This is a genomic window from Glycomyces tarimensis (assembly GCF_054776215.1).
Genome location: NZ_BAAHCB010000021.1, coordinates 1 through 55,988, shown reverse-complemented (window position 1 = coordinate 55,988; position 55,988 = coordinate 1). Strand labels below are relative to the sequence as shown.

Annotated in this window: 54 protein-coding genes and 1 pseudogene (1 of these 55 running past the window's edge); 23 read left to right on the top strand and 32 right to left on the bottom strand. The window is 70.1% G+C overall.

What is annotated here, in order from left to right:
• On the bottom strand, positions 1-398 hold the 5' portion of the coding sequence (locus tag ACYVK3_RS17215) for a MarR family winged helix-turn-helix transcriptional regulator (protein WP_460498570.1). Its footprint begins 55 nt before the window's first position; 398 of the gene's 453 nt are visible here — the first part of the coding sequence; it begins with the start codon at positions 396-398; the stop codon falls past the left edge of the window.
• A gap of 213 nt (positions 399-611) precedes the next feature.
• On the opposite strand from ACYVK3_RS17215, the gene ACYVK3_RS17210 reads away from it, so the two are divergent.
• Both ACYVK3_RS17210 and ACYVK3_RS17205 read left to right on the top strand, forming a co-directional pair.
• On the top strand, positions 612-1,673 hold the full coding sequence (locus ACYVK3_RS17210) for an LLM class oxidoreductase (protein ID WP_460498569.1): 1,062 nt from the start codon (positions 612-614) through the stop codon (positions 1,671-1,673).
• Entirely contained in the window at positions 1,670-2,248 is a 579-nt protein-coding gene (locus ACYVK3_RS17205) for an NADPH-dependent FMN reductase family protein (RefSeq protein WP_460498568.1), read from the top strand. The genes ACYVK3_RS17210 and ACYVK3_RS17205 overlap by 4 nt, the downstream gene beginning before the upstream one ends.
• A gap of 30 nt (positions 2,249-2,278) precedes the next feature.
• Here the strand turns inward: ACYVK3_RS17205 and ACYVK3_RS17200 are convergent, their stop codons facing one another.
• A complete protein-coding gene (locus ACYVK3_RS17200; protein ID WP_460498567.1) occupies positions 2,279-3,040 on the bottom strand; it encodes an SDR family oxidoreductase in 762 nt (253 codons plus the stop codon).
• Positions 3,041-3,109: 69 nt separating this feature from the next.
• Between ACYVK3_RS17200 and ACYVK3_RS17195 the strand changes: the two genes are divergently transcribed.
• Positions 3,110-3,976 carry a LysR family transcriptional regulator gene (locus ACYVK3_RS17195; RefSeq protein WP_460498566.1) on the top strand — a complete coding sequence of 289 codons (867 nt, stop codon included), beginning with the start codon at positions 3,110-3,112 and terminating at the stop codon, positions 3,974-3,976.
• A gap of 128 nt (positions 3,977-4,104) precedes the next feature.
• On the opposite strand, the gene ACYVK3_RS17190 is transcribed toward ACYVK3_RS17195, so the two are convergent.
• From ACYVK3_RS17190 to ACYVK3_RS17170, 5 genes are all read right to left on the bottom strand, one after another.
• Positions 4,105-6,486, bottom strand: coding sequence for an excinuclease ABC subunit UvrA (locus tag ACYVK3_RS17190; RefSeq protein ID WP_460498565.1), 2,382 nt, complete (start codon positions 6,484-6,486; stop codon positions 4,105-4,107).
• Between the two features lie 30 nt (positions 6,487-6,516).
• Complete coding sequence (locus ACYVK3_RS17185; protein WP_460498564.1) at positions 6,517-6,930, bottom strand: VOC family protein; 414 nt, start codon at positions 6,928-6,930, stop codon at positions 6,517-6,519.
• 10 nt (positions 6,931-6,940) lie between these two features.
• On the bottom strand, positions 6,941-7,360 hold the full coding sequence (locus ACYVK3_RS17180) for a helix-turn-helix transcriptional regulator (RefSeq protein WP_460498563.1): 420 nt from the start codon (positions 7,358-7,360) through the stop codon (positions 6,941-6,943).
• A 202-nt stretch (positions 7,361-7,562) separates the two neighbouring features.
• Complete coding sequence (locus tag ACYVK3_RS17175) at positions 7,563-8,207, bottom strand: transcriptional regulator (protein WP_460498562.1); 645 nt, start codon at positions 8,205-8,207, stop codon at positions 7,563-7,565.
• The gene (locus tag ACYVK3_RS17170; RefSeq protein ID WP_460498561.1) at positions 8,204-9,307 is read right to left on the bottom strand and encodes a sensor histidine kinase; all 1,104 of its coding nucleotides are present in this window, start codon (positions 9,305-9,307) and stop codon (positions 8,204-8,206) included. The genes ACYVK3_RS17175 and ACYVK3_RS17170 overlap by 4 nt, the downstream gene beginning before the upstream one ends.
• 113 nt (positions 9,308-9,420) lie before the next feature.
• Between ACYVK3_RS17170 and ACYVK3_RS17165 the strand changes: the two genes are divergently transcribed.
• Positions 9,421-10,158: an ABC transporter ATP-binding protein gene (locus tag ACYVK3_RS17165; RefSeq protein WP_460498560.1), complete on the top strand. Its 738-nt coding sequence runs from the start codon at positions 9,421-9,423 to the stop codon at positions 10,156-10,158.
• Entirely contained in the window at positions 10,155-10,922 is a 768-nt protein-coding gene (locus tag ACYVK3_RS17160) for an ABC transporter permease (RefSeq protein ID WP_460498559.1), read from the top strand. The genes ACYVK3_RS17165 and ACYVK3_RS17160 overlap by 4 nt, the downstream gene beginning before the upstream one ends.
• Before the next feature lie 98 nt (positions 10,923-11,020).
• Here the strand turns inward: ACYVK3_RS17160 and ACYVK3_RS17155 are convergent, their stop codons facing one another.
• Both ACYVK3_RS17155 and ACYVK3_RS17150 read right to left on the bottom strand, forming a co-directional pair.
• The gene (locus tag ACYVK3_RS17155) at positions 11,021-12,028 is read right to left on the bottom strand and encodes a glycoside hydrolase family 11 protein (RefSeq protein WP_460498558.1); all 1,008 of its coding nucleotides are present in this window, start codon (positions 12,026-12,028) and stop codon (positions 11,021-11,023) included.
• Positions 12,029-12,471: 443 nt separating this feature from the next.
• Positions 12,472-12,840 (bottom strand): MerR family transcriptional regulator, encoded by a 369-nt coding sequence (locus tag ACYVK3_RS17150; protein ID WP_460498557.1) that lies wholly within the window; start codon positions 12,838-12,840, stop codon positions 12,472-12,474.
• Between the two features lie 56 nt (positions 12,841-12,896).
• Here ACYVK3_RS17150 and ACYVK3_RS17145 point away from each other — a divergent pair, with 56 nt between their 5' ends.
• Positions 12,897-14,006, top strand: coding sequence for an alkene reductase (locus ACYVK3_RS17145; RefSeq protein ID WP_460498556.1), 1,110 nt, complete (start codon positions 12,897-12,899; stop codon positions 14,004-14,006).
• Positions 14,007-14,069: 63 nt separating this feature from the next.
• Here the strand turns inward: ACYVK3_RS17145 and ACYVK3_RS17140 are convergent, their stop codons facing one another.
• From ACYVK3_RS17140 to ACYVK3_RS17130, 3 genes are all read right to left on the bottom strand, one after another.
• The gene (locus ACYVK3_RS17140; RefSeq protein ID WP_460498555.1) at positions 14,070-15,365 is read right to left on the bottom strand and encodes a pectate lyase family protein; all 1,296 of its coding nucleotides are present in this window, start codon (positions 15,363-15,365) and stop codon (positions 14,070-14,072) included.
• A gap of 151 nt (positions 15,366-15,516) precedes the next feature.
• Positions 15,517-15,981: a peroxiredoxin gene (locus ACYVK3_RS17135; RefSeq protein WP_460498554.1), complete on the bottom strand. Its 465-nt coding sequence runs from the start codon at positions 15,979-15,981 to the stop codon at positions 15,517-15,519.
• Between the two features lie 64 nt (positions 15,982-16,045).
• Positions 16,046-16,510, bottom strand: a complete 465-nt coding sequence (locus ACYVK3_RS17130) for a DUF3052 family protein (protein ID WP_460498553.1) — start codon at positions 16,508-16,510, stop codon at positions 16,046-16,048.
• 347 nt (positions 16,511-16,857) lie between these two features.
• Here ACYVK3_RS17130 and aceE point away from each other — a divergent pair, with 347 nt between their 5' ends.
• Positions 16,858-19,590 carry a pyruvate dehydrogenase (acetyl-transferring), homodimeric type gene (gene aceE, locus ACYVK3_RS17125; protein ID WP_460498552.1) on the top strand — a complete coding sequence of 911 codons (2,733 nt, stop codon included), beginning with the start codon at positions 16,858-16,860 and terminating at the stop codon, positions 19,588-19,590.
• Positions 19,591-19,674: 84 nt separating this feature from the next.
• Here aceE and trxA read toward each other — a convergent pair whose 3' ends face one another.
• Positions 19,675-20,070 carry a thioredoxin family protein gene (gene trxA / locus ACYVK3_RS17120; RefSeq protein ID WP_460498551.1) on the bottom strand — a complete coding sequence of 132 codons (396 nt, stop codon included), beginning with the start codon at positions 20,068-20,070 and terminating at the stop codon, positions 19,675-19,677.
• A gap of 122 nt (positions 20,071-20,192) precedes the next feature.
• On the opposite strand from trxA, the gene ACYVK3_RS17115 reads away from it, so the two are divergent.
• From ACYVK3_RS17115 to ACYVK3_RS17080, 8 genes and pseudogenes are all read left to right on the top strand, one after another.
• The gene (locus ACYVK3_RS17115) at positions 20,193-21,377 is read left to right on the top strand and encodes a PucR family transcriptional regulator (RefSeq protein WP_460498550.1); all 1,185 of its coding nucleotides are present in this window, start codon (positions 20,193-20,195) and stop codon (positions 21,375-21,377) included.
• Positions 21,378-21,455: 78 nt separating this feature from the next.
• Positions 21,456-22,355, top strand: a pseudogene (locus ACYVK3_RS17110) (ACP S-malonyltransferase); the annotation flags it as partial.
• Positions 22,356-22,369: 14 nt separating this feature from the next.
• Positions 22,370-23,323, top strand: coding sequence for a beta-ketoacyl-ACP synthase III (locus ACYVK3_RS17105; RefSeq protein WP_460498549.1), 954 nt, complete (start codon positions 22,370-22,372; stop codon positions 23,321-23,323).
• Positions 23,324-23,343: 20 nt separating this feature from the next.
• A complete protein-coding gene (locus ACYVK3_RS17100) occupies positions 23,344-23,580 on the top strand; it encodes an acyl carrier protein (protein WP_030159099.1) in 237 nt (78 codons plus the stop codon).
• Between the two features lies 1 nt (position 23,581).
• Entirely contained in the window at positions 23,582-24,799 is a 1,218-nt protein-coding gene (gene fabF, locus ACYVK3_RS17095) for a beta-ketoacyl-[acyl-carrier-protein] synthase family protein (RefSeq protein ID WP_460498548.1), read from the top strand.
• A gap of 258 nt (positions 24,800-25,057) precedes the next feature.
• A complete protein-coding gene (locus tag ACYVK3_RS17090; RefSeq protein ID WP_460498547.1) occupies positions 25,058-26,266 on the top strand; it encodes a DUF418 domain-containing protein in 1,209 nt (402 codons plus the stop codon).
• Between the two features lie 18 nt (positions 26,267-26,284).
• Positions 26,285-26,815, top strand: coding sequence for an MFS transporter (locus ACYVK3_RS17085; RefSeq protein WP_460498546.1), 531 nt, complete (start codon positions 26,285-26,287; stop codon positions 26,813-26,815).
• Between the two features lie 60 nt (positions 26,816-26,875).
• Positions 26,876-29,521 (top strand): Dyp-type peroxidase, encoded by a 2,646-nt coding sequence (locus ACYVK3_RS17080; protein ID WP_460498545.1) that lies wholly within the window; start codon positions 26,876-26,878, stop codon positions 29,519-29,521.
• Between the two features lie 45 nt (positions 29,522-29,566).
• On the opposite strand, the gene asnB is transcribed toward ACYVK3_RS17080, so the two are convergent.
• Positions 29,567-31,420 carry an asparagine synthetase B family protein gene (gene asnB / locus ACYVK3_RS17075; RefSeq protein ID WP_460498544.1) on the bottom strand — a complete coding sequence of 618 codons (1,854 nt, stop codon included), beginning with the start codon at positions 31,418-31,420 and terminating at the stop codon, positions 29,567-29,569.
• 277 nt (positions 31,421-31,697) lie between these two features.
• Here asnB and ACYVK3_RS17070 point away from each other — a divergent pair, with 277 nt between their 5' ends.
• Complete coding sequence (locus ACYVK3_RS17070) at positions 31,698-32,354, top strand: transcriptional regulator (protein WP_460498724.1); 657 nt, start codon at positions 31,698-31,700, stop codon at positions 32,352-32,354.
• Positions 32,351-33,517: a sensor histidine kinase gene (locus ACYVK3_RS17065; RefSeq protein ID WP_460498543.1), complete on the top strand. Its 1,167-nt coding sequence runs from the start codon at positions 32,351-32,353 to the stop codon at positions 33,515-33,517. The genes ACYVK3_RS17070 and ACYVK3_RS17065 overlap by 4 nt, the downstream gene beginning before the upstream one ends.
• Here the strand turns inward: ACYVK3_RS17065 and ACYVK3_RS17060 are convergent.
• Positions 33,498-34,331 (bottom strand): phosphoribosylaminoimidazolesuccinocarboxamide synthase, encoded by an 834-nt coding sequence (locus ACYVK3_RS17060; RefSeq protein WP_460498542.1) that lies wholly within the window; start codon positions 34,329-34,331, stop codon positions 33,498-33,500. The two genes, ACYVK3_RS17065 and ACYVK3_RS17060, sit on opposite strands and share 20 nt — an antisense overlap.
• A gap of 133 nt (positions 34,332-34,464) precedes the next feature.
• Between ACYVK3_RS17060 and lipA the strand changes: the two genes are divergently transcribed.
• A complete protein-coding gene (lipA, locus tag ACYVK3_RS17055) occupies positions 34,465-35,391 on the top strand; it encodes a lipoyl synthase (RefSeq protein WP_460498723.1) in 927 nt (308 codons plus the stop codon).
• 45 nt (positions 35,392-35,436) lie between these two features.
• On the top strand, positions 35,437-36,132 hold the full coding sequence (locus tag ACYVK3_RS17050; RefSeq protein WP_460498541.1) for a DUF4191 family protein: 696 nt from the start codon (positions 35,437-35,439) through the stop codon (positions 36,130-36,132).
• Positions 36,133-36,263: 131 nt separating this feature from the next.
• On the opposite strand, the gene ACYVK3_RS17045 is transcribed toward ACYVK3_RS17050, so the two are convergent.
• The 17 genes from ACYVK3_RS17045 to hisI form a co-directional block, all read right to left on the bottom strand.
• On the bottom strand, positions 36,264-36,674 hold the full coding sequence (locus tag ACYVK3_RS17045) for a DUF3040 domain-containing protein (protein ID WP_460498540.1): 411 nt from the start codon (positions 36,672-36,674) through the stop codon (positions 36,264-36,266).
• A 194-nt stretch (positions 36,675-36,868) separates the two neighbouring features.
• On the bottom strand, positions 36,869-38,020 hold the full coding sequence (gene dinB, locus ACYVK3_RS17040) for a DNA polymerase IV (protein WP_460498722.1): 1,152 nt from the start codon (positions 38,018-38,020) through the stop codon (positions 36,869-36,871).
• Between the two features lie 98 nt (positions 38,021-38,118).
• A complete protein-coding gene (locus tag ACYVK3_RS17035) occupies positions 38,119-39,297 on the bottom strand; it encodes an alkaline phosphatase family protein (RefSeq protein WP_460498539.1) in 1,179 nt (392 codons plus the stop codon).
• Between the two features lie 170 nt (positions 39,298-39,467).
• Positions 39,468-40,130 (bottom strand): transcriptional regulator, encoded by a 663-nt coding sequence (locus ACYVK3_RS17030; protein WP_460498538.1) that lies wholly within the window; start codon positions 40,128-40,130, stop codon positions 39,468-39,470.
• Positions 40,131-40,164: 34 nt separating this feature from the next.
• The gene (locus ACYVK3_RS17025; RefSeq protein ID WP_460498537.1) at positions 40,165-41,310 is read right to left on the bottom strand and encodes a sensor histidine kinase; all 1,146 of its coding nucleotides are present in this window, start codon (positions 41,308-41,310) and stop codon (positions 40,165-40,167) included.
• Positions 41,311-41,376: 66 nt separating this feature from the next.
• Complete coding sequence (locus ACYVK3_RS17020; protein ID WP_460498536.1) at positions 41,377-42,147, bottom strand: class I SAM-dependent methyltransferase; 771 nt, start codon at positions 42,145-42,147, stop codon at positions 41,377-41,379.
• A gap of 20 nt (positions 42,148-42,167) precedes the next feature.
• Positions 42,168-42,932 carry a WecB/TagA/CpsF family glycosyltransferase gene (locus ACYVK3_RS17015; protein WP_460498535.1) on the bottom strand — a complete coding sequence of 255 codons (765 nt, stop codon included), beginning with the start codon at positions 42,930-42,932 and terminating at the stop codon, positions 42,168-42,170.
• Entirely contained in the window at positions 42,932-43,915 is a 984-nt protein-coding gene (locus ACYVK3_RS17010) for a Rossmann-fold NAD(P)-binding domain-containing protein (RefSeq protein WP_460498534.1), read from the bottom strand. The genes ACYVK3_RS17015 and ACYVK3_RS17010 overlap by 1 nt, the downstream gene beginning before the upstream one ends.
• Before the next feature lie 87 nt (positions 43,916-44,002).
• The gene (locus ACYVK3_RS17005) at positions 44,003-44,881 is read right to left on the bottom strand and encodes a hypothetical protein (RefSeq protein ID WP_460498533.1); all 879 of its coding nucleotides are present in this window, start codon (positions 44,879-44,881) and stop codon (positions 44,003-44,005) included.
• The gene (locus tag ACYVK3_RS17000; RefSeq protein ID WP_460498532.1) at positions 44,878-45,372 is read right to left on the bottom strand and encodes a GNAT family N-acetyltransferase; all 495 of its coding nucleotides are present in this window, start codon (positions 45,370-45,372) and stop codon (positions 44,878-44,880) included. Before ACYVK3_RS17000 ends, ACYVK3_RS17005 begins: the two co-directional genes overlap by 4 nt.
• 18 nt (positions 45,373-45,390) lie before the next feature.
• A complete protein-coding gene (locus tag ACYVK3_RS16995) occupies positions 45,391-46,545 on the bottom strand; it encodes an FAD-dependent oxidoreductase (protein WP_460498531.1) in 1,155 nt (384 codons plus the stop codon).
• Positions 46,546-46,575: 30 nt separating this feature from the next.
• Complete coding sequence (lgt, locus tag ACYVK3_RS16990; protein ID WP_460498530.1) at positions 46,576-47,562, bottom strand: prolipoprotein diacylglyceryl transferase; 987 nt, start codon at positions 47,560-47,562, stop codon at positions 46,576-46,578.
• Positions 47,563-47,585: 23 nt separating this feature from the next.
• Positions 47,586-48,374: a tryptophan synthase subunit alpha gene (trpA, locus tag ACYVK3_RS16985; protein WP_460498529.1), complete on the bottom strand. Its 789-nt coding sequence runs from the start codon at positions 48,372-48,374 to the stop codon at positions 47,586-47,588.
• Complete coding sequence (gene trpB, locus ACYVK3_RS16980) at positions 48,371-49,570, bottom strand: tryptophan synthase subunit beta (RefSeq protein ID WP_460498528.1); 1,200 nt, start codon at positions 49,568-49,570, stop codon at positions 48,371-48,373. The genes trpA and trpB overlap by 4 nt, the downstream gene beginning before the upstream one ends.
• Positions 49,571-49,582: 12 nt before the next feature.
• A complete protein-coding gene (gene trpC, locus ACYVK3_RS16975; protein ID WP_460498527.1) occupies positions 49,583-50,389 on the bottom strand; it encodes an indole-3-glycerol phosphate synthase TrpC in 807 nt (268 codons plus the stop codon).
• Positions 50,390-50,926: a Trp biosynthesis-associated membrane protein gene (locus ACYVK3_RS16970; RefSeq protein WP_460498526.1), complete on the bottom strand. Its 537-nt coding sequence runs from the start codon at positions 50,924-50,926 to the stop codon at positions 50,390-50,392.
• A complete protein-coding gene (gene hisI, locus ACYVK3_RS16965; protein WP_460498525.1) occupies positions 50,923-51,267 on the bottom strand; it encodes a phosphoribosyl-AMP cyclohydrolase in 345 nt (114 codons plus the stop codon). Before hisI ends, ACYVK3_RS16970 begins: the two co-directional genes overlap by 4 nt.
• Before the next feature lie 79 nt (positions 51,268-51,346).
• Here hisI and ACYVK3_RS16960 point away from each other — a divergent pair, with 79 nt between their 5' ends.
• From ACYVK3_RS16960 to ACYVK3_RS16945, 4 genes are all read left to right on the top strand, one after another.
• Positions 51,347-52,048, top strand: coding sequence for a RibD family protein (locus ACYVK3_RS16960; RefSeq protein WP_460498524.1), 702 nt, complete (start codon positions 51,347-51,349; stop codon positions 52,046-52,048).
• Between the two features lie 45 nt (positions 52,049-52,093).
• Positions 52,094-53,842 carry a BCCT family transporter gene (locus ACYVK3_RS16955; protein ID WP_460498523.1) on the top strand — a complete coding sequence of 583 codons (1,749 nt, stop codon included), beginning with the start codon at positions 52,094-52,096 and terminating at the stop codon, positions 53,840-53,842.
• Positions 53,843-53,914: 72 nt separating this feature from the next.
• Entirely contained in the window at positions 53,915-54,877 is a 963-nt protein-coding gene (locus tag ACYVK3_RS16950) for a quinone oxidoreductase family protein (protein WP_460498522.1), read from the top strand.
• Between the two features lie 410 nt (positions 54,878-55,287).
• Positions 55,288-55,988 (top strand): hypothetical protein (locus ACYVK3_RS16945; RefSeq protein ID WP_460498521.1); only part of this gene is annotated, 701 nt, incomplete at its 3' end.

The window sequence follows — 55,988 nt, the reverse complement described above, 5'->3', positions numbered from 1 at the left end:
AGGTGCTCCTCGTCGAGCCGGTCGAAGAAGAGCCTGCGGAGGTCGCCGTACTGCTGGCGCCACGCCTTCCGCATGAGCGCCCGGCCCTCGCCGGTCAGGACGGCTTCGAAGCCGCGGCCGTCTTCGGCGGACCGTCGCCGCTCGATCAGGCCGCGGCGCTCGAGCCGGTCGGCGAGTCGGGTGAACCCGCCGCTGCTCATCAGTCGGCGTTCGGCGAGCTCGGACATCCGCATGCCCTTGCGGCCGGCGCGGGCGAGCAGTGCGAGGACGCTGTACTCGGCCATGCTCACGTCCAAGGGAGCGAGCCCCGCCTCCACCTCACGCCAGATCCGATCGTGAGTGATCAGGAATCCTCCCCACGCCGCCTCCTCCAGATCGCTCAGCTTCTCCGTCGCCATGCATGCATCCTAGCCTCACGGCACCGCGGACCGGCGCGTTTACCTGCCTGCGCACGCATCTTGTTGTGGAGTGGCCCACCGCGCGAAATATTTGCCTGCGCAGACAATGTTCTAGCCGACGTGGGAGGCCGCGCCGGGTCGCCGAGCAGGCGCCCGGAGGCGGCCTTCGCCCCGCGACCACCGGCATCACCGCCGGCAATGAGAGGAAGAGCGATGGCATTCGAGATCGGGATCCTGACGTTCGGTGAGATCACCGAGGACCCTGCCAGCGGCACCCCGCCGTCCCCGAGACAGCGCGTCCGCGAGACGATCGAGCAGGCGGAACTGGCCGATCAGGTCGGCCTCGACGTGTTCGCCGTCGGCGAGCATCACCGCAGCGACTTCGTGGGATCGGCGCCGACCGTCCTCTTGGCGGCCGCGGCCGAGAAGACGACGAACATCAAGCTGACGAGCGGGGTCACCGTGCTCAGTTCCGAGGATCCGGTGCGCGTGTGGGAGCAGTTCGCGACGATCGACCTGCTCTCCGCCGGGCGCGCCGAGATCATCGCCGGACGCGGCTCCTACACCGAGTCGTTCCCGCTGTTCGGATACGACCTCAAGGACTACGCCGAGCTCTTCCGCGAGAAGCTCGACCTCCTGCTCAAGATCCGCGAGCAGAACCCGCTCACCTGGAAAGGGAAGTTCCGCGCCCCCTTGGTGAACGCGGACATCGCGCCCCGCCCCGACGGGGACACGATCCCGATCTGGGTCGGCGTCGGCGGCTCACCGGCGTCCGCGGTCAGCACCGGAAGGCTCGGCCTCCCCATGGCCATGGCGCTGCTGCTCGGGCCGATGACGTACCACGAACAGACCGTCGAGCTCTACCGCGACGCCGCCGCGCGGGCGGGACACGACCCGGACACCCTGCCGGTCAGCATCAACGTGCACGGGTTCGTCGGGCGCACCAGCAAGAGCGCGCGGGACATCATGTACCCCTCCTTCGCGCGGGGCATGGAGGAGAACAACCACCAGCGCGGCCGAGGGTTCACGATTCCGCGGCCCGTGTTCGAAGCGCAGACCTCGCCGGCGGCCGGCCTGATCGTCGGCAGTCCGCAGGAGGTCATCGACAAGCTGCTCGACTACCACGAGCTGTACGGTCTGAACCGCGCGCTCATCCAGATGGGCTTCGGCGGTGTGCCGCACAAGGAGCACCTCGAGGCGATCGAACTGCTCGGCACCGAGGTCGCACCGGTCGTGCGCCGCGAGATCGCCGCGAGGGAAGGAGCGTCGGCATGAGCGCCGCCGGTACCGGGCGGGCGCTCAAGGTGGTCGTGGTCAACGGCAGCCCGAACGAGCGGTCCAAGACCATGGGCCTGGTCGACGCCGTCCTTCAATACCTTGAGTCGGCGCTGCCGATCGAGACCTCCCGGATCGACGTCTACCGGCTCGGCCCGGCCTTCACCGGCGTGATCGAACGCGAGGAGGCCGCACCCGAGATCGAGGGCACGCTCCGACTCGCCGAGGAGGCCGACCTCCTGATCGCGGCGGCACCGGTCTTCCGCGGTTCCTACCCGGGCATGTTCAAGCACTTCTTCGACCTCGTCGACCAGTACGCGCTCGCCAACAAGCCCGTGCTGCTCGCCGCGACCGGCGGAGGGGAGCACCATGCGCTCGTCTTGGAGCACGCCCTGCGGCCGCTCTTCGGGTTCTTCCAGTCGCTGACCGTGCCCGTCGCGGTCTTCGCCTCCGCGGGCGACTTCGACGGCACCCTGCTGCTCAACCCGCGAGTCCACGGACGTATCGAGATGGGAATCGCCGATGTGGCGGACCTCCTTCGGAGCCGCGCCACGAAGAGCGTCGGGAGCCCGTGACGGCTCGCGGGCTCCCGATCAGCGCATCGGCTACCAGGGCGCGGGCCCCTGGTCGTCGGTGAAGGTGCCGGTGGGTCCGTCCGCGGGGACGGTCGCCATGCGGACGGCGGCCACCGCGCCCTCGGCGGCCGTGCCGTAGCCGGTGTGGTCGTTCAGGTCGGTCGCGACGAAGCCGGGGCAGACGGCGTTGACGAGGATGCCGTCGGCTTGCAGGTCCCTGGCGTACTGGAGGGTCAGGGCCGTCAGGGCGGTCTTGGACGGGGAGTATCCGGCGAGGATCGGCACCCGGTCGGCGGCCCATGCCTCCTGGTCGGCCATGGCGCTCAGTGAGCCGATGGTGCTGGAGACGTTGACGATGCGCGGGGTCCTCGATTGTTGCAGCAGCGGCAGCATCGCGTTGGTGACGGTGATGACGCCGAAGACGTTGGTCTCGAAGACGGTGCGGACGGTGTCGAGGTCGACGGAGCGTGGCAGCTGGGCGGCGCTGTCGGTGCCCGGCGGATAGGCGATGCCCGCGTTGTTGACGAGCGCGTCGAGCCTGCCGTGCCGGTCGGCGATCATATCGGCGGCCGCGGCGACCGACTCGGGATCGGTCACGTCGAGCACTACGGCGTCGGCGTCGGCGCCGACGGCCTGCAGTTCCGCGGCGGCCTTCTCGCCGCGTTCGGCGCTGCGGGCGCCGATCACGACGGTGTGCCCCATAGCGGCGAGCCGGCCGGCGATCTCGCGGCCGATACCCTTGTTGGCGCCCGTGACCAGGGCGATCATGGTGTTGTTCGTGTGGTTCTCCATGGCTCTACGACAACACGGCGGGCCTTGGCGGACCAACACCGATGCCGTCGCGATTGATACCTTGGAGGTATGGACGTTGCGGAGACGCGGGAACTCGAATATTTCGTGGCCGTCGCCGAGGAGCTGCACTTCGGCCGTGCGGCTCAGCGGCTCGGGTTGGCGCAGCCGCCGCTGTCGCGCGCCATCCAGCGTCTCGAGCGGCGAATGGGCGTGCTCCTCTTCGAGCGGACGAGCCGATCGGTGAGTCTCACTCCCGCGGGCGAGGTCTTCCTCGACGAGAGCCGCAGGGCGCTCGACGCGGTCGCCACCGCGGTGCGAAGGGCCCGGCGAGCGGGGCAGGACGTGCCGCGGTTGCTGGTGGCGATGAAACCCGACGGGGACGCCGGCATGATCGAGCGCATCAAGCGGGTGTACTCCCAGGACCCCGATGCCGTCGAGATCGAGGTGTCGGTGTGCGGCTTCGGCGAGCAGACGCGCATGCTGCGCGACGGGCGCGTCGACGTCGCGTTCGTGCACGGCCCGCGCGACGATCTCGAAGGATTCGACACTGAGCTGCTGCTGACGCAGGACGAGGTGGCGGCGCTTCCCCGCGGCCACCGACTGGCCGACCGGGCCGCCCTGGTGATGGCCGATCTCGACGGCGAGCCGTTCCCCGACTTTTCGGGCACGGACCCGCAGGAGGCGAACGGCCCGGTGATCCGCGACTCGGCGCAGCTGTTGCAGCTGGTCGCCCTCGGGCAGGTGGTCGCCGTGGTCCCCGACTCGGTGCGGTTGCACGCCCGGAGCGATGTGGTGTTCGTGCCGGTGCTCGACGCGCCGAGGAGTTCGATCCTGCTGGCATGGCGCGAGGGGACGCGCTCGCGTGCGGTGGCGGCGTTCGTCCGGGCGGGCATCGAGGTCGCCGCCGACGGTGTGGGGCTCGAACCCGTGCGCTAGTCCTGTCCTGTGGATCCGGACCGGTCGGATCCACAGGAGACCAGGGCTGGGCGCTTCGGCCGGGGCGAACGAGCGACGGGTTCCAGGAGACAGCGGCGTCTCCTGGAACCCGTCGCTCGTTCCGTCGGTCAGGCGGTGTACTCCGCCAAGTGCTGGCCGGTGAGCGTGGAGCGGTCCTTGACGAGTTCGGCGGGCGTGCCTTCGAAGACGACCCGGCCGCCGTCGTGGCCGGCCCCGGGGCCGAGGTCGATGATCCAGTCGGCGTGCGCCATGACCGCCTGGTGGTGCTCGATGACGATCACCGACTTGCCGGAGTCGACGAGCCGGTCGAGCAGGGCGAGCAACTGCTCGACGTCGGCGAGGTGGAGGCCGGTGGTCGGCTCGTCGAGGATGTAGACGCCGCCCTGCTCCCCCATGCGGGTCGCGAGCTTGAGCCGCTGCCGTTCACCGCCGGAGAGCGTGGTGAGCGGCTGGCCGAGGCTGAGGTAGCCGAGCCCGACGTCGTCGAGCCGCCGCAGGATCTTGTGGGCCGCGGGAATCTTCGCCTCGCCGCCGCCGAAGAACTCCTCGGCCTCGGCCACCGACATCGCGAGGACCTCGCTGATGTCGCGGCCTCCGAAGCGGTACTCGAGCACTGAAGCGTCGAACCGCTTGCCCTCGCACTCCTCGCAGGTGGTGGCGACCCCGGCCATCATCGCCAGGTCGGTGAAGACGACGCCGGCGCCGTTGCAGTTCGGGCAGGCGCCCTCGGAGTTGGCGCTGAACAGCCCCGGCTTGACGCCGTTGGCCTTCGCGAACGCCTTGCGGATCGGCTCGAGCAGCCCGGTGTACGTCGCCGGGTTGCTCCGCCTGGAGCCGCGGATCGCGCCCTGGTCGATGGCCACCACGTCGGCGTCGGAGGGGAGGGAGCCGTGCACGAGCGAGCTCTTGCCCGAGCCCGCGACACCGGTGATGACGGTGAGGACGCCGAGCGGGATGTCGACGTCGACGTTCTGGAGGTTGTGCTTGTTCGCGCCGCGGATCTCGAGCGTCCCGTTCGGCTCGCGGACCGTCTCCTTGAGGGAGGCGCGGTCGTCGAGGTGACGGCCGGTGAGGGTGCCGCCGGTCCTGAGCCCTTCGACGGTGCCCTCGAAGCAGACGGTGCCGCCGTCGTGGCCGGCTCCGGGACCGAGGTCGACGACGTGGTCGGCGATCGCGATGGCCTCCGGCTTGTGCTCCACGACGAGCACGGTGTTGCCCTTGTCGCGCAGTTGCAGCAGCAGCTTGTTCATCCGCTGGATGTCGTGCGGGTGGAGCCCGATGGTGGGCTCGTCGAAGACGTAGGTGACGTCGGTGAGGGACGATCCGAGGTGGCGGATCATCTTGGTGCGCTGCGCCTCACCGCCGGAGAGCGTGCCCGAGGGCCGGTCGAGGCTGAGATATCCGAGTCCGATGTCGACGAAGGAGTCGAGCGTGTCCCCCAGCGCGTTCAGCAGCGGCGCCACCGAGGGCTCGTCGAGGCCGCGGACCCACGCGGCGAGGTCGTTGATCTGCATCGCGCAGGCGTCGGCGATATTGACGCCCTTGATCTTCGAGGATCGGGCCGCGTGATTGAGCCGCGTGCCGTCGCACTCGGGACAGGTGGTGAAGGTGATCGCCCGGTCCACGAACGCTCGGATGTGCGACTGCATCGCCTCCCGGTCCTTGGACAGGAACGACTTCTGGATCTTCGGGATCAGGCCTTCGTAGGTGACGTTGACGCCTTCGACCTTGATCCTGGTCGGCTCCTTGTACAGGAGCGCGTCGAGCTCTTTCTTCGTGAACTTGCTGATCGGCTTGTCGGGGTCGAAGTAGCCGCAGGCGCGGAAGATGCGCCCGTACCAGCTGTCCACGGTGTAGCCGGGGATCGTGAGCGCGCCCTCGTTGAGCGAGCGGCTGTCGTCGTACAGCGCGGTGAGGTCGAAGTCGGAGACCGAGCCGCGGCCTTCGCAGCGCGGGCACATGCCGCCGGCGATGTTGAAGTCGCGGCGCTCCTTCACCTCTTTGCCGCCGCGTTCGAAGGTGACCGCGCCGGCCCCGCTGATCGAGGCGACGTTGAAGGAGAACGCCTTGGGCGGGCCGATGTGCGGCTTCCCGAGCCGGCTGAAGAGGATTCGCAGCATCGCGTTGGCGTCGGTCGCGGTGCCGACCGTGGAGCGCGGATCGGAGCCGAGCCGCTCCTGGTCGACGATGATCGCCGTCGTCAGCCCGTCGAGCAGGTCGACCTCGGGCCGCGCCAGCGTCGGCATGAAGCCCTGCACGAAGGCGCTGTACGTCTCGTTGATCAGCCGCTGGGACTCGGCGGCGATCGTGGCGAACACCAGCGAGCTCTTGCCCGAGCCCGAGACGCCGGTGAACACCGTCAGACGTCGCTTGGGGATCTCGATGCTGACGTCCTTGAGGTTGTTCTCGCGGGCGCCGTACACGCGGATCAGATCGTGGCTGTCGGCCGGGTGCGACTCGGACGGGGGTGTTTCCGTCGCCTTGGTCATCCTGTCTCCATCTGCAATCGGAAAGTCGCGCTACGAGCGCGGCTGGTTGAAGCGAAGCATGTTGCCGGAGGGGTCGCGGAAGGCGCAGTCGCGGACGCCGTACGGCTGGTCGGTCGGCTCCTGCAGGACCTCGGCGCCGGAGGCGGCGATGCGCTCGAACGTGGCGTCGCAGTCGTCGGTGCGGAAGATCAGGCCGCGCAGCAGGCCCTTGGCCAGCAGCTCGGTCATGGCCTCTTTGTCGGCGGGCGAGGCGTTCGGGTCCGCGACGGGCGGTTCGAGCACGATGTTGACGTCGGGCTGCGAGGGCGGGCCCACGGTGACCCACCGCATGCCCTCGAAGGCGACGTCGTTGCGGACCTCGAGGCCCAGGACGTCCCGGTAGAAGGCGAGCGCCTTGTCGTGGTCGTCGACGGCGATGAAGCAGTCCGAAAGCTTGATGTCCATGCGCTTCATGCTACGAGCGGGGCGCATGCTTCGCTTCTCCATTCCTGACCGGCCGGGTGTAGATCTTGGCGTAGCAGGCGGGTATGGCCGCGCCCTCGTCGTGGCCGCGGGCGCGGTACGCGCTCGGGCTCTCGCCGACCAGATCGGTGAACCTCGCGCTGAACGACCCCAGCGACGTACAGCCGACCTCGAAGCAGACCTCCGTGACCGTCAGGTCGCCGCGCCGCAGCAGCGCCTTGGCGCGCTCGATCCGGCGCGTCATCAGGTAGCTGTAGGGCGTCTCGCCGAAGGCGGCTCGGAAGCTGCGCGAGAAGTGGCCCGGCGACATGAGGGCGGCGCGCGCCAGCGCGGGAACGTCCAGCGGTTTCGCGTATTCGCGATCGATCAGGTCGCGGGCCCGCCGCAGCAGGACCAGGTCCTCCAGTCTCACGCGGCCAGCATCCCACAAGGGGCCGACAGTGGCGGCGGAGTCGGTCCGCCCGCCATGCCGGCGGGCGGCCGACGGTCGGACCCGTCAGGGTCGGGCGGTCACCGCGATCACGATCAGCCCGGCGGGACGCCCGAGGACGATCGGTGCTCGTGGTCGGCCATGGCCGCGGCCTCGAAGCCGAGCGCAGCCGAACCGAGGCCGGCTAACGCAGGATGCCCTGGTGGAGGGCCCGCAGGACGGCGTTGGTGCGGTCGCGGGCGCCGAGCTTGAACAGGATGGTCGAGACGTGGTTCTTCACCGTGCCCTCGGCGAGGAAGAGCGCCTCGGCGATCTCGCGGTTGCTGTAGCCCTCGGCGACGAGCCGCAGCACTTCCCGCTCGCGCTCGGTCAGGTCCTGCACCGGCGCGGCGTCCCGAGCGAACGGCGAGGCGCCCGAGCGGATCGCGCGCAGCAGCCGGTCGGTGATCGACGGCGCGATGAGCGTCCCGCCGTCGGCGAGAATGCGCACCGCCCGAGTCACCTGTTCGAGCGTGACGTCCTTGAGGAGGTAGCCGCGCGCGCCCGCGTGCAGGGCGTCGAGGACCAGGGTGTCGTCGTCGAAGGTCGTGAGGACGAGCACCGGGGTCTCGATGCCGCGCTCGCGGAGCCGCCCGAGGGTCCAGATGCCGTCGTACTGCGGCATCCGCAGATCCAGCAGGATCACGTCGGGCTCGGTCTCCTCGACGACGGCCAGTGCGGCGAGTCCGTCGTCGGCCTCGCCCACGACGTCGAGGTCGGCCAGCTCGAGCAGGCCCCGGATGCCCTGGCGCACGAGGGTCTGGTCATCGACCAGCACCACCCGGGTCATGAGGCCGGCACCCGGGCGGTGACCCTGAACCCTTCGCTGCCGTCGAAGTCCGCGTGGCCGTCGAGCGCTTCGAACCGTTCGCGGAGCCCGCGCAGGCCGTTGCCGAGCACCGGTTCGCGCGAGCCCCGTCCGTCGTCGGCGGCGGTCAGGACGACGCCGGACCGCTCGGAGGCGACCTCGATCCACAGCTCGCGGGCGTCGGCGTGCCGGATCGTGTTGGTGACGATCTCCTGCACCGCCCGCACGATCGCGGCGGTCTGCTCCTCGCCGACGCGGACGTCGGGCTCCACCTCGATCGACACCTCCAGGTCGGGCAGGTCCCGCACCACCTGGCGCAGCGCCTCGGCGAGGTCGGGCGAGCCGGTCCGCAGCTCCCCCACGGTCGCGCGCACGTCCGCCAGGAGCTCGCGGGCGACGGTGTTCGCCCGCTCGACGTGCTCGCGCGCCCGCTCGCCCTCGCGGTGCCGCGCGGTCTCCAGCTGCAGAGTGAGCACGGTGAGCTGGTGCCCGATGAGGTCGTGGAGCTCGCGCGAGATGCGCAGCCGCTCGGCGGTGCGCGCGGACTCCGACAGCAGGACCGTCGCCGCCTGCAGGCCGACGTGGGCCTCGGTCAGCTCGCGGCGCATGCGCTGCTCGCGCAGGAGCGTGGCGGAACTGAGCATCGACGCCAGTTGGATCAGCAGGTAGAAGCCCACGAAGATCATCGCCTCGGAGGCCCGCTCGTCCCGGCGCGACATGAGGAGCGCCAGGACGATGGTGTTGGCCGCGACGACGGCCAGGCCGACGCGCAGCGGCACGACGTAGACGCTCACGGCCGCGGTCACCACCAGGAGGATCGGCAGCAGTCCCATCGGCGGCGACGACGCCACGACCACCCACGAGGCGGCCACGGCCACGGCGAAGGAGACATATCTGCGCTTGGTGGGCCTGGCGCCGGCGACCGCGAACAACAGCGCACCGAAGAAGACCGCGAACATCGCGATCCACACCGCGCGGGGAATGGTCGGCTCGACCACTCCGATGAGCACCGGGCCGCCCACGCCGACCGACACGACGAGCATCACGAGCCCCGACCACTCGTCCGTCCCCAAACGCCGCATCACCCGATTCTAGGAGGCGGACGGCTCCGTGTGCCCGTGCCGAAAGTCATGGGCCCGGTTCCCGACGATCGGCACAGGCGACGGACCCGCTGCGGCGCATAGCGTCGTATGCCATGAACAGCACAGCGACGGCGCTCCGCGCCGAGCACCTTCATAAGCGCTACGGCGAGACGGTCGCCGTCGACGACGTGAGCCTGGCGGTCGAGGAGGGCGAGGTGATCGGCGTCCTCGGCACGAACGGCGCGGGCAAGACCACCATGGTGGAGATGATCGCCGGTCTGCGCACGCCCGACCGCGGCAGCGTCAGCGTTCTGGGCCTCGATCCGCGGCGCGACCGCGCGAAGGTCCGACAAGTCCTCGGCGTCCAGTTGCAGGAGACGCAGCTCCACGGCGCGTTGACCGTGGACGAGCTCCTCGGCCTCTACCGCAGCTTCTACCACCGGCCCAGGCCCGCGGAGGAACTGCTGGAGCTGGTCGGCCTGGGCGAGCAGCGCGGTACCCGGTTCGAGCGGCTCTCGGGCGGGCAGCAGCAGCGGCTTTCGATCGCGCTCGCGCTCGCCGGGCGGCCCCGGATCGTCATCCTCGACGAGCTCACCACGGGCCTCGACCCGCGCGCCAGGCGCCAGATGTGGAAGACGGTCGAACGCCTCCGCGACGACGACGTCACCATCCTGCTGGTGAGCCACGCGATGGAGGAGGTCGAACGCCTCTGCGACCGCGTCGTCCTGCTCGACGCCGGTCGCATCGTCACCGTGGACACGCCGGCCGGCCTGGTCGCGCGCGCCGGAGCCGAGAACCTCGACGACGCGTTCGTCGCACTCACCGGGAAGCAAGTGGAGGAGACCGAATGAGCACCGTCGTCGAAGCGCGGCGCCCCGGCGTGCGGGCGTGGCTGACCCTCACCGTGTGCGAGGGCAAGATGGTCGTCCGCGACACCGCCGGGCTCGTCATCCCGATCGGTCTGCCGCTGCTCATCCTGGTGATGAGCGCGTCGTCGGCGAGCGACGAGGTGGTGGTCAACGGGCGCACGGCCCTTGACGTCTTCGTCGTGCCGCTGGTGCTGACGATGGTCATCGCCACCATCGGGATCATCAACATGCCCAGTTTCCTGGCCTATTACCGGCGCTCGGGAATCCTGCGGCGCCTCTCGGTCACACCGGCCTCGCCGGCCATGGTCCTGGTGGCTCAGGTGGCGGTGAGCGTCGTCCAGGCCGCCATCGGCATCGGTGCGGCCCTCGCCGTGGCGGTCCTCGGCTTCGGCACGAAGCCGCCGGTCCACCTCGGCACCGCCGTCGGCGGGTTCGTGCTCGCGATGGCGGCGATGTACGCGTTGGGCATGATCGTGGCCGCGGTCGCGCCGACCCCGAACTCGGCGGTCGCCATCGGTCTGGTCGCCTTCTTCGCGCTCGGGGCGCTGGGCGGCATGTTCGGCGGGCGGGAGAGCCTGCCCGATCCGGTCGCCACTGTCGGCGAATGGCTCCCCTTCGGCGCCTCGGTGGAGGCGCTCTCGGCGGCTTGGGCCGGAGGCGGTTTCGAGGCGGCCCATCTGGCGAGCTTCGGCGGGACGATCCTCGCCGGCGTCGCCGTCGCGGCCGGGCTGTTCCGCTGGGAGTGACACCGGCGCGGGCCCTCATCGGCGGCGGGAACTATGCGAGACGGCCCCCGGCGGATTCCCGCCGGGGGCCGTCTCGTCCGTCGCGTCGGGGTCCGGCCCTAGCTGCAGGAGACCGACGGCCAGTTCCAGTTGCCGTTGGCCTGGATGGTGACGCCGAAGCTGTTGCCGCTGCCGTTCGGCGTGGCGACCATCCGCTGCGCGGTGGGCCAGTTCCGGTCGCAGTTCCAGGTGGCGATGATCTTCGCCGGGGACGGCACGTCCATCACCACCCGCCAGTCGCTCTTGCCCGAGACGTTGCAGGTGAGGTTGTAGCGGTCGCTCCACTGCTGGCCGGCCACGAGGGACGCGGTGCAGGCGCCGCCGCCGCCGTTGCCGGGGTCCTCGCCGCCGGGGTCGCCACCGCCGTTGGTGCTGCCGACGGTGATGTTGGAGCTGCCGCTGCTCTGGTAGCCCTCCGTCGCCATGATCATGTAGTAGCTGAAGTTGCCCAGGTTCATCCCCGCGCGCTCCCACGCGTCGAAGTGGGTGCCCGTGTTGATGGTTCCGCTGCTCCGGTGGCCCTGCCGGACGCTCCAGTACTGCGCGAAGGTCTGGTTGTCTCCCTCCACTGACGGGGCGTTGTACCGCATGGAGTGCAGGAGGGTGTACGTGCCGCCGTCGTCGGTGACCGAGCCGCGCTGCTCGGCGCCGCTGCTGGGGTTGTACGGTCCGTGGGACTCCACGATGTAGTACTCCACCAGCGGGTTGGAGGTCCAGCCGTAGAGTGCCAGGTAGCCGTTGCTGCCGTGGTTGACGCTGCCGCTGTAGTTCACGGCCCGGCGTCCGCCGTTGCTCCAGCCCTTGCCGCAGACGAAGTTGTTGGTGCCGCTCCACTGGGTGCTGTAGTTGCCGCCCGACCCCATGGTCATGGACACCGAGCCCTGCGTGTCGGTCCAGAACGAGTAGTAGTAGCCGTCGTGCGTGCCCTCCTGGTTGGTGGTGATGACCTGCTGGGCCTGGGCGGTGCCGGGCACCATCAGCCCGGAACCCAGCGCGAGGGCGGCCCCGCCGCCGAGCAGCATGCTCCTGCGACTGAAAGGGCTTCCGGGGGGGTTGTCCTTGGACATGTTTCCTCCTTGAGATGGCCGGCGAGGAGCCGGCCGGTGGTTCTCGACGCGACGAGCCTGGTGGCACCAGGGTGAGGGCGGCGGGTCGGCGTCAGTGCGCGGCGGGACACGGCCGGTCGACGCGGGGTCGCCGACCGCAGGACCGAGTCTCACCGGTCGATCAACATCGACAGACATCAATGTTAATCAATAGCACCAGTATGGAGAGACCGCGTGAGCTTGTCAACGACTTCCGGAAAGTTTTCGAGAACAAAATTTCGAGTAGCCGGCCTCGACGAGGAGTATCAATACAGCTAAATTGCTATGCTTGATCGAAACAACATCGAACCAAGTCGATTAATGTGCGATCATGAGAGTTCGGACCACGTCGGTATCACCGAAACTTTCGGAGCCCTTTCGGGCGGTTCGCGGCACTGGAATCACAAGAGGCGCGACGCCTGGGACTAGCGGCTCCGCCGGAGGTCGGCGGTCTCGATGACCTCGTCGAGGATCTCGCGGGAGCGGACGAGGTCGGTGATCGCGCGGTCGATGCGGTCGCGTTCGGCCCGGAGGTCCTCCACGAGCCGCGGGGTCGTCGCCTCGTTCGGGCCGCCATCGCTGTCGCGCATGCACGGGAGCATCCCTGCGATCGTGCTCGAATGGAGCCCGGCCGCGAAGAGGTGCTGGATGCGGACGACCCGGTCGACGGCGCTCTCGGCGTATTCGCGGTGGCCGCCGGGGGTGCGCTCGGCGCGCAGCAGCCCCTGCTGCTCGTAGTAGCGGAGCGACCGTTCGCCGACGCCGGTGCGGCGGGCGAGCTCACCGATGCGCATGGGCTGTCTCACAAATCCTTGAACCTGACACCAATGTCAAGTTCTACGGTACCCGCATGACGAACGCACCGACGGCCGAGCGCCTCTTCGCACCCACCCGACTCGGAGCCCTGGAACTGCCGAACCGACTGGTCATGGCCCCGATGAGTCGGAACCGCGCCGACGCTGACGGCACCCCCACCGCGCTCATGGCCGAGTACTACGCACAGCGGGCCACGGCCGGACTCATCATCGCCGAGGCCGCCATCCCCAACCGCGTCGGCGTGCCCAGCCCGAACGTTCCCCGCGTCTACACCGAGGCGCACATCGCCGGATGGCGGCACGTCACCGAGGCGGTAGCCGCCGCCGGAGGCCGGATGTTCCTCCAGATCGAGCACGGCGGCCGCATCGGCCACCCGGACATCAGCGGGCTGAGGCCGGTCGCCCCCTCACCGATCGCGCTGCCCGAAGGCGTCCACACGCCCGGCGGGCGCCGCGACGCCCCGGTCCCCCGCGAGATGTCGGTCGAGGACATCCGCGCCACGGTGGCCGACTTCGCGAACGCCGCGCGAGGCGCCGTCGCCGCCGGCTTCGCCGGCGTCGAGGTCCATTCGGCCAACGGCTACCTGCTCCACCAGTTCCTCGCCACGAGCACGAACCACCGCACCGACGCCTACGGCGGTTCCACCGACCGGCGCATGCGCTTCACCGTCGAAGTCGTCCGGGCCGTCGCCGAGGCCATCGGACCCGAACGGGTCGGCGTGCGCATCTCCCCCGGCGCCCGCGTCAACGGAATCGAAGAGGCCGACGCCGAGACGCTGTACCCGGCGCTGCTCGACGCCGTCGGGCCGCTCGGCCTCGCCTATCTCCACATCGCCTTCGCCGATCCCGACCGCCCGCTGTTCGCCGAGCTGCGGCGGCGGTGGGACCGGCCGCTCATCGCCAACCCGACACTCGACTGGGACCGGCCCGTCCCCGCCGACGGCGGTCTGGGCGAGGCCGTGCGCCTGCTCGAGGCCGGCGCCGACCTCGTCTCGCTCGGGCGGGCGTTCCTGGCCAACCCCGACCTGGTCGAGCGCCTGCGGATCGGCGCGCCGCTGAATCCCGTGCGGGAGCGGGGGCTCATGTACAGCGGCGGCGCGACCGGATACACCGACTACCCGACCCTGGACATGGCCGACGCGTAGGCCCGCATCCGCCGCGCCCGTCACGAGACGGCGCGGCCGGGTCTCCGGCCGCGCCCCGCGGGTTCAGCAGCGTCCCCCGGCGCCGGCCTTCGCCTTGACGAGCCACGGGACGGCCCACGTCGGGTGGATCTTGCCGTGCAGCTCGGGCCGCTCGCCGACCTCGCCGCCGAGCGGACTGTCGGGATTGTCCTCGTTGTAGGCCGCCAGCAGGTCGGTCCGCCGGCCGTTGAACAGGCTTCCCTCGATGTGGACGTCCGTGCCGCCGTATTCGCCGATCACGGCGCCCGGGTCGACCCCGGCCATCAGGAAAGCGTTGTTCTCGGCGTAGATCGAGGAGTGGACGCCGACCCCGATCGAGTAGAAGTACGGATAGGACGTCTCGCCGTCATGGGTGTACAGGTTGTTGTAGACGTGGTTCTGGCCGTATCGCAGGCGCGGGGCGCGCTGGCTGGTGTTCTCGAACCAGTTGTGGTGGACGGTGACCCGCAGCTTGTCCCACTCCTCGTAGCGGTCGGAGTCGGTGTTGCCGATGAGCATGGTCTTGTCGTGGTTGGAGATGTGGCTCCATGAGACGGTGACCAGGTCGGAGGCGCGCACGATGTCGAGCGCGCCGTCGAGGTGCTCGACGCGCGAGCCCCAGATGACCGGCGCCTCGTAGTCCTCGAAGCCGCCGTCGGTGATGGTGAGGTGGTCGAGCCACACGTGGGTGGAGGCGCTGACCTCGAAGTTGTCGAATTCGCCGTCCCAGGCGTCGCCCTCCCAGGCGGGAAAGCAGTCGTAGGCCTCGTGGACGCCGAGGTTGCGGACGATGACGTTGTCGACGCCGTTGAGGAAGAACGAGCCGTGGGTGACCGAGGCGTCGCCGCTGCCGACGATCGTGGTGTTGGAGCCGGGTTCGAGCAGGACGTGCTCGCGGAAGGCGTCATAGGAGCGGTCGCGGGCCTCTTCGACCGGCCCGGAGGGCTCGTTCCATCCCCATACATCGGGGTCGTAGGTCTCGAGGTAGAGCTCCCAGCTGTATCCCGGCTCGTTGAAGTCGTCGCAGGCGAGGGGCTTGCCGTCGGCATCGGTCCAGGCGTCGATGTGGCCCTCGACGTGGACGATCTTGGGCTGATCGCCTTGGACGGCGGCCTGGAGCTCCGCCCACGTGTCCACGGTGAAGACATTGTCGTCGGTGGCCTCGGAGCCGCCGGTGGTGCCGCCTTCGGCGGCGGCCCAGCCGTCGTTCGCGGCGAGGGTCTCGCGGCCGAGGTCGTGGTCGTGTTTCGGGGGTTTCGCCTCCGCGGCGCCGGAGAGGGCGGTCGCGGCGACCGCGGCCGTCGCGGCGGCGGTGAGGAGTCGTCTCGCAGGACCGTTCATCGTCGAATGTGTCCCTTCGGGGTATGGAATGCAAGCGGTTGCACGCAACCGATCGCTCCAGCTTGGCGTACACATTCGGTATTGTCAATATCCCGACGAGCATCGGGCGCGAAAAAGCCGCCGGGAGGACCCGGCGGCTCTCGCATGGGCACTAGTGCCCCAGCTCTGCCAGGGCCTTCTGCCAGACGCCCTGGTCACGCGCCTCACCGGGCATGTTCATCTCGCTGAAGCGGACGACGCCGGTCTTGTCGATGACGAACGTGCCCCGGTTCGCCGTGCCCTTCTCCTCGTTGAACACCCCGTAGGCCCGCGCCACCGCGCCGTGCGGCCAGAAGTCGCTCAGCAACGGAAACGCGAAGCCCTCACGCTGCGCCCAGACCTTGTGGGCGAACGGGGAGTCGACCGAGACGCTCAGGACCTGGACGTCGTCGGTCTGATAGGTGTCGAGGTCGTCACGGACGCCGCACAGCTCGCCCTCGCACACGCCGGTGAACGCGAACGGGTAGAACACCAGCAGGACGTGCTTGTCGCCGCGGAAGCCCGTGAGCGCCACGTCCTGGTTGTTCTGGTCCTTGAGCGTGAAGTCGGGGGCCGGGGTCCCCGGTTCGATCGGCATGGGTGCTCCTTGCGCGCGGACGGCCCCCGCGGGGAGGGCCGTCGGTGGTCTGACCGGCTCGACGTTAGCGCCGGGCCACGACCATGCGCGAGGCCACCCAGTCGGGGGAGGCGTTGAGCGTCTTGGTGGACTGCAGTCCCGCCAGCGTCGCCGACTCCTCGATCGTGACCGGGTCGATGTGCCCCTCGCGGCCGGCCTTCGGCGTCAGGAGCCACACCGTGCCCCCTTCGTCGAGGGGGTCCCTGGCGTCCAGCAACAGGTCGACCAGGTCACCGTCGTCGTCGCGACACCACAGCAGGACGGCGTCGACGATCTCGTCGGAATCCTCACCGAGCAGTTCGCCGACCGCCTCCACCACCGCGGCGCGCAAGGTCGCGTCCACGTCGGTGTCGAAGCCGATCTCCATGACGGCCTCCACGCCGTCGAGCCCGAGTCTCTGCGCCACGCTGCTTCCGTCAACCGGGCTGCCCGGAGCGTTCACGTCGTCGCCTCCATCCGTGTGCCTCCATTCTGAGCTTGTCCACAGCATATGAAGTAGAGCATATGAGGTGCAGCATATGGGGCGCTTGCGCGGCTTGCTGCGCGCGCCCGCGCGCTCCGGCATCATGCCGGTCCGACTTGGACCGGACCGCAACGCCGCGTGAAGGGAAGGTGAGCACACGTACACGCGGCTGTGATCTTCGATGCCGCGGGCCCCTGCGATGATCGCGCAGGTGAGCGACGTTCGAGGTCGCCGACGGTGTGTGCGCGGTCGCATCACGCCGGGTGGGCGGGCGAAGGTCGCGGTAGATTCGAGGGAGGATGGTAGAACATCGATGACACTCTGCCCGACATGGCACAGCTATAAACGTGCAGTCTAAGAACGAGGGATCGCCCGTGACCACGGAACAGAACCGGCCGCCCATCAGTGACGGATTGCCGACCCAAGTACCGGACACTGACCCGGAGGAGACCAGCGAATGGCTGGAATCCCTGGACGGCCTCCTTGACGCCGGCGGGCGGACTCGTGCCCGCTACGTCGTCCAGCGGCTGCTCGAACACGCGCGCAAGCGGCAGATCGCCATTCCGGCGTCGACGAGCACCGACTACGTCAATACCATCCCGGTCGAGGACGAGCCGCACTACCCCGGCGATGAAGAGGTCGAGCGCCGCATCCGCGCGTTCGTGCGCTGGAACGCGGCCATGACCGTCCACCGGGCCCAGCGGCCCGGCATCGGCGTCGGCGGCCACATCTCCACCTATGCCTCCGCCGCGAGCCTCTACGAGGTGGGCCACAACCACTTCTTCCGCGGCCGGGACCACCCCGGCGGCGGCGACCAGGTGTTCTTCCAGGGTCACGCCTCGCCCGGAATGTACGCCCGCTCCTACATCGAAGGACGGCTGAGCGAGGACCAGCTCGACGGCTTCCGCCAGGAGGTCTCCCGCGCCCAGGGCGGCCTGCCGTCCTACCCCCACCCGCGCCTGATGCCCGACTACTGGCAGTTCCCCACCGTGTCGATGGGCATCGGCCCGATCAACGCGATCTACCAGGCGCTGTTCAACCGCTACGCCCACGATCGGGGCATCAAGGACACCTCCCAGCAGCAGGTGTGGGCGTTCCTCGGCGACGGCGAAATGGACGAGGTCGAGTCCAGGGGCGCGCTCCAGTTCGCCGCGGGCGCCGAGCTCGACAATCTCACCTTCGTCGTCAACTGCAACCTCCAGCGCCTCGACGGCCCGGTGCGCGGCAACGGCAAGATCGTCCAGGAGCTCGAAGCCTACTTCCGCGGCGCGGGCTGGAACGTCATCAAGGTGATGTGGGGCCGCGAGTGGGACCCGCTGCTCGCCGCGGACGCCGACGGCGCGCTGGTGAACCTCATGAACACCACCCCCGACGGCGACTACCAGACGTTCAAGGCCGAGTCGGGCGCGTTCATCCGCGAGCACTTCTTCGGCCGCGACACGCGCACCAAGTCCCTGGTCCAGAACATGAGCGACGACGAGATCTGGGACCTGCGCCGCGGCGGCCACGACGACCGCAAGATCTACGCCGCCTACAAGGCCGCGATGGAGCACGAGGGCCAGCCCACCGTCATCCTGGCGCACACCGTCAAGGGCTACAAGCTCGGCTCGGCCTTCGAGGGCCGCAACGCGACCCACCAGATGAAGAAGCTGACGCTGGACGACCTCAAGGGCTTCCGCGACTCGCTCGACATGCCGGTCCCGGACTCCGACCTCGAGGCGAACCCGTACCTGCCTCCGTACCTCAAGCCCGAGGACGGCAGTCCCGAGGCCGAGTACCTTCGCGCCCGCCTCGCCGACCTGGGCGGGCCGCTCCCCGCGCGCAAGAACACGGTCATCCCGCTGGACCTGCCGGGCGACGACGCCTACAAGTCCGCCAAGCGCGGCTCGGGCAAGCAGAAGGTCGCCACCACCATGGCGCTCGTGCGGCTCCTCAAGGACCTCATGCGCGACAAGGAGATCGGGAAGCGCTGGGTGCCGATCATCCCGGACGAGGCGCGCACGTTCGGCATGGACGCGATGTTCCCGACCGCGAAGATCTACTCCCCGCACGGGCAGCAGTACCTGTCGGTCGACCGCGACCTGTTCCTGTCGTACAAGGAGTCGGAGCAGGGGCAGCTGCTGCACCTGGGCATCAACGAGGCCGGCTCGGTCGCCGCGTTCACCGCCGCCGGCACCTCGTACGACACGCTCGGCGAGCCGATGATCCCGTTCTACATCTTCTACTCGATGTTCGGGTTCCAGCGGACCGCCGACGCGATCTGGGCCGCCGCCGACCAGCTCAGCAACGGCTTCCTGATCGGCGCCACCGCCGGGCGGACCACGCTCAACGGCGAGGGCCTCCAGCACGAGGACGGCCACTCGATCCTCATGGCCCACACCAACCCCGCGGTGATCTCCTACGACCCGGCGTTCGGTTACGAGATCGGGCACATCATGCAGGACGGCCTGCGCCGCATGTACGGCGAGGGCGAGCACGTCTTCTACTACCTGACGGTCTACAACGAGCCGATCGTGCAGCCGGCCGAGCCGGAGGGCGTCGACGTCGAAGGCATCCTCAAGGGCCTGCACAAGGTCTCCTCCGCCGAGGTCAGCGGACCGCGCGTGCAGCTGCTCGCGTCGGGCTCGGGCATGCCGTGGGCGCAGAAGGCCGCCGAACTGCTCGCCTCCGACTGGGACGTCGCGGCCGACGTCTGGTCGGTCACCTCGTGGTCGGAGCTCAACCGCGAGGCGGTCGAGACCGAGAAGCACAACCTGCGCCACCCGGAGGCCGAGAAGCAGGTTCCGTATGTGACGCAGAAGCTCTCGGGCGCCGAGGGCCCGTTCGTGGCCGTCAGCGACTACATGCGCTCGGTGCCGGACCTCATCAGCCGCTGGGTACCGGGCGAGTACACCTCGCTGGGCACCGACGGCTTCGGGCACTCCGACACGCGGGGCGCGCTGCGCCGGTACTTCAACGTCGACGGCGAGTCGGTGGCCGTCGCGGCACTCCAGCAGCTCGCCGCGCGCGGCGAGGTCAAACCGGAGCTGGCCGCTCAGGCCGCCGCGAAGTACCAGATCACCGACCCCACCGCCGCCGAGGCGGGCGAGGCCGGCGGAGACTCGTAACGCACCGAACAGAGCGGGGCCGGGAAGCAATCGCTTCCCGGCCCCCTTCATGTCTGATGCGGTGATCCCGCGGTGCGCGCCCGGCTAGTCGTGCTGGTGACCGGCGTGGTCGGCGCCGGCGCTCTCTTCCTTGGCGATCTGCTCGCGGACCTCGTCCATGTCGAGGGCCTTGACCTGCCGGATGACCTCCTCGAGCGCCTCACCGGGCAGCGCGCCCGGCTGGTTGAACAGGAGGATGCCGTCGCGGAAGGCCATGAGCGTCGGGATCGACTGGATGCCCGCCGCCGCGGCGAGCTCCTGCTGCTCCTCGGTGTCGATCTTCGCGAAGAGGACGTCCTCGTGCTTCTCGCTCGAGGCGTCGTAGGTCGGCGCGAACTGCTTGCAGGGACCGCACCAATCCGCCCACCAGTCGACCAGCACGATGTCGTTGTCGGTGACGGTCTCCTCGAAGGTGTCCTTGGTCAGTGCAACCGTGGCCATAGATGTGGCCGCCTCTCTGTCTTGGCGTGATTCTGGTGCTATCCGGGCAACGATAGTGGCACATCCGGTATTCCGCCCGACGTCGGCGCGAGGCGGCCGCCACGTCTGGCAGGCTATAGGACATGGATCTGGCCACCACCATTCAGAACATCGAACGCTCCACCTCGGCGCTGACGACCCAATCGCTCACCCGCATGGATGAACGACTCCCCTGGTTTCGCGATCTGCCGGCCGAGCAGCGCTCGATGGTGACCCTGGTGGCCCAGGCCGGCGTCCGGCAGTTCCTGGAGTGGCTGCGCGCCAGCGGCGAGGACCTCGGCTCCTCCGACATGGTCTTCGAGGCCGCCCCGGTCGAACTGGCCCGCGCGATCAGCCTCCAGCACACCGTCGCGCTCATCCAGGTCGTCATCGACGTCGTCGAGGAGCAGGTCCCGGCCCTGGCCGCCGAGGGCGAGGAGGAGCCGCTGCGCGAGTCGGTGCTGCGCTTCAGCCGCGAGATCGCCTTCGCCGCCGCACGCGTCTACGCCCGCGCCGCCGAGACCCGTGGCGCCTGGGACGCCCGCCTCCAGGCCATGCTCGTCGACTCGCTGCTGCGCGGGGAGTCCTCCGACGAACTGGTCGGACGCGCCGCCGCGCTCGGCTGGTCGGAGACGCAGTCGATCACCGTCGTCTGCGGCAACACGCCCGGCGGCGAGGCGACGCTGGTGCTGCATTCGGTCCAGCGGGCGGCCCGGCGCCTCGGCCTCGACGTCCTCGCGGGCGTCCACGGCGCCCGCCTGGTCATCCTCCTCGGCGGCGTGCCGGACCCGATGGAGATCGTCGAGAAGCTCACCGGCCAGTTCGGCGAGGGCCCGATCGTCGTCGGACCGACCGTCACCGGTCTGGCCGAGGCCTCGAGCTCGGCGCTCGCGGCCGTCGCGGGGCACCGGTCGGCGCCCGCCTGGCCGGACGCGCCGCGCCCGGTGTCGGCGACGCAGCTGCTGCCCGAGCGGGCCATCGCCGGCGACGAGGCCGCGCGGCGCCAGCTGCGCGAGGTCGTCTACGTGACACTGCGACGCGCCGGCGGTGAACTGCTGGAGACCATGGACGCGTTCATCGCTTCCGGCGGGGTCCTGGAGGGCACCGCCCGCGAGCTGTACGTCCATCCCAACACGGTCCGGTACCGGCTCCGCCGCATCCAGGAGGTGACCGGTTTCTCCCCGACCGACCCGCATGAGGCGTTCGTGCTGCGTGTGGGGTTGACCATAGGCCGCCTGGAGAGCTCCCCGTCCAGCAGGCGTTCCCGCAGTTTACAACTGTCGTTGTAGAGTTCCTACAAGAACGGGACGGGCTTTCAGTCATCTGAACATGCCCGTTTCGGCTGTTCACTGAGCGAAAGTCTAGATGTGCTTGCCATTCTCGCTCCCGGGCAGGGTTCACAGAAGCCCGGGTTCCTCACGCCATGGATCGAAGCCGACCAGGACGCGGCCGCGACGCTGCGCGAATGGTCGGAGCTGATCGGCCTCGACCTCCTCCACCTCGGCACCGAGGCCGACCAGGCCGAGATCACCGACACCGCCAACACGCAGCCGCTGCTGGTCGCCGCCGGGCTGCTCGCCGCCCGGAAGCTGCCCGTCGAGGCCGCCTCGGTCGTCGCCGGGCACTCCGTCGGCGAGCTGACCGCCGCCGCCCTCGCCGGCATCCTCACCCCCGAGGCCGCCGTCCGCCTCGCCGCCGTCCGCGGCCGCGAGATGGCCGCCGCATGCGATATCGAGCCCACCACCATGGCCGCGGTCCTCGGCGGCGTCGAGGCCGACGTCCTGGCCGCGATCGAGGCCGCCGGAGCCTGGCCCGCCAACCGCAACGGCGCCGGCCAGATCGTCGCGGCCGGCCCCGTCGCCGCGATCGAGAAGCTCACCGAGAACGCCCCCGAGCGGGCCCGGATCATCCCCCTGAAGGTCGCCGGCGCCTTCCACACCCCGCACATGGCGCCCGCCCACGCGGCCCTGGAGGCCGTCGCGGGCGACATCGCCACCGCCGACCCCGAGCGGACCTTCCTGTCCAACCGCGACGGCAGGCCCGTCGAGACCGGCTCGCAGGCCCTCCGGCAGCTCGTGGACCAGGTCACCTCACCGGTCCGATGGGACGCCTGCATGAGTACGCTTGGAGCGTTGGGCGTCACGGCCGTCATCGAACTGCCGCCGGCAGGGACGCTCACGGGCCTGGCCAAGCGGGCTCTCAAGGGCGTCGAACGGCTCAACGTCAACACCCCCGAGGACCTGGCGGCCGCCGCCGAACTCGCCGCCAGTGAAGGAGTCCAGTGAGCGCCAACGGATCACGCGTCATCAGCGTCGGCCACTACCAGCCCGAGAAGGTCCTCACCAACGCCGAGCTCGCCACGATGGTGGACACCAACGACGAGTGGATCGTCAGCCGCGTCGGCATCAAGGAGCGCCGCATCGCCGCCGACGACGAGAAGGTCGCCGACATGGCGGTCAAGGCCGCCGAGCAGGCCCTCGCGAACTCCGGTCACACCGCCGCCGACATCGACATGGTGATCGTCGCCACGGTCTCGGCCAAGGACGTCTGCCCGAACACCGCCTGCCGCGTCGCCGAGGCCCTCGGCGTCGCCACCCCGGCCGCGATCGACGTCAACACGGCCTGCTCGGGCTTCGAGTACGCCTTGGCGCAGGCCGACATGGCCATCAGGATCGGCAGCGCGAAGCGCGCCATCGTGATCGGCGCCGAGAAGCTCACCGCGGTCACCGACTGGGAGGACCGCTCCTCCTGCGTGCTGTTCGGCGACGCCGCCGGCGCGGTCGTCGTCGAGGGCACCGACGACCCAGCGCTCGCGATCAGCCCGGTCGTGTGGGGATCGGAGCCGTCCATGGCCGACGTCATCCGCATCGAAGAGGACGTCCCGTACATCAAGCAGGCCGGCCAGACCGTGTTCCGCTGGGCCACCACCCAGCTCGCGCCGCTCATCGAGCAGGTCGCCGAGCGGGCCGACGTCAAGATCTCCGAGCTGGCGGCCTTCGTGCCGCACCAGGCGAACCTGCGGATCATCCAGGGCATCGCCAAGCGCCTCGACTTCAGCGACGACTGCGTCATCGCCGAGGACATCGTCTACTCCGGCAACACCTCGGCGGCTTCGGTGCCGCTGGCGTTGTCGAAGTTGGTACAAACTGGCAAGATCGCCTCCGGCGCCCCGATCCTCCTGTTCGGGTTCGGCGGCGGGCTCACCTATGCCGGGCAAGTCATCCGCTGCCCGTAATTATCGAGAGGAATACACACATGTCTCGTGACGAGATCCGCGAAGGGCTGTCCGACATTCTCGAAGAGGTCGCGGGCGTCAATCCCGACGACGTCGCCGACGGCAAGTCCTTCACCGACGACCTGGACGTCGACTCACTGGCGATGGTCGAGGTCGTGGTCGCCGCCGAGGAGAAGTTCGGCGTCAAGATTCCCGATGACGAGGTCGCCAACCTGAAGACCGTCGGCGACGCCGTCTCCTACATCGAAAAGGGTTAATGTGACTGAGGTAGTCGTCACCGGGCTCGGCGCGACTACCCCGCTCGGCGGGGACGTGGCGTCGACCTGGGAAGCCCTCGTCGCCGGGAAGTCCGGCGTCAACGCTCTCGAAGAGGAGTGGGCGCGGGATCTCCCGGTGCGCATCGCCGCCCAATTGGCCGTCGAGCCCTCCGAGGTCCTGCCTCGGATCCGGCTGCGTCGCCTCGACCGCTCCGAGCAGATCGCGCTCATCGCCTCCCAGCAGGCCTGGGACGACGCGGGCTTGAGCGACGACCTCGACTCCGAACGCCTCGGCGTGGTGTTCGGGTCCGGCATCGGCGGCGCCCTGACCCTGCTCGAACAGGACGACATCCTGGAGGAGAAGGGGCCGCGGCGGGTCTCGCCGTACACCGTGCCCATGCTCATGCCCAACGGCCCGGCGGCCGTCGTCGGCCTGGAGTTCCGCGCGAAGGCCGGGGTCCACGCCCCGACCAGCGCCTGCGCCACCTCGGCCGAGGCGATCTCGTGGGCGGCCGACATGATCCGCGTCGGTCGCGCCGACGTCGCCATCGCCGGCGGCGCCGAAGCGGTCATCGGCGGCCTGCCGATGGCCGGGTTCGCGTCCATGAAGGCGATGTCGACCCGCAACGACGACCCCGAGCGGGCCTCGCGGCCCTGGGATCGCGACCGCGACGGCTTCGTCATGGGCGAGGGCGCCGGCGCGCTGGTGCTCGAGCGCCGCGAGCACGCCGAGGCCCGCGGGGCGACGATCTACGCGGTCGTGGCCGGTTCGGGCCTGACATCGGACGGCTTCGACATCGTGCAGCCGGACCCGGAGTGCAACGGCGGCGGGCGCGCCATGCGCGCCGCCATCAAGCAGGCCGGGATCGATCCGAAGAGCATCGGGCACGTCAACGCCCACGCGACGTCGACGCCGGTCGGCGACATGGCCGAGGTCAAGGGCGTCAAGCGCGAGATCGGCGAGCACGTGGTCCTGACCGGGACCAAGTCGATGACCGGGCACCTGCTCGGCGGGGCCGGCGCGGTCGAGTCGATCGCGACGATCATGGCGATCCACGACGGGGTCATCCCGCCGACGATCAACCTCGACAACCCGGACCCGGACCTGGACCTGGACGTGGCGGCGAACGAGGCCCGCAAGATGGACCTCGACGCCGCGATGAACACCGGCTTCGGCTTCGGCGGCCACAACGCCGCGGTCTTGTTCGCGAAGCCGTAGGCGGAGTGGACTTGAAGCGGAGCACGAAGCCGTAGTCTCGGCGAACGTCACCGGGCCCCATCGTTTCGCGATGGGGCCCTTGCAGTATCCGAACCGGCCGCTATGACTTCGGTCACTTGCTCGGGACTCGCCCCGAGGTACCTCACGCACCGCCGGAAGGTCGGACGCCGGCATGACTCCAGGTCCGCCCGGGAATTCATACACTGAGGGCGAAACCGACAACCACCTACCGAGACCCGAGCGCAAGGGAGCCCTCCCGTGTTCACCACGCCCGCCCAGACCGTCGCCCCGCCGGGGCCGGCCTCCCTCGGCCCGATGTCCCGCGGCGAACGCTCGCTCGCCCCCGACATCGCCCGCGGCGGCCTGCTGCTGTTCATCGCCATCGCCAACGTCGCGGTGCACCTCTCCGGTCACATGATCGACGACTACACCCACTTCGCCGACTCCTCGACCGCCGACCGCGTCGCCCTCTTCCTCGAGCAGCTGTTCGCGGCGGAGCGGTCCCGTCCGATGTTCGCGATCCTCTACGGCTTCGGCATGGCGGTCATGGCCTCGCGCATGTTCGGCCGCGGCATGGAGGCCAAGGGCGTGCGCAAGGTCCTGCGCCGCCGCTCCTGGTGGCTGGTCCTGCTCGGCCTGCTGCACGCGATGTTCCTGTTCTACGGCGACATCCTCGCGCCCTACGGCGCCACCGGTCTGATCGCGCTGTTCTTCGTCCACCTCTCGACCAAGGCGCTCAAGCGCTGGCTGTGGGGCACCGGCGTGTACGTGGTGCTGGTCGGCACCCCGGTCCTCGCGTTCATGTACAGCGTCGGCGCGGGAGCCGACACCGGACTCGACATGCCGGCCTACGCGGTCCAGCTCGTGTTCGGCGCGATCGCCTCGGTCACCGGCATGCTCGCCTTCACGGTGCTGATGCTGTTCGTGCCGCTGGTGATCGTCGGCATGATGATCCAGCGCGGCGGCTGGATCGACCACCCCGAACGGCACCTGCCGCAGCTGCGCCGCGTCTTCGTCTCGGGCATGGTCGTCAATGTCGCCAGCGCGATGCCGGTGGCGCTGGTCGGGCTCGGCGCCTGGCACCCGCCGACCGTGGTCTTCCAGGGAACGCTGCTGCTGACGCTGCTCGGCGGCATGTACGCCGGCCTGGGCTACGTCTGCGGCTTCGCCCTGCTGGCCCACCGCTGGCGCGCCCGCGGGCGCGCCGGCGTCCCCGGTGCGCTCGCCGCGGTCGGGGAGCGATCGCTGACGTGCTACCTGGCGCAGTCGATCATCATGGCCCCGCTGCTGGCCGTGTGGGGCCTCGGGCTCGGCGACGGCATGGGCTACCTGACCGCCTACGGCGTCGCCGCCGGCACCTGGCTGCTGACGGTGCTGCTGGCGGTGTTCATGGCCAAGCGCGGATGGCGCGGCCCGTTCGAGGTGCTCCTGCGCCGACTGACCTACGGTCCCGAGCGGGCGGCGTGACACAATACGCGCGTGCATGTGAGGCAGACTCCGTTCCGTCTGCTGCGGGCCGCGGTGTTCGCAGCGGTGTCGGTGTCCGCCTCGGCGCTGCTCCACGTGTGGGGCGGCGGGGCCGCGCCTCGGCCCGATTACTTCACCGCCGCGCTGGCATTGGCCTTCATCGCCGCGTTCGCGGCCGGGGGCCGCCAGCGCGGTTTCGCCGTTCTGGTGCCGCTGTGCCTGCTGGCGCAGTGGGGTCTCCACGAGGTCTTCTCGCAGGGTGTGGCCGCCGCGGTCCACCATCACGGCGGGCCGGCCGTGAGCATGCTGCTGGTCCACGCCGCGGCCGCGCTCGCCCAGGCCTCGTGGCTGGCGAGGGGCGAGGCGGGCTTGGCGGCGCTGCTCGATCTGCTCACGCTGTTCTTCGCGCGGGTCCTGCGCCTGCGCTTCGGCCGGGCGGTCGTCGCGGTCCGTCCGCGCGTCCTGCGTTCGAGCGCGAGGCGGCTGCGGTCGCTCGAGCCGGTCCCGGACGCGATCTCGCGGCGCGGTCCGCCCGCGTTCACTCTCTGATCCCTGTTCCTTCCCCCTGATCATCGGCGCCACTGCGCGCCGTTCCCCAGAGAGTGAGTCATGTCCGAACAACGTTCTCGGGCTGCCGTGCGGCAGCTCCTCCTCCGGCTGCATTTCTACGCCGGCGTCCTCATCGCCCCGTTCTTGGTCGTCGCGGCCCTCACGGGGCTGCTCTACGCCGCCTCCTACGAAGTGGAGGACGCGCTCTACGACGAGCTGCGCACCGTCGACGACGTCGGCGGCGAGCGCCTGCCGTTGTCCGAGCAGGTCCGTGCCGCTTCCGAGGCCCGCCCCGACTGGACCGTCACCGGCGTGCGCCCCGCGTTCGAAGACGAGGACGCCGCGCAGGTCCTCTTCGACGACGGCGCCGTGCGCGAGTCCGGCGCGGTCGCGGTGGTGTACGTCGATCCTTACACCGGTGCGGTGCAAGGCGATGCGACGAGCTACGGCAGCTCCCACGCGGGGCCGTTCCGTGAGTGGGTCGCGACCTTCCACCGCACGCTCCATCTCGGCGAGGTCGGCCGCTCTTACAGCGAGCTGGCGGCCAGCTGGCTGTGGGTGATCGTCTTGGCGGGCGCCGTGCTGTGGCTGACGCGCCGGCGCCGTCCCGGTGCGCTGCTGTGGCCCCGTCGCGGCGCGGCCGGTCGAGCCCGTTCGCTGTCCTGGCATGCCCCGGTCGGCCTGTGGCTGGCCGTGGTGCTGCTGTTCTTGTCGGCGACGGGCCTGACGTGGTCGCGGTTCGCCGGGGAGCACATCACCGAGCTGCGCGCTCAGCTCGATTGGTCGACGCCGGCGCTGACCGTCGGCGCCGGGGAGCACGAGGCCCACGAGGGCCACGGGCACGACCACGGCGCCCCGGTGGCTTCGGCGGTCGATTCGGTGGACGCGGTCTATGAGGCGGCGCGTGCGGCGGGGCTGGAGGGGCCGCTCCAGTTGACGCTGCCGGCCGGCGCCGGCGGCGAGTTCGCCGTAGCCGAGACGCAGCGGTCGTTCCCGGTGCGGCAGGACGCGATCGCGGTCGCGCTCGACGAGTCCGGCGGCGCCGAGGTCACCGAGACGCTGCCGTTCGCCGACTGGCCGTTCATGGCGCAGGCGGCGAACGTGTTCATCGCCGCGCACATGGGTCTGCTGTTCGGCCTGGTGAACCAGCTGCTGCTGGCGGCGGCGATGCTGGCGTTCCTGTCGGTGATCTTCCTGGGTTACCGCATGTGGTGGCAGCGCCGCGGCAAGGACGCCGCGCTCGGGCGGCCGTACCCGCGCGGCGCTCTGCGGCGGCTCCCGTGGTGGCTGGTCGCGCTCGCGGTTCCGGTGATCGCGGTGATCGGCTGGTTCATGCCCCTGTTCGGTGTGCCGCTGCTGGTGTTCCTGGTCGTAGACGTCCTCATCGGTCAGTGGCGGCGGCGCCGCCCCTCGGGCGATGACGCCCCTCCGGGCGAGGGCGTCACGCGCCGGACCGCGCTCGGGGCGGCGAGCGCCACCGCGGCGATCGCCGGAGGCGTGGGATACGTCGTCGGCTCGGACCACGAGCACGAGGGCGAGGCGCACGACCACGCCGCGGGCGCCGAGTCGTTCTACGGTGAGCGCCAGGGCGGGATCGCCACGCCGATGCAGGCGCATGCGGTGTTCGCGGCGTTCGACCTGGCCGACGGAGCGAGCGCGGCGGGGCTGCGGGGCCTCATGGAGGACTGGTCGGATACGGCCGCGGCGCTGACGCGCGGTGAGGCGCCGCCGAAGGCCGGTTCCGACACGGCGGAGCATTTCGACGCGGAGGCGGTCGCGGCCGGGCTCGACCCGGCGCGGCTCACCGTCACGTTCGGTTTCGGTCCGGCGCTGTTCGGGAAGACGGGTCTGGGCTCGGCCCAGCCGGCGAAGCTGGTGGAGCTGCCCGAGTTCGACGGTGACCAGCTCGTTGCGGCCTGGTCGGGCGGGGATCTGCTCGTCCAGATCTGCGCCGACGATCAGCAGGTGGCGGCGAACGCGTTCCTGGAGCTGCGCAAGCGCGCGGCCGGCGTCGGGACGCTGACGTGGGTGCAGCAGGGTTTCTCGTCGGCCCCGGCAGACGGCGGCACCCCCCGCAACCTGTTGGGCTTCAAGGATGGCAGCCTCAATCCCCAACTCGGGAGCGCGGACTTCGACGCGCGTGTGTGGGCCCGCGACTCGGAGCCGGACTGGTTCGAGGGCGGCACCTATCTGGTGTTCCGCAAGATCCGCATGAAGCTGCCGAACTGGAGCATGGCGACGGCCGAGGAGCAGCACCTGTCGATCGGGCGCGACCGCGACACGGGCGCGCCGCTCAGCGGCGGCGGGGAGTTCGACCACCCGGACTTCGAGGCGCTCGACGCCTCGGGGCTGCCGGCGGTCCCGGCCGATTCGCATGTGGCGGTGACGCACAACGCGCCGATGTTCCGGCGCGGCTACAACTACGATTACGGGTTCCTGACGCAGGGGGACGTCACTTCGGACGCGGCCGGCCACGAGCACGCACCGGGGACGGCCGACCACGGACACGAGGAGCGCCCCTACGACGCGGGACTGCTGTTCGCGTCGTTCCAGGCCGACCCGTCGGCGTTCATCGAGACGCAGGAGCAGATGGCCGCCTCCGACCGGCTGATGGAGTTCATCGTCGCCGAGGGCAGCGCGATCTTCGCGGTGCCGCCGGGTGCGTCCGAGGGCGGCTTCGTCGGCGAGGGCCTGTTCGGCCGCTGAGGCGTCCGGCCGTCTCCCGGTGCCCGGGAGGCGGCGGCTCCGGCCTCAGAGCACGGTGGGCCTGGCGGCGCCGATCTGGGCATACCAGATGCAGAAGACCATGATCGTCCAGATCTTGCGCGCGTGGTCGTGGCCGTCGCGGTGCTCGCGCAGGAGGCGGCGGGCGTATTCGAGGTCGAGGAGGTGGCCGCAGCCGCTCTGCGCGAGCAGCTGGTCGACCCACTCGAACAGCGGTCCGGCCAGCCACTGCCGGTGCGGGGTGGGGAAGCCCATTTTGGGCCGTTCCACGATCGCCGGCGGCACGATCTTCTCCACGGCCCGTCGCAGCGCGACCTTCGTCTGGGTGCCGCTCAGGCGGTGCTCGGCGGGGATGCGCGAGGCCACCTCCCACACGCCCCGGTCGAGGAACGGGACGCGGACTTCGAGGCTGTGCGCCATGGACATGCGGTCGGCCTTGACGAGGATGTCGCCCCGCATCCAGGTGTGCAGGTCGAGGTACTGCATGCGGGTGGCCGGGTCGAGGTGCGCGGTCTCCTCCCAGTAGCGCCCGGTGATGTCGCGGTGGTCGGAGGCGGGGTGGCGCAGCAGGGCGGTCTTGGCCTCGTCGGTGAAGATCTTGGCGTTGCCGATGAAGCGCTCCTCGATCTCGGCGGTGCCGCGTTCGAGGAAGCTTTTACCCTTGGCCCCTTCGGGGAGGGCGCGAGAGGCACGGCGCAGCAGGTGCTTGGCCGAATCGGGCAGCGCGGTGACCGGGCGCAGCGAGCGCGGCTCGTGGTAGATGGTGTAGCCGCCGAACAGCTCGTCGGCGCCTTCGCCGCCGAGGGCGACGGTGACGTGCTCGGCGGCTTTCTTCGCGACGAAGTACAGCGGCACCAGGGCCGGGTCGGCGACCGGGTCGTCGAGGTGCCAGACGATCTTGGGCAGCTCGGTGATGACGTCGTGGAACGAGATCGGGGCCGGGATGTTCACCACGCCCAATTCGGCCGCGGACTGGGCGGCGATGTCGAGCTCGTCGGCCAGTCCCGGGTCGGTGAACTGGGCGGTGAAGGTGAGGATGTCGGGGTTGACCTCGCGGGCGAGGGCGACGATGGCGGTGGAGTCGATGCCGCTGGAGAGCAGCGCGCCGACCGGGACGTCCGAGCGCATGTGGATCCGCACCGACTCGCGCAGGGCCTCGGCGATCTCGGTGTGGAGCCGCTCGGGGTCGCTGATGCGGCCGGGGCGGAACATGGGCTGGAAGTAGCGCTGCGGCCTGGGCTTGGCACCGGGGCGGAACAGCGCGAAGTGCCCCGCTTCGAGCCGGGTGATGCCCCTGTGGAGTGTTCCGGGTTCGGGAGGGTACTGGAAGGTGACGTAGTGTCCCAGCGCCTCGGTGTCGACCGCGTCGGGAGAGCCGATGCCCGGCAGCGCCTTCTTCTCGCTCGCCAGCCACAGCGCCCCGCCGGACTCGGTCCAGTACAGCGGTTTGATGCCGAACGGGTCGCGCGCGGCGAAGAGGAGGTCGGCGTCGTGGTCGTAGAGGACGAACGCGAACATGCCGCGCAGGCGGTGGACGACGTCGGGCCCCCAGTGGCGGTAGCCGGCGAGGATGACCTCGGTGTCGCCGCGGGTCTCGAAGGCGGCGCCGAACTCGCGGACGAGCTCGTCGCGCAGCTCGAGGTAGTTGTAGATCTCGCCGTTGAAGACGATGCTCAGGCGGTCGCCGTCGCGTCGCATCGGCTGGTGGGAGCCGGCCACGTCGATGATCGACAGGCGCTTGAAACCCATGCGGACACTCGGTCCCTCGGGGTCGACCGCGGTCTCGTCGGGGCCTCGGTGGTGGAGCATTTCGAGCAGTTCGGCGAGGGCCGGTCCGCCGGGGTCGGCTTCGGCGCTGACTCGGACGACGAATCCGCACATGGAGCGCTCCTATGAAGTCGTAGGGTGTGGTGTCTTCATGTTGAATCGGCGCGGAGCCGATTGCGCCCCTCGAAGGTCTCCGGTCGGGCTCCGACCGGCATCGGGGGTCTACGCCGGTCGATGTGGGTGGTTGTCGGCCACTCGTCGGCGGCGGCCCTCCAGTCGGCTGGAATCCGCCCGCCGTGTGGACCCGGTGTTCACCGGGTAACGGATGCAGCCGGGGTGTACATCGTGAGTATGGTTCTAGGGTCTTCCCATGAGAGGAGGTCCAGCGCCAGTGATCCGCGTCCTCATCGTCGACGACGAGGCCCTCATCCGCTCGGGCTTCAGCTACATCCTCAATACGGCCGACGACATCGAGGTCGTCGACGCGGTCTCGGGCGGCGAGGCGATCGACAAGATCATCTCCCTGAGGCCCGACGTGGTCCTGCTCGACATCCGCATGCCGGACGTCGACGGCCTCACCATCCTCAAGCGCTTGCGGGACGTGTCCAGGCCGCCGATCACCTCCGTGCTCACGACCTTCGACACCGACGAGTACGTCGACGCCGCGCTCCGGCTGGGCGCCTCGGGTTTCCTGCTCAAGGACACCGACCCCGAACACCTGGTCCACCAGGTGCGCTCCCTCATGGCCGAGGGATCGGCGCTGTCGGGCAAGATCACCCAGACGATCATCGCCGGCTACCTTTCGGGCGCGGCGAACACCGCGAGCGATCCGCTCGTCGAGCAGCTCACCGAGCGCGAGCGCGACATCCTGGTCCGCATCGCCCAGGGCAAGTCCAACGGCGAGATCTCCGCCGAGGTGTTCCTGGGAATCGGCACCGTCAAAGACCACGTCAGCTCCATCTTCGGCAAGCTCGGCGTCGCCAACCGCGTCCAGGCCGCGCTCGTGGCCGAACGGGCCGGGCTCCTCGGTTCGGAGCACGAGCGGTGAGGCTCGAGACGCTGCCGCAGTGGTTCTTCGACGCCACCGTGATGGCCGTGGCCGTCGTCCACCTGGCACTCGTCATCGACCTGCAGAACCAGCCGCTGGCGTCCTTCGCGATGGTCGCGGTCGCGGCGCTGCTGTTCCGCAGGCAGGCGCCCCTGGCGGTCTTCCTGATCACCCTGCCGCCGGCCGTCTGGGTCGGCGAGAAGGTGGCCTCGATGCTGGCGCTGTACGCCCTCGCCTACCGGACGCGGCGCACATGGCTCACCGTGAGCGCGACCATCCTGCTCACGGCCTGCTTCGTGGTCTGGTCCATCGGCATCCCGGCCCACCTGCAATACGACGATCCGTACGGGCCGGCCGTGCCCGAACTGCTCGACTACGCGTTCGCGAACGACTACGCGATCCGCGGGCACCTGTACTACGTGCTCGTGGCCGCCGTCCCCGCGATCCTCGGCTACCTCCAGCGAACCCGCCGCGACCTGGCGGTACGGCTGTGGGAGATCACCGAGGCACGCGAACACGAGCAGCTGCTGCTGACCCAGCATGCGCTGGCCGCCGAGCGGGCGCAACTGGCGCGCGAGATGCACGACGTGGTCTCGCACCAGGTCAGCCTCATCGCGGTCCAGGCCGGCGTGCTCCAACTGCAGACGAAGGAGACGGAGACCAAGCAGTTGGCCTCGACGATCCGGCAGGTCAGCGTGAAGACGCTCGAAGAGCTGCGGCATATGGTGCGGGTGCTGCGGGCCTCGGGCGTGAAGACCACCGAGCTCGCCCCGCAGCCGACGATCGGCGCTCTGAAGGAGCTGGTCGACGGGAGCGGCATCGAGGCGTGCCTGGCGGTGGACCCGCTGCCGGAGATCGATCCGCCGCTGCAGCGAGCGATCTACCGGACCGTGCAGGAGGGCCTCACCAACGTCCGCAAGCACGCCCCCGGAGCGAAGGCGTCGGTGCGCGTCGCTATGGGCGGCGACGATCTGGCGGTCGAGGTCGTGAACACGGCCTCGAAGCGGCCGTCGGTCGAGCTGCCGAGCTCCCAGTACGGGCTCATGGGCCTGCGCCAGCGCGCCGAGCTGCTGGGCGGCGCGATCGACTACGGCCCGACCGAGGACGACGGCTGGCGGCTGCGGATGCGGCTGCCGCTCGCGGTCACCAGCGCCGACCGGTGAGGCGTTCGTAGGCGTCGACGTAGCGCTGGCGCGTGGCCTCGACGACGTCGTCGGGGATCTCGGGCGCGTCGCCGGAGTCGGGCTTCCAGCCGGTCGACTTGGCCCAGTCGCGGACGTACTGCTTGTCGAAGGACGGCTGAGACCGGCCGGGCCTCCACCGCTCGGCGTCCCAGAACCGGGAGGAGTCCGAGGTGAGGATCTCGTCGGCCAGCCGGAGCGTGCCGCTCGCGTCGGTCCCGAACTCGAGCTTGGTGTCGGCGATGATGATCCCGCGTTCGGCGGCGATCTCGGCGCCGCGGCGGTACACCTCGAGGGTCAGGTGGCGGACCTGCTCGGCCGGCTCGGTGCCGAGGTCGGCGCTCATGCGCTCGAAGGTGATCGGCTCGTCGTGGTCGCCCACGGCCGCCTTGGTGGTGGGCGTGAAGATCGGCCCGGGCAGCCGCGAGCCGTCGACGAGGCCGCCGGGCAGCTCGATGCCGCAGACCGCGCCGGTGGCGTTGTATTCGGCCAGGCCGGAGCCGGTGAGGTAGCCGCGTGCGATGGCCTCGACGGGCACCATGTCGAGGCGCATGACGCGCAGGGCCCGGCCGGCGAACTCGGCGGGCACGTCGTCGGCGGAGAGGACGTGGTTGGGGACGAGGTCGCCGAGGGCCTCGAACCACCACAGGCTCAAGGCCGTCAGCAGCGCGCCCTTCTCGGGGATCTCCGTGGGCAGGACGACGTCGAAGACGCTGACACGGTTGGAGGCCACGAGAATGAGGTCGTCGCCGTCGGCGTAGAGGTCGCGGACCTTGCCCTGGTAAATGAGTTCCACCACGTCATTACAGCAGCAGGGCGCACCGGCGATGTCGCTTCGGCGAGGCGGCTGTGCCGAGCGACACCTGCCGTCCGCGGCGGTCGCGGCGTAGGCTGGTGCGGTGACTTCCGAACAGCCCAAGGGACGCCGGATGCTGCGCCTCGAAGCGCGCAACGCCGAGACCCCGATCGAGAAGAAACCCTCCTGGATCAAGGTCAAGGCCAAGACCGGCCCGGAATACACCGAACTGCGCAGCCTCGTCAAAAGCGAGGGCCTGCACACCGTCTGCCAGGAAGCCGGCTGTCCCAACATCTACGAATGCTGGGAGGACCGGGAGGCGACCTTCCTCATCGGCGGCTCGCAGTGCACCCGACGCTGCGACTTCTGCCAGATCGACACCGGCAAGCCCTCGCCGCTCGACCGCCTCGAGCCGATGAAGGTCGCCGACTCGGTCAAGACGATGGGCCTGAAGTACGCCACGGTCACCGGCGTCGCCCGCGACGACCTCGAGGACGGCGGCGCCTGGCTCTACGCCGAGACCGTCCGCCAGATCCACAAGGCGATCCCCGGCTGCGGCGTCGAGCTGCTCATCCCCGACTTCAACGCCGAGCCCGAGCAGCTCGCCGAGGTCTTCTCCTCGCGCCCGGAGGTGCTGGCGCACAACGTCGAGACGGTCCCGCGCATCTTCAAGCGGATCCGACCGGCGTTCACCTACGAGCGCTCGCTCGGGGTCATCACCCGCGCCCGCGAGGACGGCCTGGTCACCAAGTCGAACCTCATCCTCGGCATGGGCGAGACCCGCGAGGAGATCTCGCAGGCGCTGCGCGACCTCTACGAGGCCGGCTGCGAGCTCATCACCATCACCCAGTACCTGCGCCCGACCAAGCGCCACCACCCGGTGGACCGCTGGGTCAAGCCCGAGGAGTTCGTGGAACTGTCGGCCGAAGCCGAGGAGATCGGTTTCGCCGGCGTCATGAGCGGTCCGCTCGTGCGCTCCTCCTACCGGGCCGGGCGGCTGTACCGGCAGGCGGTCGATGCGCGCGCCGAAGCCCCCTCGGCCAAGCTCGCGAGCCGTTGATCACCCCTCCCGTCATGGCCGAGGTCGCACCGTAGACTTGAGAACATGGCAAAGCAGCAGGAGAAAGAGACATTCGGGTCGAGACTGAAGACCATCGGTCTGGCCATCAAGTTCACGACGCAGCGGGACAAATGGTTCCTGCCGCTCGAGGCCGCCGCCATTCTGCTGCCGTTCATCGTCATCACGGCCTTGGTGATCTTCGCGCGGTTCTCGCTGCTGTGGTACGTCAGCGCGGTGTTCATCGCGCTGCTCGCCGGCATGATCGTGCTGAACGTGCGCACGAGCAAGGTCGTGAACCGCGAGGCGGTCGGCAAGCCCGGCGCCGCTTACGCGCTCATCGACGGCATGCGCGGCTGGCACGTGACCGCGGGCGTCGCGGCGGTCTCCGAGACGCAGATGGTGCACCGCGCGGTCGGCAAGCCCGGGGTGGTGCTGCTGGGCGAGGGCGGCGGCAAGGCGCGCAAGCTCTTGGGCCAGGAGAAGAAGCGGATCTCGCGGGTGGTCGGCTCGACGCCGATCTACACCTTCATGGTCGGCGAGACGGCGAACGACGACTTCTCGGTGACCGAGGTGCGCAAGCGGCTGACGAAGCTGCCCAAGAACATCGACGCCAAATCCGCCAACCATGTCGCCAAGCGCCTCGATGCGATGGGCATGGGCATGGCGATCCCGAAGGGGCCGATCCCCACCAGTGCGAACGCCGGCAAGGCGGCGCGGCGCGCGATGCTGCGCGGACGCTGAGGCGCGGCAGCCCGAAGAGACTCGAACGGGCCGCGCTCCGCCGTTGTACGGCTTGCAAGCTTCGCCGTCGGTGTGCGTGGCCCGTATTCGTTCGTATACGGAGTTCTGCTCAGAACGTGTCGCCGTTCTGCTCAGAACGTGTCGCCGCTGTCGCGGCGGCGCCTCCAGCGCTCTTCCATGCGGGAGGTGAAACCACCCGGTTTCGGGGCCTTCGAGCCGCCGCTTCCGGTGGTGCGGGTCGCCTTGCCGTCGACGGCCTTCAGCTTGCCGGTGGTGCCGCGGCGCTGTGCCCAGAGCCCGATGATCAGGCCGCCGAACATGAGCACCGCGCCGATCGGGGCGCCCCACTGCGCGGCGCCGGCGATCACGGTGCCGATGACGACGCCGATGCCGATGACGGAGACGATCCCGGCGATGATGAGCCTGCGCCGGGTGACATGCGCCGGGTCGTGGGCGCGCACAGCAGAGGCGAACTGCGGGTCTTCGGACAAGGACTGCTCGATTTCTTCGAACAGGCGTTGTTCGTGGTCGGAGAGCGGCACGACACTCCTCCTGCACTAGTCTCGGCGGGCCCGGCGCCATGTCGACGGGCCTAGGTGCTTGTGGTTCAAGTCTACGAGGCTTTCGCCCAAGGCGGAAGGCAGTTCGTCCGTGAATCTGTCCGTTCTCACCTTAGTGAGCCTGGATACCCGCGGACCTCGATCCTAACCGTTGCCGCGGGCGTTCCGACGGGTGTCTACTCACGATCGGAGCGCCGCAGCCTGCCGGCCGACCGGACCGCCCCCTTGCCGAATTTCGCGGCGGCCACGTCGATCGCCGTCTCGATATCGCGCCAGCCGTGTTCGGGCTCGTCGAGGGCCACCTGACGGCCGACGGCGGCGGCCTCGACGAGGTGGTCGAGGCGCACACCGATGAGTCGGACCGGCGCGGTGGCGGCGGCGTCGGCGAGCTCGCGGGCGGCCGCGTGGATCTCGTGGCCGACGTCCGTCGGCGCCGGGAGCATGCGCGAGCGGGTGATGGTGCGGAAGTCGCCGAAGCGGATCTTCACCGTGACGCCGCGCCCGGCCCAGCCGGCGGCGCGGGCCCGGGAGGCGACCTTGCGCGACAGTTCGAGCAGCGTCGGACCCCAGACGCCGGCGTCCGGCGCGTCGTGGCCGAACGTGGTCTCGTTGCTGATGGACTTCTCGACGCGTTCGGGCCGGACCGGTCGCGGATCGATGTTCCGCGAGAGCGCGTACAGATGTTCGGCCGAAGCGGTGCCGACGGTGGCGGCGAGGCGGTCGACCGGGAGGCGCGCGATGTCGCCCACGGTGCGCATCCCGAGGCGCTCGAGTTTCTGTCCGGTCTTCTCCCCGATGCCCCACACGGCGCGGATGGGGAGGCGGTGGAGGAACGACAGTTCGTTCTCGCGAGGGACGACGCCGAGCCCGTCGGGTTTGGCGTGCTCCGAGGCGAGCTTCGCGAGGAACTTGGTGGAGGCGATGCCGACGGTGCAGGTGATGCCGTGCTCGGCCCGGACGCGGGCCTTGATCGAGCGGGCGATCTCGCCCGGGGAGCCGATGAGGCGGCGGGCGCCGGAGACGTCGAGGAAGGCCTCGTCGACCGAGATCGGCTGGACGTGCGGGGTGAACTCCCGGAAGATCGCCATGACCGCGCGCGAGACCTCGCCGTAGGAGGTGGTGGGCTTCATGAACACGCCGTTCGGGCAGCGGCGGCGAGCGACGGCGGTGGGCAGTGCGGAGTGCACGCCGTACTCGCGGGCCTCGTAGGAGGCCGCGGCGACGACGCCGCGCGGGCCGAGCCCGGCGATGATGACGGGTTTGCCGCGCAGCGACGGATCCCGGGCGATCTCCACGGACGCGAAGAAGGCGTCCATATCGACGTGCATAATCCCCAGACCCTCATCGGACAAATCAGGACCGATGTACGCGCTGAGATCACTGGCCACGTCCGAATCGTAGCCGCGGGGTCCGACACCCGGGCCGCTCATCCGGTCCGGTACGACCACAGCGGGACCGCCATCTCCGCCGCCGTCAGGCCGCCGTGCTGGCCGATGAGGCGCGCGACATGCGGCGGCTCGCCCTCGACGCCGACGACCGCGAACGTGTCGCGGCAGGCCACGACCAGGTCCCCCACCCGTTCGCGGTTGGCGGCCGTCACCTCGGGCCCGAACCAGCCGCGGGCGATCGCCTCGTCGCGCCCGACGATCTCGGCCCTGCCGGCGACGGCCTCGCTCCAGGCGGCGTCGACGTCCTCGACCGCGCCGTCCTCGACGTAGAGGTAGCGCATGCGCCCGTCGCCGGCGACGGCCTCGACCCCCCAGAGCAGCTCGGGGCGCTCGTCGACGTGGAGGCGCTCGGTCAGGTTGACCATCCCGTGGTCGGCGGTGACCATGAGCGCCGTGTCCCGGGGCAGGTACGTGATCAGATCGTCGATGGTCTTGGCGACCGCCGCGACGGCGTCGAGCCACTCGACCGAGCCGATGCCGTAGAAGTGCCCGGCGGTGTCGACGTTCGGCAGATAGGCGTAGACGAGGGTGCGGTCGCCGCGCGCCAGAGCGCCGATCGTCTCGGCGGCGACCTCGGTGGGCGTGGCGGCGGGCAGCCAATCGGCGCCGCGGTAGATGGCCCTGGTCAGGCCGGTGGCGCGGAAGGCGCCGTCGGAGACGACCGAGCAGACCACGCCGTCGGCGACGGCGCGCTCGAAACACGTCGGCATCGGCTGCCAGGTCTCCGGGTCGGGACTGCCCTCCCAGCGGATGTGGGTGACGAGGTCGCCGGAGTCGGGGACGCGGACGGTGAAGCCGATGATCCCGTGCCGGCCCGGCGGGATGCCGCAGGCGAGCGAGGCCAGGCTGATCGGGGTGGACGAAGGGACGGTGGCGGTGATGGGCGCGAGGGTGCCGATCTCGCCGTTGTGGATGGCCTCGACGGTGGCGCTTGCCTGGGCGGCCTGGCGCAGCAGGTGGTAGCCGAAGCCGTCGAGCAGGAGCACGGCCACGCGCCGGACGCCGTCGAGCTCGGCCGGACGCAGCGGCATATGACCGTCGCCGCTTGGAACGCCGAGGGCCGCAAGAGCGGCGGGCATGACGTCGGCGAGTGTGCCGGTGCCGTAGGCGGGCTGGAGCGCCTCCAGCGAGCTGGTCAAGTGCGGGCTCGAACGCATGGCCCGAGGCTAGCCGGTCGCGTGAACGCACGGCCACAGGACATGGCCGCCACCGCTCGGGGACGGCCGCCGTCCGCGAACCGACCGTGCTTCGTTGTGCCCGAGACTCGGTGATCACCTCCGAGGCCGTGCGGGACTCGCGCCGGCGCGGTGTCCGGAATGTTCCGCGGTCAGGGCTCGGGGATGTCGAGGCCGCTGCGGTAGGCGATCGCCACCAGTCCGGCGCGGTCGCGAGCCTCGAGCTTGGCCAGGAGCCGGCCGACGTGGGTGCGGACGGTGGCGGGGCTGATGAACAGGTGCCGGCCGATCTCGTCGTTCGTCAAGCCGGTGGCCACCCAGCGCAGGATCTCCATTTCGCGCTCGGTCAGCTCCCCGAGCCTCGCGTGGGGCCTGGCAGGGCCGGTGCGGCCCTCGGCGTAGGCGTCGATGACCTTGCGGGTCACGTCCGGCGACAGCAGCGAGTCGCCCGCGGCGGCGAGGCGGACGGCCTTGAGGATCTCGGCGGGGTCGGTGTCCTTCATGACGAACCCTGCCGCGCCGCCCGAGAGTGCCTCGAAGATGTAGGAGTCGATCTCGAAGGTGGTCATCATCACCACGCGGGTGCCGTCCAACTTGGAGTCGCGACTGATGCGGCGCAGGACTTCGAGGCCGTCGAGGCCGGGCATGCGGATGTCGAGCAGGGCCACGTCGGGTTCGATCTCGCGGATGAGCGCCCACGCCTGTTCCCCGTCGGTGGCCTCGGCGGCGAGCCGCAGGTCGGGCTCGTCGGCGATGAGGGTGCGCAGGGCCATGCGGATGAGACTCTGATCGTCGGCGACGACGAGTTCGATCATGCGCTCGCCTCCTCTCGGTGCGGCTTGCGATCCCTCATTGAGGACTGTGGGCGTAGGGGAGCTCGGCGTGGACGGCGAAGCCGCCGCCGGTGGCGGGGCCGGCGTTGAAAGCGCCGCCGTGGGCGCCGATCCGTTCCATCATCCCGGCGATGCCCTGGCCGAGGCGGCCGGGGTCGACCTCGCCGCCGCGGCCGTCGTCGGTGACGTCGATGGCGAGCGCCCCCGCGCCGCAGCCGAGCCGGACCGTGGCCCGGGAGGCGCCGGAGTGACGGATGACGTTCGTCAGCGCCTCTTGGACGACGCGGTAGGCCGTGGAGGCGATCCGGGTGGGCACGGACTCGGGATCGCCCTCGATCCGGCAGTCGACCTCGAGGCCGCCTCTGCGGACGTCGTCGACGAGGACCGGGACGTCGACGAGGGAGAACGCGGGGCGCAGCTCCGGCTGCTCGCCGTGGCGCAGGGGCACCAGGGTGGCGCGCAGGTCGTCCAGGGCGCGCGAGGAGCTGTCGCGGATGGCCCGCAGGTGCTCGAGCACGCCCGGCGCAGCGTCGGGCCGCTTCTCCAGCACGTGAAGCGCCACGCCGGCGTTCATGCTGACGACGGCGAGGCTGTGCCCGACGACGTCGTGGATCTCGCGGGCCATCGCGACGCGCTCCTCGGCGCGGTGGCGTTCGCGGTTCGCGGCCACGGCCTGGGCGCGGGCGTTCCTCGCCTCCCGTGCGATCACGCCGCCGACCGCGGGGATGGCGAGGTAGATGAAGGTGATGGCGATGTTCACCGGCAGTCGGTTCCCGTCGTCGAGGACGAACTCGTAGAAGACCGGAAAGGCCACCAGGAGCGATCCGAGCATGATCAGGCTCGCCTGCAGGGAGCGGGCCACGACGTAGCAGAACACCGCCACCGCCGGCAGCAGGTAGACCGGTCCCTCGGGATGGCCCAGGCCCACGTAGCACCACAGCACGAGTGTCGAGCCGATCAGCGATGCCTCCGGCCAGAGGCGGCGCACGGTCAACGTCGCCGCGCACAATCCGATCAACGCGACCGCCCCCGCCCCGGGGTGGACTCCGTCGTTGGCGCCGATCGTGGCCACCGAGACGAGGATGCCGAGGACGACGGCGATCACGATGTCGCCGACGACGGCCGACAGGGCCGGACGGGATCCGTTTCGCTGCGTGGTCACGCCACCAGCCTAGGGCCGCGCGGCGCCGACGAACTCGGCGCGAGACCGTAACCGGGCGTACGCCCCTCAGCGTATGGGCTTGCGCGCCAGCAGGTGGATCTGCGTCGCCATGTCGCGGAACGGGATCCTGGAGGCCGTCGCCAGCTCGAATTCGCGCAGCTCCTCCCCCGATCCCGCCTCGACGCTCGCGGCCGAGGAGGGGACGAGGTCGCCCACGACGCCGACGCCGTGGACCTGCTCGGTCACCAGGCCGGACGCGCCGACCAGGGCGGTCAGCGTGGCGGTCTCGAAACGTCGCTTGAGGGTGTCCTTCCCGTCGATGATGCCGTCGACGTCGACGAGCAGGTCGAGCGCGGCCGAGAAATTCCCCGCCAGGGCCTTGCCGAGGACCGCGGCGATGCGGTTCGCGACGAGGATGCTCACCGCCCCGCCTTGCGCGCAGGCTTGCGCGAGGGCGCTCAGGGCGGTCTCGGGATCGTCGATCATCTCCAGCACCGAGTGGCACAGCACCAGGTCGGCCGAGCCGGACTCGACGACGTGGGGCAGTTCGTCGGCGTCGGCCTGGACGGCGGTGACCCGGTCGGTCACGTCCGCGTCCGCGACCCGCTGGCGCAGTGAGGCGAGCGCGTTCGCCGAGGGTTCGACGACGGTGATCTCGTGGCCGAGCTCGGCGAGCGGCACGGCGAAGCCGCCGGAGCCGCCCCCGACGTCCACGATGCGCATGCGCGCACCGGTCCCGGCGGCGAATCGTTCGATCTCGGCCGACAGCACCGACCACACGACCGCGACACGGGGGTGGTGCGTGGTCTCAGTGCTCTCCTTGGGAATGTCGACCATGGGCCTCACCCTATCCTCTGCTAGTCCCGCAGATATGGGGGATTACGGCGGATCGAGCGCAGATAGGCGGGGTTGTTCACCAGATACCGGCGCCACAGCCGCCTCGGTTCCTTGGTGAGGCGGTAGCACCATTCGAGCCCGTTGCGCTGCATCCACGAGGGGGCCTGCGGGACGAGCCCGGCGTGGAAGTCGAAGGCGGCGCCGACGCCGAACAGGACGGGGGCGCTGAGCCGCTCGCGATGCGCGGCCATCCAGCGCTCCTGCTTGGGCGTGGACAGGCCGACCCACACGAGTTGGGCGCCGGAGTCGTTGATGCGCGCGACGATCTCGTCGTCCTCGGCCTCGGTGAGGGGCCGGAACGGCGGCGAGTGGGTCCCGGCGATCTTGACGCCGGGGATCTTCTCGGACAGCCGCTTGGCGAGCAGTTCGGGCACGCCGTCCTTGCCGCCGTACAGGAACGAGGACCAGCCGCGCTCGGCGGCGCGGCCGAGGACGCTCAGCATGAGGTCGGGCCCGTAGACGCGGTCCATCCATTCGGCGCCGGCCTTGCGGCCGGCCCACACCATCGGCATGCCGTCGGGGGTGGTCAGCCCCGAGGCGTTGTGGATGGCCTTGAGCGCGGGGTCGCGCTGGGACTCCATGACGCCGTGGACGCCGGTGACGCACACGTAGTGGCGCTCGCCGGCGTCGATCCAGCGGGAGATCTCGGCGAGCGCCATGGCCTGGTTGACGGTGGAGACGCCGACGCCGAGGACGTCGACCCTCCGGAGCTTCGGGTCGGCCATCAGCGGTTGTACTTGGCCTTGACCTGGTCGTAGACCCAGGCGTAGGTCCTGGCCATGCCTTCGCGGAGGCTGATCGAGGGCTCCCAGCCGTAGTACTTCTGGATGAGCGTGTTGTCGGAGTTGCGGCCGCGCACGCCGAGGGCCCCGTCGACGTGCTTGAGCTTGATGTCGATGCCGGCGATGTCGGCCACCAGGTAGTACAGGTTGTTGATGGTGGTCATCTCGGAGGAGCCCAGGTTGAGCGGCTCGGTGACGTCGCCGCGCGTGAGCAGCTTGGTGCCGTGGACGCAGTCGTCGATGTAGGTGAACGAGCGGGTCTGCTCGCCGTCGCCCCAGATCTCGACCTCGGTCTCTCCGGTGAGCGCCGCGACGGCGATCTTGCGGCAGGTGGCGGCGGGGGCCTTCTCGCGGCCGCCCTCCCAGGTGCCTTCGGGGCCGTAGATGTTGTGGTAGCGCGCGACGCGGGTCTGGAGGCCGAAGTCCTCGCGGAAGTGGCGGGCCATGCGCTCGGAGAAGAGCTTCTCCCAGCCGTAGCCGTCCTCGGCGTCGGCCGGGTAGGCGTCCTCCTCCTTGAGGGGGGCGATGTCGGCCTCGGTCTGCTTGTAGCCGGCGTAGACGCAGGCCGACGAGGAGTAGAAGAAGCGGCCGACCTCGGCGTCGCGTGCGGCCATGAGCATGTGGGTGGAGGGCAGGACCGAGAGCATGCACAGGGCCTTGTTGTTCTCGATGAAGCCCATGCCGCCCATGTTGCAGGCGAGGTTGTAGACCTCGGCGGCGCCGTCACCGACGGCCTCGCGGCTGGCGCTCAGCTCGCCGAGGTCCCGCTGGAGGTTCTCGACCTCGGAGTGGACCTGGTACCACTGGTCGAGCGGCTTGACGTCGACGGCGCGCACGGTCTTGCCTTCAGCGAGGAGGCTTGCCACCAGATGTCCGCCGATGAAACCACCGGCTCCCGCCACTACCGCGTCCACGCCTGCAGCCATCGTCACTCCTCATGCATTCGTACGGGGAATTGAGAGCTTTCAGCGTACCCGGCCCACTTGGGCGCCCACCAATCGGGAATCGGGGTCTCAGTCACCCTTGAGCAGTTGCGCCGGTCCGATCCTCAGCAGATCGGGGGCGGGGTCGTCGGCGATGGCGGACTCGAACCGGGGGGCGATGCAGTACAGGCGCGCGGGCGGGTCGCCGAGGAGGCGGCGCACGTAGCGCAGCCGCTGGAGCTGCTGGGCGCGCATGATGAACGACCAGCGGATGGAGCCGAGCGCGACGAGGACGCCGTCGGAGTCCCAGGCGGCGACTTCGAGGGTGCGCAGCTGCCGGTGGCGGGGGTCGGGGACGACGATGCGGGTCGTCTGGGCGGCGTCGGAGGCGCCGAGGGCCCATTCGCGGGCGATCCGGGCGTATTCGGCGCGGCAGACGTAGCGGTCGAAGCGGGCGTGGTTCATGCGCCAGAGCCGGCCGGTGATGCGGCCGCGCCGCCACCGCTCCAGGTGCGGGGCCATCATCGCGTGGTAGAACCGCGCGAGACGGTCATCGATCGTCCAGAAGGGGCTGTCGGGTTCGAGCGGGTTCGGATCGGCGCGGCCGAGACCGGCCTCGGCGAGGCGCCCCAGGATCGCCTCGAGATCGGCGGGCTCGATGCCGCTCATGGTCCGCAGGTCCTCCAGGACGCGGGGCCGGACCGTGAGCAGGTCGAGGACCTTGCGCGTCGGCTCGTCGGGCCGCTCCCCCAACTTGGTCTCGACGGCGTGCTCGCACAGGCCGAACAGGGGGTTGTCCGCGTTGAGGAAGGTGGAGCGGACCCACTCGGGGACGTCCGCCTTGGCGCGCGGCAGCTCGCCCGCGTGGGCGAGCAGCTCGGGGTCGGAGTCGAGGAGGGCGTGGACGCTGATGGCGGCCTCGGCGTCGTCGATGCCGAGGGCCCGGACGGATGCGCGCAGTTCGGTCATGATCCCAGCATCTTGTACATGATGTGCATGCCGACCAGTCCGTGGACGGGGTGGCGGAACCCTTCGGGGACGATCGCGAGGGTCTCGAACCCCAGCGAGTGCCAGAGCTTCACGGCGGTGGTGTTGCTCTCCACGACGGCGTTGAACTGCATCGCGTGGAAGCCGTCCTTCGCGGCGCGCTCGAGCGCGGCCTCGCCGAGGGCGCGGCCGACGCCGCGGCCTCGGAAGTCCGGGTCGACCATGAATCCGGCGTTGGCGACGTGGGAGCCCTGGCCGGGCAAGTTGGGGTGGATCTCGACGGTGCCGGCGATCCGCTCGTCCATCTCGACGACGAGGCGGGAGGCCGGCGACGGCCGCTCCATCCAGTACGCCCTGGCCCACTCCTCGGACGTGTCCGGGGGCCAGGGATAGGTCGCTCCGGCGGCGATGATGGGCTGCGCGAAGGCCCAGATGGCGGGCCAGTCGGCCGCCTCGGCGTCACGAATCCTCATGGGTACGAAGATATTTGATCATCGGGGCGGCTGCCAGTCCGACAGCGAGGTGGCGCGGTTGGACAGCCACACGTCGGGCACCGCCCGCAGCAGTCCCCTGGTGACGCCCGGCCCGCCGGTGGCGATCATGTGCGCGCGTCTCGACAGGCGCGCGACGCGCCGGATGCGCGCCACCCGCGCCCGCTCGTAGGCATGGAGCGCTTCAGAGATCGACTCGGGGCTGCGCCGCAGCGCCCACCCGAGAGTCACCGCGTCCTCCAGCGCGAGGCTCGCGCCCTGCGCGAGGATCGGCGCCACTCCGTGTGCCGCGTCGCCCATGAGCACGATCCCGTGCTCGCCCTCGGCGTAGTGCAGCCGCGACGGCAGCGGCCACACGAACCTGACGGACTGCTGGGTCAGCTCCGAGGGCCTGGTCGCGGCGATGTACTTGCCGACGGGCGCGGGCCAGTCGGCGAACCAGCGGTTGATGAGCTCGTGCTGGATCTGCGGGGACTCCGGGCGCATCCCGCCGGGCACGGTCGCCCACCAGCAGGCGCCGGCCTGTCCGAGGTCGCCGTAGCCGAAGCGGCGGCGGTCGCGTCCGTAGATCTCGACGGCGTCGGGCTCGCGATCGGGGGCGCGATGGGCCGGGATCGTGGCCCGGAAGGCCACCACCCCGGCATCGACGGTCGGCGCGCCCTTGGCGACGAGTTCGCGGGTGGGCGAGTCGATGCCGTCGGCGGCGATGACGAGGTCGGCGTCCCAGCGGCGGGTGGCGTCCCCGGCCGCCAGGTCGACCAGGTCGATCCGGGAGACGGTGGTGGCCGGGTAGATCTCGACGTCGCGGCCGAGGTGGCTCACCAGGGCCTCGAAGAGCACCGCGTTGTGGACCATGACCGACGGCGAGCCGTCGTCGGCGCCGAGCACTGCCGAGGCGAAGGAGCCCGCGAGGCGGTCCTCGGCGCGGATCTCGAAGCGGTTGATGGGCGTGCCGCCGGCGTCGAGCGTCGCGTCGATGCCGAGCGCGCGCAGCGCCCGGACACCCGAGACCCACAGGAGCATGCCGAGGTTGTCCCCCCTCAGCCGCTCGCGCCGCTCCAGCAGCGCCACCCGCCAGCCGAGCTTGGAGAGGACGATGGCGCTCGCCAGGCCGGCGACGCCGGCGCCGACGACTACGGCTCTACGGTTATGCACATTGCACCTGCCCGGGGGAAGCGGTGGGGGTCAGCTGTCGTCGCGGCCGGGGCCGGCCTCTGCGGACTCGGAGTCGCCGTCGGCGTCCTCCGACTCCTCGTCGGACTCCTCGAGCTTCGGCTCGACGCCCTTGGGGAGCGCCCCGTTCACGTAGCCGGCGCGCCCGGCCTCATCGGAGTCCCAGTCGACCGTGATCCGTTCTTCGCCGTCGAGCACGAACACCTGCCGGGTGCCGCGCACGCGAAGCAGGTAGATCACCGCTCCGACGACGATGACGACGCTCATCCACTGGTTCAGGCGCAGACCGGCGAAGGCCTCCGCCGGGTCGATGCGCAGCCCTTCGATCCAGAACCGGCCGATGCCGTACAAGGCGACGTAGAGGGCGAAGGCGCGTCCGGCCCCGAACTTCCACCTGCGGTCGCAGGCCCAGACCACGAGCGCGACGCCGAGGTTCCACACGAGCTCGTACAGGAACGTGGGGTGGAAGGTCTCGTACTGGCCGTAGCCGGCGATGCGGTGCTGCAGGTCGATCTCGACCGCCCAGGCGACCTCGGTGGGCTTGCCGTACAGCTCCTGGTTGAACCAGTTGCCGAGCCGTCCGACGGCCTGCGCGACGGGCAGGCCCGGGGCCAGCGATTCGGCGACCATCGCGAAGGGGAGCTTCAACTGCCGGCAGGCGAGCCACACGCCGACGCCGCCGAGGAAGATCGCCCCGGGTATGCCCAGGCCGCCCTCCCAGACCGCGACGATCTTCCACGGGTCGCCGTCGGCGCCGAAGTAGGCCTCCGGGCTGGTGAACACGTGGTAGAGGCGCCCGCCGACGATGCCGAACGGCACCGCCCACACGGCGATGTCGAGCACGGCCCACTTGGGGGCGCCGCGGGCGCGCATGCGCGCCTCGGTGATCCAGCAGGCGGCCACGATGCCGGCGATGAGCGCCAGCGCGTAGGCGCGGATCGGAATCGGTCCGAGGTACCAGACGGATTCACTCGGGCTGGGTATGAATGCGAGGTCCACGACGGTTAAACCTATAGGACCGGCTAACGGCGAACGCCTTCGGCCAGCTCGCTTGTCAGCTCGGCGAGGCGCTGGTGGCCCGAGGGGACGTCGTCGGCCTCCAGGTAGCAGCCGACGATCGCCGAGCCGACGATGACGGCGTCGCCGTAGGCGGCGACCTCGGCGGCCTGGTCGCCGTCGCGCACGCCCAGGCCGACGCCGATCGGCAGCTCGGTGTGGGCGCGGGTGCGCTCGACGAGTTTCGGTGCGGCCGTGGAGGTCGCGGCGCGGGCGCCGGTGACGCCCATGACGGACTGGGCGTACACGAAGCCGCGGCACGCGGCCACAGTGGAGGCGATGCGCTCCTCGGTCGAGGACGGGGCGACCAGGAAGACCCGGTCGAGGTCGTGCTCGTCGGAGGCCTCCAGCCAGGCCCCGGCCTCGTCGGGGACGAGGTCGGGGGTGATGAGCCCGGCCCCGCCGGCGGCGGCGAAGTCACGCGCGAAGGCGTCGACGCCGTAGCGTTCGACGAGGTTCCAGTAGGTCATGATGAGGATCGGGACGCGGCCGGAGACGGCCTCGACGACCTCGAAGACCTGGCGGGTGCGGAACCCGGCGGCGAGTGCCCGGTCGGCGGCGCGCTGGATGGCGGGGCCGTCCATGACCGGGTCGGAGTACGGCAGGCCGACCTCGATGATGTCGGCGCCGTTCTCGATCATGATGTCGATGGCCTTGATGGAGTCGGCCAGTGTGGGAAAGCCCGCCGGGAGGTAGCAGACGAGCGCGGAGCGCCCCTCGGCCCTGGTCTTGGCGAATGCGTCAGCCGTTCTCACTGGTCGATCCCCTTGTCGAAGCCGAAGTAGTCCACGACGGTGCCCATGTCCTTGTCGCCGCGCCCCGAGAGGTTGACCAGGACGGCCGAACCGGGGTCGAGGTCCTTCGCCAGGCGCAGGGCGCCGGCGACGGCGTGGGCGGACTCGATGGCGCAGATGATGCCCTCGGTGCGGGCGAGCTGTGCGAGCGCGGCCATGGCCTCGGCGTCGGTGACGGCCTCGTAGACGGCGCGGCCGGTGGCGGCGAGGTGCGCGTGCTCGGGCCCGACTGCCGGGTAGTCCAGGCCCGCCGAGATCGAGTGCGACTCCTTGGTCTGGCCGTCCTCGTCCTGGAGGACGTAGGTGCGGGCGCCGTGGAGGACGCCCAGCGCGCCGGAGTTGATGGCGGCGGCGGTGCGCTCGGTGTCGGCGCCCTCGCCTCCGGCCTCGAAGCCGTACAGCTTGACGTCGTCGTCTTCGAGGAAGGCGGTGAAGGTGCCCATGGCGTTCGAGCCGCCGCCGACGCAGGCGGTGACGACGTCGGGCAGGCGGCCGGTCCGCTCGAGCATCTGGGCGCGGGCCTCGTCGCCGATGCCGCGGCACAGGTCGCGCACGACCTTCGGGAACGGGTGAGGTCCGCCGACGGAGCCGATCAGGTAGTGGGTGTGGTCGACGGTGGCGACCCAGTCGCGGAGCGCCTCGTTCATGGCGTCCTTGAGGGTGCGCGATCCCGTCGTCACGGGCACGACCTCGGCGCCGAGCAGGCGCATGCGGGCGACGTTCAGCGACTGGCGCCGGGTGTCCTCCTCGCCCATGAAGACGGTGCACTCGAAGCCGAAGTAGGCGGCGGCGGTGGCGGCGGCGACACCGTGCTGGCCCGCGCCGGTCTCGGCGATGACACGGGTCTTGCCCATGCGCTTGGTCAGCAGGGCCTGGCCGAGCACGTTGCGGATCTTGTGGGCGCCGGTGTGGTTGAGGTCCTCGCGCTTGAGCCAGATCTCGACGCCGGCCTCCTGGGAGAGCCGCTCGGCCCGGTAGAGCGGCGACGGCAGGTTGCCGTACTCGCTCGACAGTTTCGTGAACTCCGCCCGGAACTCGGGATCGTCCATCGCCTTGTTGTGGACGGCCTCGAGCTCTTCGAGCGCGGCGAAGAGCGCCTCGGGGACGAACCGGCCCCCGAACTCGCCCCAATGGCCGTTGAGGTCAGGGTTGGTCACGGTTCTTCCCTCCTAGATGGGTCGCGGCGTGGCCGGGTGGGACCCGGCCGTGACCAGTTCGGCGACGGCGTCGCGCGGGCTTTTCTGCTTGACCACGCCCTCGCCGACCAGCACGGCGTCGGCGCCGGCCGAGGCGTAGCGGATCAGGTCGCGGGTGCCGCGGACGCCCGATTCGGCGATCTTGACGACGTCGCGGGGCAGGCCCGGGGCGATCCGCTCGAACACCGAGCGGTCCACTTGGAGGGTAGTCAGGTCGCGGGCGTTGACGCCAATGACTTTCGCTCCCGCCTGGAGCGCGCGATCGGCCTCGGCCTCGGTGTGGACCTCGACCAGGGCGGTCATGCCCAGGCCGGTGACGCGGTCGTGGAGCGAGACGAGGGTCTCCTGGTCGAGTGCGGCGACGATGAGCAGGACGACGTCGGCGCCGTGGGCGCGGGCCTCGAGCACCTGGTAGGGCGAGACGACGAAGTCCTTGCGCAGCAAGGGGACCTGGACCTTCTCGCGCACGGCGTCGAGGTCGTCGAGGCTGCCTTTGAAGTAGTTGGGCTCGGTGAGGACGCTGATGACGGCGGCGCCGCCGGCGGCGTACTCGGCGGCGAGCACCGCGGGGTCGGGGATGTCGGCGAGCGAGCCCTTGGAGGGCGAGGCGCGCTTGACCTCGGCGATGACGCTCACACCGCCGCCGATGAGGGCGGCGTAGCCGTCCAGCGCCGGCACGGCGCGCTCGGCGGCCTCGCGGATCGCCTCGATCGGGACTTCGCTCTGTCGCCGCTCGAGATCGGCGCGGACTTCGGTGATGATCTGTTCCAGCACGTTCACCTAAGATCGTCCCTTCTCCTGCACCGTTGCCGTGATATTAGGCGACGAGGGGTCCTGACCGGAGTCGAGGGCGTTCCACAACTTCGCCGGATCCTCTGCTATGTCGCCGCCGTCCACGGCATTCGCATCGTAGCGGGCCTCGGGCTCGGGCCAGCGGCCGGAGCGCAGCGCCGCGGCGGTACCGGCGGCGGCGATGACGAGCCCGGCGGCGGCGAGACCGATCGGGGCGAGACCCAGATCGGCGTGGAGGACGCCGGCGAGGGCGACGGCGAGACCCGCGAGCGCGGCGAGGACCCCGGTGACGCGGCGACCGCGTCGGCCCACGGCGAGCATCGCGAGGAACGCGGCGCCGGCGGCCAGCGCGCTCGGCAGCGCCCACGCGGCGATATCGGTGCCGGTCTGTGAGGCGGTGGAGGCGAGCCCGGCGGCGTTCTCGACGGTCTCGGAGCTCCACTGGCGGGTGGCGGCCAGCGCGGCGGCGGCGGTGCCGGCGAGCCCGACGAGCAGGGTCCTCGCCCGCTCTGATCCTGCGCTCATGCGATCTGCCTTCCGGTGAAGCACGTCCGGGTGCCGGTGTGGCAGGCCGGACCGGTCTGCTCGACCTTGAGCAGGACGGTGTCGCCGTCGCAGTCGATGGACACCGACTTGACGGCCTGGTGGTGGCCCGAGGTCTCGCCCTTGACCCAGTACTCGCCGCGGCTGCGCGACCAGTAGGTGGCCTTGCGCGTCGCGATCGTGCGGCGCAGCGCCTCGGCGTCCATCCATGCGAGCATGAGGACTTCCCCGGTGTCGTGCTGCTGGGCGATCGCGGGCACGAGACCCTCGGCGTTGAAGTTGAGGCCCGCTACGGCGTCCTCGCTGGTCTGTTGGCCATCCACGTCTACCGATTCTGACCTCCCCCGGCCGGCGACCGCCACCCGGGCCCCGGGAGAGGCGGATCATGGGATTCTTGCGTCCATGCGACGTCCCTATGTGATCGTTTCTGCCGCGATGAGCATCGACGGCTTCCTCGACGACGACTCTGAGCGGCGGTTGACGCTGTCGAACGCGGCCGACTTCGACCGCGTCGACGAGGTGCGGGCGGGGGTGGACGCGATCGCGGTGGGCGCGGGGACGGTCAGGGCCGACGATCCCAGACTGCTGCTGCGTTCGCCCGAGCGGCGGGAGCGGCGCGTCGCCGAGGGACGGCCGCCGACGCCGCTGCGGGTCGTCTTCTCCCCCTCGGGCGAGCTGGACGCGAAGGCGCGGCTGTTCGACGGCGCGGACCCGGTGCCGATCGTCTACACCAGTGCGATCGGGGCGCGGGCGTGTCCGCTGGGGCCCAGGGCCGAAGTGGTGGCGACCGGCCGCGACGGGGTCGACCTGCCGACGGCGCTGGCGGACTTGGCGGAACGGGGCGTCGAGCGGCTGCTGGTGGAGGGCGGCGGGACGGTCCACACGGCGTTCTTGTCCTCGGATCTGGTCGACGAGGTGCATATCGCGGTGGCGCCGTTCCTGCTCGGGGAGCGCGGCGGGGCGCGGTTCGTCTATCCGGCGGCCTTTCCGCAGTCGCCGCAGCGGCCCCTGCGTCTGGTGGAGTCGCGAGCGATCGGCGAGATCGTCGTGACACGTTACCGACGTATCGACGTTTTATCCGTGAATGACCGGATAATTCCCTAGGATGACCGCAGCACCGACGCCTGTCGGATTGGGATGGAGCACTTGATGTCCGAGACTGAAACGACCGGGCCCGGGGAACATCCCGAGAGCCCGCCCCCGCCCGCTGAAAAGGACCGGCGCCCGGACACCCTCCCGGTGGACAAGGTGACGTTCGGCATCGCCGCCGGCGTCATCCTGGCGGTCATCCTCCTCGGCGCGGTCTTCCCCGACCGGTTCGAGACCGCCTCGACATCGGCGCTGAACTGGGTGATCGACAACTTCGGGTGGCTGTTCATCATCGCCGGGAACGTGTTCCTGGTCCTGGCGATCTACATCGCCGCCAGCCGCTTCGGCACCATCCGGCTCGGCGACGCCGACGAAGAGCCCGAGTTCAATGCCCTGGCCTGGATCGCGATGATGTTCGCCGCCGGCATGGGCATCGGCCTGATGTTCTTCGGCGTGGCCGAGCCGCTGACGCACTACTTCGACGCCCCGCCGCCGCTCGAACTCGACCCCGCGTCGCCCTTCTTCGAGAACGACCGCCAGCGCGGCGCGCTGATCTACAGCTACTTCCACTGGGTGCTGCACCCGTGGGCGATCTACGCGGTCGCGGGACTGGCGCTCGCATACTCGACATTCCGCAAGGGCCGCGGCAACAATCTGAGCCAGGCGTTCCTGCCGCTGACCGGCGGGAGGCGCTGGGGCCCGGGGGCCGGGAGGGCGATCGACCTGCTGGCGATCTTCGCGACCGTGTTCGGCACCGCGGCCAGCCTCGGCTTCGGCGCGCTGCAGGTGGCGGTGGGCCTCGACCTCGTGTTCGGGGTGCCCGAAACGCAGCGGTTGGAGCTGATCGTCATCGGCGCGCTGACCGCGGCGTTCGTGGTCTCGGCCTTCTCCGGCATCCACCGGGGCATCAAGTGGCTGTCGACCTTGAACGTGCTGCTGGCGGCGGCCATCATGCTGTTCGTGTTCTTCGCCGGTCCGACCCTGTTCCTGCTCGACGCGTGGCCGTCCTCGGTCGGCTCGTACCTGTCGAGTCTGGTGGATCTCTCCAGCGTCACCGGGGCGTTCGGAGGCGAGGAGTGGATGGCGACGTGGACGATCTTCTACTGGGCGTGGTGGCTGTCGTGGGCGCCGTTCGTGGGGACGTTCATCGCCCGCATCTCGCGCGGCCGGTCGATCCGCCAATTCATCGTCGGGGTGCTGCTGGTGCCCTCGACGGCCTCGACGGTGTGGTTCGCGACCATGGGCGGCACCGCGATCTGGAACCAGGCGAATACCGACGCCGACTACAGCGGCGCCGTGGCCAGGGGCGAGGAGTACGCGATGTTCGCGCTCCTGGATTCACTGCCGCTCTACGCGCTGGTGGCGGGCGTGACGATGCTCCTGGTGGTGAACTACTTCATCACGAGCGCCGATTCGGCCTCGCTGGTGCTCGGCTCGCTGTCGAGCTCGGGGTCGCTGGCGCCGAAGCGGCCGCTGGCGGTGTTCTGGGGTGTGACGATCGGCGGCGTCTCGGCGGTGCTCCTGCTGAGCGGCGGCCTGGCGGGGCTCAGGAACGCCACAATCGTCGTGGCGCTGCCGTTCGTGCTCGTGATGCTCCTGATGTGCGCATCGCTGTTGAAGGAGCTGAACGACGACCCGGCCGCCAACCCGCTGCGGCGGCACCTGCGGCACAAGGGATTCCGGGAGGCGATCGAACGGCTCGTCGGTGAGGAGGTCAGCGCGCAGACGGGCGAGCAGAACAACCGGTGGCGCCGTGGCCGACTGCGGTACGGGCTCGGCTCGGTACGGCGTCAGAACCAGGATGAATAGTGTGCCCGCTCCTGAGCCGGACATCGACGGCGCTGCTAGGTTATTTGTGACCCTGTGGCGGAAGGATTTCTCATGAAGGCGATCGTGGTCGAGCAGACCGGCGGCCCGAACGTGATGCGGCTGTTGGAGGGCGAGGACCCCGGGCCGAGGCCCGGACAGATCGCGGTGCGCGTCGTCGCGGCCGGGGTGAACTTCGTCGACACCTACCACCGTTCGGGCGCTTATCCACTGCCGCTGCCGTTCACCCCCGGCATGGAGGGCGGCGGAACGGTGGTGGCGGTGGGCGAGGGCGTCACCGACTTCAAACCCGGCGACGAGGTGGCCTGGGCGCAGGTGCCGGGATCCTATGCGGACCTCGTGGTGGGCAGGGCCGAGGACTTCGTTCCCGTGCCGCCGCGGGTCTCCCTGGAGACCGCCGCCGCGGTGATGCTCCAAGGGCTGACGGCGCACTACCTGTGCAACACGGTCTATCCGGTCCAAGAGGGCGACACCGTGATCGTCCACGCGGCCGCCGGCGGAGTGGGGCTCCTGCTGACGCAGATGGTGAAGTACAAGGGCGGCAAGGTCATCGGCACCGTGAGCACCGATGCCAAGGCGGAGCTGGCCCGTTCGAACGGCTGCGATCACGTCCTGTTCTACGAGGGATTCGGCGAGAAGGCGCGCGAGATCGCCGGCGGCGAGGGTGTTGCGGCCGTGTTCGACGGGGTCGGCAAGGACACTTTCGATGAGAGCCTGGCCTCGTTGCGGCGCAGGGGAAGCATGGTGCTGTTCGGGCAGTCGAGCGGATCGGTGTCGAAGTTCGACCCGCAGCGACTCAACTCCGGGGGATCGCTGATCCTGACCCGGCCGAAGCTCGGCGACTTCATCGCCACCAGGAAGGAGTTCCTGGACCGTGCCGCCGAAGTCTTCCAGTTGATCGAAGACGACAACCTGCTCATTCGCGTAGGAGACACCTTCCGACTCGATGAGGCGGGCGAAGCGCACCAGGCGCTCGAAGGCCGCAAGACGACGGGGAAGCTGCTGCTCATTCCCTGATGCTCATTCCCTAAGTAGTGCTCTGGCCGTTTGAAGGTCTGAAGGTGGGCGCCTGGGGAGACCGGCAATGGAACTTGGGGCGCTGGCGGGAACGGTGTGGGGTTGATGGTCGCACTGCGCTAAATGCGTCAGCGACGACGAGGTCTGTTCTTTGTGGAGGCTGGGTCGGCGGGCATGCCGGTGGGGTGTGGGTTCGGGTTCGGGTTCGGGTGCGGGCCGGGGCGGCTCCTTGGTTCCCGGTATGGCTTGCGGGGCAGGGCGGTTGGTGACTGGCGGGCCGGAAACGTGAGCGTTTTCCCACCCTAATGGGTGATGACAGAAGCCTTGTGACCTGGGAGAATAGAGGTATAGCACGAACCGGCGGAAGCAGCAGGTTCGTACGAGACCTCAAGGATCGAGGGAGGTGTCAGATGGCCAAGGCGAGCACGAAGCCCAGCAGGACCGAGCGGACCGAGCGAGCAGCGGCCATCCACACCGATCTCGATGAGGCGGCTGCCGCCATCAACGCCCTCCACGCGGACATCCTCGCCCGGGTGATCGAGGCGAAAGCCTGGAATATCCACCGCGACTGCGACGGCTTCTCCGCGCTCCGCGAATGGCTGGTGTCGACCTTCGACTTCCACCTGCGCGTCGCGGCTGATCTGGCCGCGATCGCCCGCACGGCAGGGAAGTTCACCGTCCTCGCCCAGACCGCTACCTCCGCTGCGGCGCGGATCGACCGGGTCGCGGCAGCCGCGCGCCGCCTGGACGCGACCAAGGCCCTCCGCGTGTACGCCCGGACTCCCTACAAGGAACCGGTGCCGTCCCCGTTCGACGCGGACATCCTCTGCCCCACCCCCGAGCATCTGATCGCGCAGTACTGCATCCACGCGACAGTGAAGGATGTGCACGCCCAGCTCGATGAACTCCAAGCCGCGCTCGACTCGGGTGAGGAGCTGTTGGACGGGCTCGGGCAGCAGTCGTTGCAGCGCCTGGATCTGGTGGAGACCGAGAACGGCATGTTCGTCCTCTCCGGGCTCCTGTCGGCCGACACCGGGAAGCTGTTCGCCAAGCTGTTGACCACCGCCGTGCCCCCGCCCCGGCAGGATGAGGTCGACGAGGATGGGTCGCT

What these genes read in the sequence shown, in the direction of transcription:
- ACYVK3_RS16970 (WP_460498526.1), bottom strand. Translation starts at nt 50,926, where the DNA reads ATGAGCGCAGGATCAGAGCGGGCGAGGACCCTGCTCGTCGGGCTCGCC.
- ACYVK3_RS17160 (WP_460498559.1), top strand. Translation starts at nt 10,155, where the DNA reads ATGAGCACCGTCGTCGAAGCGCGGCGCCCCGGCGTGCGGGCGTGGCTG.
- ACYVK3_RS17140 (WP_460498555.1), bottom strand. Translation starts at nt 15,365, where the DNA reads ATGAACGGTCCTGCGAGACGACTCCTCACCGCCGCCGCGACGGCCGCG.
- ACYVK3_RS16955 (WP_460498523.1), top strand. Translation starts at nt 52,094, where the DNA reads ATGTCCGAGACTGAAACGACCGGGCCCGGGGAACATCCCGAGAGCCCG.
- ACYVK3_RS17030 (WP_460498538.1), bottom strand. Translation starts at nt 40,130, where the DNA reads ATGATCGAACTCGTCGTCGCCGACGATCAGAGTCTCATCCGCATGGCC.
- ACYVK3_RS17130 (WP_460498553.1), bottom strand. Translation starts at nt 16,510, where the DNA reads ATGCTGTGGACAAGCTCAGAATGGAGGCACACGGATGGAGGCGACGAC.
- ACYVK3_RS17080 (WP_460498545.1), top strand. Translation starts at nt 26,876, where the DNA reads ATGTCCGAACAACGTTCTCGGGCTGCCGTGCGGCAGCTCCTCCTCCGG.
- ACYVK3_RS17020 (WP_460498536.1), bottom strand. Translation starts at nt 42,147, where the DNA reads ATGGTCGACATTCCCAAGGAGAGCACTGAGACCACGCACCACCCCCGT.
- ACYVK3_RS16950 (WP_460498522.1), top strand. Translation starts at nt 53,915, where the DNA reads ATGAAGGCGATCGTGGTCGAGCAGACCGGCGGCCCGAACGTGATGCGG.
- ACYVK3_RS17200 (WP_460498567.1), bottom strand. Translation starts at nt 3,040, where the DNA reads ATGGAGAACCACACGAACAACACCATGATCGCCCTGGTCACGGGCGCC.
- ACYVK3_RS17210 (WP_460498569.1), top strand. Translation starts at nt 612, where the DNA reads ATGGCATTCGAGATCGGGATCCTGACGTTCGGTGAGATCACCGAGGAC.
- ACYVK3_RS17170 (WP_460498561.1), bottom strand. Translation starts at nt 9,307, where the DNA reads ATGCGGCGTTTGGGGACGGACGAGTGGTCGGGGCTCGTGATGCTCGTC.
- ACYVK3_RS17205 (WP_460498568.1), top strand. Translation starts at nt 1,670, where the DNA reads ATGAGCGCCGCCGGTACCGGGCGGGCGCTCAAGGTGGTCGTGGTCAAC.
- asnB (WP_460498544.1), bottom strand. Translation starts at nt 31,420, where the DNA reads ATGTGCGGATTCGTCGTCCGAGTCAGCGCCGAAGCCGACCCCGGCGGA.
- ACYVK3_RS17015 (WP_460498535.1), bottom strand. Translation starts at nt 42,932, where the DNA reads ATGGCCGACCCGAAGCTCCGGAGGGTCGACGTCCTCGGCGTCGGCGTC.
- ACYVK3_RS17165 (WP_460498560.1), top strand. Translation starts at nt 9,421, where the DNA reads ATGAACAGCACAGCGACGGCGCTCCGCGCCGAGCACCTTCATAAGCGC.
- ACYVK3_RS17035 (WP_460498539.1), bottom strand. Translation starts at nt 39,297, where the DNA reads ATGCGTTCGAGCCCGCACTTGACCAGCTCGCTGGAGGCGCTCCAGCCC.
- ACYVK3_RS17135 (WP_460498554.1), bottom strand. Translation starts at nt 15,981, where the DNA reads ATGCCGATCGAACCGGGGACCCCGGCCCCCGACTTCACGCTCAAGGAC.
- ACYVK3_RS17150 (WP_460498557.1), bottom strand. Translation starts at nt 12,840, where the DNA reads ATGCGCATCGGTGAGCTCGCCCGCCGCACCGGCGTCGGCGAACGGTCG.
- dinB (WP_460498722.1), bottom strand. Translation starts at nt 38,020, where the DNA reads ATGCACGTCGATATGGACGCCTTCTTCGCGTCCGTGGAGATCGCCCGG.
- ACYVK3_RS17005 (WP_460498533.1), bottom strand. Translation starts at nt 44,881, where the DNA reads ATGACCGAACTGCGCGCATCCGTCCGGGCCCTCGGCATCGACGACGCC.
- trxA (WP_460498551.1), bottom strand. Translation starts at nt 20,070, where the DNA reads ATGGCCACGGTTGCACTGACCAAGGACACCTTCGAGGAGACCGTCACC.
- ACYVK3_RS17100 (WP_030159099.1), top strand. Translation starts at nt 23,344, where the DNA reads ATGTCTCGTGACGAGATCCGCGAAGGGCTGTCCGACATTCTCGAAGAG.
- ACYVK3_RS17000 (WP_460498532.1), bottom strand. Translation starts at nt 45,372, where the DNA reads ATGAGGATTCGTGACGCCGAGGCGGCCGACTGGCCCGCCATCTGGGCC.
- ACYVK3_RS17185 (WP_460498564.1), bottom strand. Translation starts at nt 6,930, where the DNA reads ATGGACATCAAGCTTTCGGACTGCTTCATCGCCGTCGACGACCACGAC.
- lipA (WP_460498723.1), top strand. Translation starts at nt 34,465, where the DNA reads ATGCTGCGCCTCGAAGCGCGCAACGCCGAGACCCCGATCGAGAAGAAA.
- ACYVK3_RS17175 (WP_460498562.1), bottom strand. Translation starts at nt 8,207, where the DNA reads ATGACCCGGGTGGTGCTGGTCGATGACCAGACCCTCGTGCGCCAGGGC.
- ACYVK3_RS17155 (WP_460498558.1), bottom strand. Translation starts at nt 12,028, where the DNA reads ATGTCCAAGGACAACCCCCCCGGAAGCCCTTTCAGTCGCAGGAGCATG.
- ACYVK3_RS17115 (WP_460498550.1), top strand. Translation starts at nt 20,193, where the DNA reads ATGGATCTGGCCACCACCATTCAGAACATCGAACGCTCCACCTCGGCG.
- ACYVK3_RS16960 (WP_460498524.1), top strand. Translation starts at nt 51,347, where the DNA reads ATGCGACGTCCCTATGTGATCGTTTCTGCCGCGATGAGCATCGACGGC.
- ACYVK3_RS17050 (WP_460498541.1), top strand. Translation starts at nt 35,437, where the DNA reads ATGGCAAAGCAGCAGGAGAAAGAGACATTCGGGTCGAGACTGAAGACC.
- ACYVK3_RS17145 (WP_460498556.1), top strand. Translation starts at nt 12,897, where the DNA reads ATGACGAACGCACCGACGGCCGAGCGCCTCTTCGCACCCACCCGACTC.
- ACYVK3_RS17195 (WP_460498566.1), top strand. Translation starts at nt 3,110, where the DNA reads ATGGACGTTGCGGAGACGCGGGAACTCGAATATTTCGTGGCCGTCGCC.
- ACYVK3_RS17190 (WP_460498565.1), bottom strand. Translation starts at nt 6,486, where the DNA reads ATGACCAAGGCGACGGAAACACCCCCGTCCGAGTCGCACCCGGCCGAC.
- ACYVK3_RS17010 (WP_460498534.1), bottom strand. Translation starts at nt 43,915, where the DNA reads ATGGCTGCAGGCGTGGACGCGGTAGTGGCGGGAGCCGGTGGTTTCATC.